Raw genomic sequence first — 57,671 nt, 5'->3', positions numbered from 1 at the left:
ACTTATCTAAATAATATCAAAAAACTTTAAAGGGCTGGGTATTGTACCAGTCCTTTTCTATTTGAAAGGACAATATGAATTTAGAAAACTTTAATTATAAATTTAAAGATGCTATAAATATTCTTAAGACTTTTAATAAAAATGGATTTGAAGCTTATTTTGTCGGTGGTTGTGTAAGAGATTTTCTTTTAGGCAAAGATTTTTCAGACATCGATATTACAACGAATGCCTTACCTGAACAAGTAAAAAATATATTTCGTAAAAGTATTGATACTGGAATTCAACATGGAACAGTTACAATATTAGTAAATGGTGAAAGCTACGAAGTCACAACATTTAGAAAAGAAGACGAATATGTCAATCATAGAGCACCAGATAAGGTTGAATTTGTTAGTGATTTAAAAGAGGACTTAGATAGACGAGATTTTACTATAAATGCTATGGCACTAGATTCAAAGGGGAAACTATTTGATTTTCATAATGGTGAAGTCGATTTAAATAATAAAATTATTAAAACTGTTAATGATCCAAATGAAAGATTCTTTGAGGATGCTTTAAGAATGTTGAGGGCTTTTCGTTTTTCTTCAAAATTAGGATTTGATATTGATAGTAATACTATAATGGCAATAAAAAACAATGCTAAACTAATTGAATATGTATCTATTGAGAGAATTGTTAATGAATTTAGAAAATTATTAGAGGGTAAAGGAAACAATAATAGTATGCAATTAATGATAGATAGCACGCTTAATAGTTATATACCGTTCATAAAAGACATAACAGTTATTGAAGATTTTTCTAAATACACTTTTTGTCAAAGCTTGTATATTCTATCTACTCTAAACAAAATTTCTACTGACGAGCTAAAGAAATTAAAATTATCTAATAAGGAACTTAAATTAGTTAAAGAATATGAAAAAATTAGAAATGAGTTTAAAAATAACAATCCATTAGAAATTATTTTATATAAGTATGATATTGACAATGTTAGGTTTATTTGTAGTTATTTTAAATTTAGAGATATATCTGAAATCAATAAAGTTAAATTAGCAATTACATCGTTAAATGATATTGATATTACGTCTGAAGAAATTATAGCATTTATTAATAGAAAACCTGGACCGTGGATTAGAGAACTGGTTACTTTGCTCGAATATGAAATCTTAGTTAATGGTTTAGTTAATAATAGGGATAATATACTAGATTTTTTAGAAAAAATGAGAGATAATATATAAATAACTAGAAAGTGAGGTGAGAGAATTTATGAATAGATTATTTTGTATCGTTGATATTGAATTAACTGAAGACAAAGAGATTATTCAATTTTCAGCAACAAAACTTGACGATACTTTTAAAGAACTAGAGTCAATTAATTATTATATACAACCGAAAAAAGAAGTATCTTCATTTGTTACGGAACTTACTGGAATAAGTAATGAAATGCTTAGGGATAAACCGTACTTTGAAGATGTAGCTGTCAAATTATATGATTTTATTAAAGATGATATACTAGTTTGTCATGGACTAGCTTCAGATTATATAATTCTAAAAAAGAGATTTCACGATGTTGGAATTATGTACAAGGCAAAGTTGTCTTTAGATACTGTCGAGCTAGCTAGATTATTTATGCCATCGCAAGTAAGTTATAAACTATCAGATTTATCAAATTCTCTTAGCCTTTATTCCGGAGAAGGATTTCACAATGCAGCTATTGATGTAAAAGTAACAGTTAAATTATTAGAAGCAATTGCATACAAAATAGCTAATTTGAACAGCTATAACTATAAAAAAATAGAAGAGCTTCTTGAAAAAATCAATTTTAGTACATATAGATTTGCAAAATTTTGTAAAAAAAACTTCAAAGATAATATGTCTATTACTAACAATTATTTAATATTTCAAGATGTTGCCTTTAAAAAAGTATCTTACACTATAAGTATGGAAAATTATCTTAAAAAGTACATAATATTTTCTTCTATCGATGAGAAAGAGTATATACGAAAATTTAAAGTTGCTAATTATACAATTTTAAAGAAAAAAAGTAATTACGTACCGTTAAACATATTTACTCTGTTTCCCAAAAAAGAAGATCTTAATTTAGATAAATTATTAATTAAATTATATGTATGGGTATTAGAAACACAAACTGGAGATTTTTGTGAATTAAATCTATTTTATTTAGAAAAACAATACATTGAAAGCATAAAAAATGCCGTTTCTATAAGTTCAAAATCGTATTATTTTGATGAGAAAAATAAAGCCGCATTGCACTCGGAAAATATTGTTACAAATTATGATTCCATAGAGTATCTAATAGAGAATAAAAATTTAAAAAATTATACTTTTATCTTTGAGAATAAGAGAATTTTAGGACGTGAATTAGATTCTAAAAATACTAAAGACTATTTTTATAAGAATGTCATAGTTGAATTAAATGTTGCTGTTTCGAAAAATTTAAAAGATAAAAACATAAAAATATTAAGAAATAATATAGATGGTTTGGTGAAATTTTTACATGAAATGTATATTTCGGAAAGTCTGTTTTTATACAATGATAGTTTATCTTTCATTATTCAAGATGTTGATGCTATTTTAAATGATATTAAAATTTATCATAAAGAATTACCGATTTCATATAAATTCATAAAAAAACTACGTAGTGTCTTAACTAATTCTAAAAATACTTATAAGTTTGTAGTTTTAGATCAAGAAAATAGTTTAAAACTAACAGTTGTCGATGATAAAAAGGTAAAAGGTTTAATTAATGTGATTCACTCTAAAAATCACAAATATATAAATTTAAATTCTAAGATTAAATTTATATATTGTAATGGTGATGAAGAATTATTAAATACAAAGACTCTGGGTACAGTATTGTTTATTTTTGAGAGTAATAAATATAAAGACATATACTTTACAAAACGAGAGAAAAAAAGTTATATTAAATACTTTAATTTTTCGATAAAAGATAATTTTAAAGAATTATATACTGAAGTTATAAAAAATAATAAACTATCTTGTAGATGTTACGCAACAAAAGATATACTTGAATATAGGTACTATTTAAGAGATATTTTTGATAGTATTGTTGTATTTCGTGATTTAGAACATTAACTTTAAAAATAAGTATAGTTAATTAAAAAATTACTAAAAATATGATATAATATAAATAGTTTTTATATAACTACGAACATAATAAATATCGAATATAATAATTATAAAAATTAGGAGGGACTTAAAGTTGAACATTAACAATTTAAAAGAACAACTAGGTCAAAAAGTAACTCTTGGTGCATGGATTGCTAACAAGAGAAGTAGTGGTAAAATTGCATTTTTCCAATTAAGATATGGAGCTGGCTTTATCCAAGCAATAGCTTTAAAAGAAGCATTAGGTGAGGATAAGTATCAACAATTACGCCATTTACCACAAGAAACTTCATTAAAAGTAACAGGTTTAATTAAAGAAAATGATAGAGAATTATCAGGAATTGAATTAGAAATTGAAGATTTCGAAGTGATTTCTGAAGCAATCGATTATCCAATAACTCCAAAAGAACATGGAGTAGAATTTTTAGCAGACAATCGTCATATATGGATTCGCTCTAAGAAGCAACATGCTATTTTAACAATTAGAAATCAAATTATTAAATCAACTTATGATTTCTTTGAAAAAGAAGGTTTCTTAAAAACAGATCCACCAATTTTAACATCATCAGCTCCTGAAGGAACTACAGAATTATTTAATACTAAATATTTCGATGAAGAAGCATATCTTTCTCAATCTGGACAATTGTACTTAGAAGCAACTGCAATGGCTTTTGGAAAAGTATTTTCATTTGGTCCTACGTTCAGAGCTGAAAAATCTAAGACTCGTCGTCACTTAATCGAGTTCTGGATGATTGAAGCTGAGATGGCATTCTGTAATCATGATGAAAGTTTAGCTTTACAAGAAGCATTTGTAAATCATTTATTAACTGATGTGCTAGAAAAATGTCAAGAACAACTAAAAGTTCTAGGACGTGATGTAGAAGCTCTAAATAATGCAAGAGGAGAGTTCCCACGTATTAAATATAAAGATGCTATTAAATTATTAAAAGAAAATGGTTTTGATGATATTGAATATGGTGATGATTTCGGTTCACCTCATGAAACTTTCATCGCTAACAGCTATAATAAACCTGTATTTATTACACATTGGCCATTAGATATTAAACCATTTTACATGATTGAAGATCCAAATGAACCTGGTGTTGTATTATGTGCTGATTTAATAGCTCCAGAAGGATACGGAGAAATTATCGGTGGTTCTCAACGTATTGATGATTACGATACATTGTTAGAAAACATTAAAAAACATGATTTAAATCTTGATGCTTATGGTTGGTATTTAGATTTACGTAAATATGGTTCTGTTGAACATGCAGGATTTGGTCTTGGTTTAGAAAGAACTGTGGCTTGGATTACTGGTAATGGTCATGTTCGTGAAACTGCACCATTCCCTCGTCTTTTAAACAGACTTACACCTTAGGAGTTTCAAAATGATCAATATCAATATAAAAGGTATTTTAATTGATGCTGATTTCTTATTGAATTATACAAATCATAACTTATCTGGAGAGGAAGCCATGTTTCTTCTTCAGATAAGTTATTTGACAAATCAAGGGGAAATACCTTTTTCAATAGAATTAGTAAAAGAACATCTTAGAATGTCTGAAAAAGAGATTTTTACAATGTTAGATGTTTTGATTAATAAAAGATGTATAGCTCTGTCATCTAATAGTAAAGTAAAATTTTATGTGTTTAGTGATAAAGAGAACTATTATACTTTAAGAGAATTATTAAAGCTTGTTGAGCGTATTACTGGAAAAATACTAACTTCAAAAGAGTTAGATATCGTCTCATCATGGTTCGAAAAACAATATACAAAAAAAGAAATTGATGAAGCATTAACCTTATCTAAAAATATTAGTTATGTAAATGGAATTTTAAATAATAAGGTTAATAAGGAAGTAGAGTCAGAAAGTGGTAGTAGTTTAGGTTATGACTGGTTTAACAAATAGGCAAAAGAAAATTAAAGCAAAGAAAATAATGGAATATCTTGATAAAGTATTTCCTAATGTGGAATGCGAATTAGATTTTTCAAATAATTTAGAGTTGATTATAGCTGTATTATTATCTGCTCAATGTAAAGATGAGTATGTAAATAGAGCTACAGTAGGGTTATTCGAAAATTATAAAACAATTGACGACTATGCAGATGCAAAGGTTGAAGATATTGAAAAATATATTAAAACGCTAGGGTTATACAAAGCTAAATCGAAAAATATTGTTGGAATGGCTAACATGTTACGAGATGTTTATGATTATGAAATTCCAAAAACTAGGGAAGAATTAGAAAAATTACCTGGTGTTGGTAGAAAAACGGCTAATGTTGTACTTGCTGTAGGTTTTAATATTCCGGCTATTGCGGTTGACACACACGTTGAACGTGTGGCTAAGATGTTTGGTCTTGCAGAAAAAAATGACAGCCCGCTTCAAGTAGAAAAAGAGCTTATGTCTATCTTTCCCATGGAAAGTTGGGGTAAAATTCATCATCAATTAATACACCTTGGGCGTTACAAACTTCCTGCGAGAGGTGAGAAAACAATAGACCCTGACTTAGAAAAATTATTATTAAAGAATTAAAGGAGAGCAATATGTTATTAATATTTATAGCTACAGGTTTTTTGATATTATTAGATCAGTTAAGTAAAAATTTTATAATTAAGCACTTCACTTTAGGAGAGAGTAAAGAAATTATTACAAACTTTTTCAGTATCTCTTCTCATAGAAATAGAGGGGCTGCTTGGGGAATTTTACAAGATAGTAGAATCTTTTTCTTAATTATTACAGTTCTTTTTATTGCAGTGTTATCTTATTATTTATTTAAACAAAAAGAAACTTTAAATAGTTTTGATAAATTAACATTTGCATTAATATACGGTGGATCTTTTGGTAATTTTATCGATAGATTAACACGACATGAAGTTATAGATTTCTTAGATTTTAGAATATTCGGCTATGATTTTCCTATATTTAATTTAGCTGATTGCTTTATTTGCGTAGGAGTAGTATTTTTATTATTCAAAATTTATAGAGAAGAAGATTAGGACTTGTTTAGGGACAAACCAACAATTCCATCTATTAAAGAACTAATAGTCGTAGTAGTTTATTGGTAACTTAATTCACTTTATGAAAGCTTTTTAGATATCTAATAAACTATGTGGGGGTGACTCGACAAAATCGATTTCTCAGAAAACACGATTTTTGAGTCATCCCATTTTTTGTTAGAATATAAATTATTTATGTAATTTTTAAAGGAGTTTAAAATGTATTATTGCACCTATAAGAGTAAAATCGGAATGTTATATATTGTTTCTGATGGAGTCAATCTATGTGGATGTTATTTAGAAGGCCAAAAATATTTTCCTAAGGATTTATCTAATTATATCTTCAATGATTCACTTGAAATTATAATTAAGTGTAAGGTTTGGTTAGATAAGTACTTTAATGGTGAAGTACTTAATTTAGAAGGTATTTCTATAAAGTTTCAAGGAACTCAATTTCGTAAAGATGTTTGGAATTTGATTATGGAAATACCACATGGAAAATTAGTAACATATAAAGATATTGCAGAAAAAATTGCTAAGGATAGATGTCTTAAGACTATGTCCTCTCAAGCAGTTGGTGGGGCTGTCGGACATAATCCTATACTAATATTTATCCCTTGCCATAGAGTAGTGGGAACAAACGGAAGTTTAACTGGATATGCAGCAGGTATTGAAGTGAAAAAATTTTTATTGAATTTGGAAAATGGTAATAATAGTTATTAATTAGATCGTTATATACCAACGAATAATAGAAGAATATCAGAAAATATGTTATAATTATTATGATTAAATTCTTTATTAGGAGAAATAAATGAACAATAAAAAAATAGTATTTATGGGAACACCAGAGTTTGCTGTTCCTGTATTAGAAATGTTAATAGAAAACTATGGAGTTGATTTAGTAATAACTCAGCCAGATAAAAAAGTAGGACGAAAAAAAGTTTTAACGCCTCCACCTGTCAAAGTTATAGCGTTAGAAAATAACATAAAAGTGCTACAACCTGAAAAAATATCAACAGATGAGGAAACTTATAATACATTAAAAGATCTAAATCCTGATATTATCATTACGGCTGCTTATGGACAATTAGTTCCTGAAAGAATATTAGAGATTCCTCACCATAAATGTATAAACGTTCACGGTTCTTTACTACCTAAATTACGTGGAGGAGCTCCTATTCAATATTCTATTCTTGAAGATCATGAAAAAACAGGTATTACTATTATGTATATGGTTAAAAAACTTGATGCTGGTGATATGATTTCTAAAGTAGAGGTTGATATTCTTGACAGTGATAATTATGAATCTTTACATGATAAGCTGTCAATTGCAGGACGTGACCTATTAAATGAAACACTACCAAGAATTTTCAGAGGAGACATTAACCCGCAGAAACAAAATGAGGAAAAAGCTACATTTGCTAGCAATATTTTAAGAGAAGATGAGAAGATTGATTGGAATACTCCAGCTCGAGATGTATTTAATAAAGTTCGTGCATTAGACCCTACTCCAGGAGCATTTACGTTTTTAGATGGCAATGTACTTAAGATTTGGTCTAGCGAAGTTATTAAATTAGATGTTGAATCAAATTTTGATAAAGTAGGAACTATTATTAGCCAAGATAAGAAAAGTATTTATATTTTATGTGGTAATAAAACTGTATTAAAAGTTAATGAACTTCAAGTGTCTGGAAAAAAACGTATGCCAGTAGTTAATTTCCTATCAAATAAGAAAGACTATGTGGGGACAATTTTAGGTGAAAAAAATGAGTAGCATTAATGCTAGAAGTCTTGCATACGAAGTATTATTTACGATTATTCAAGAAGATGGATATAGCAATATTACTTTAAATAAATATTTTAATCAATACAAAGTTGAGGAACAAGATAAAAGATTTATAAGCGAAGTAGTATATGGCACTATTAAGAATAAATTGTATTTAGAACATATACTTAAATCTTATTCTAAAGGAAGAGTTAAACCAAAGGTTAAAATTATTTTATTAATGAGTATTTATCAACTTCTTTATATGGATAAGACTCCAAATTTTGCTATTATCGATGAAGCTGTAAAATTAAGTAAAAAAATTGCTGGAAATATTACGGGTAAATTTGTTAATGGTATATTAAGAAATATTGAAAGAAATGCTAAAAACTTAGAATTAAAATATAAAAATAAGACTGAAAAATTTTGTGTGGAAAATAGTTGTCCTAAAGAATTATTTGATATTTTAAACAAACAATACGGTAAAGAAAAAGCACAAAGTATAGTTGTTTCATTTAATCAAAAAAGTAAGAATAGTATTAGATATAATCCACTTAAAACAACAAAATCAGACTTAATAGAAAAATTAGGTAGTGCTGTTAGTGAAAGTGAAATTTGTGAAGATAGCCTTATTTTAAATAAATTAAATATTGATAATTCTTTATTTACTAATGGTTACTACATTATTCAAGACGAAGCTAGTGCTTTAGTTGCATCGTCAATAGGATTACCAGTTGATAAAGAGTATAAAATATTAGACACATGTGCAGCACCTGGTGGGAAAAGTTTACATATTGCAAGCAAGTATTTTAATTCTAGTTTAGTTTCATGTGATAAATATATACATAAGTTAAAATTGATTGAAGATAATACTGCAAAACTTGGTATTTCGAATATTGAAATAAAAGAACAAGATGCAACTATAAATAATTCTTCATTTAATGATAAATTTGATATAGTAATTTGTGATGTTCCTTGTTCAGGTATAGGGGTTATAAAAAATAAACCAGAAATTAAATATAAAATTACAAATTCATATGTAGAAGAAATTTCAAAACTACAATATCAAATATTAGATAATAGCAAAAAATATGTGAAGAATAATGGGATACTGATGTATTCTACTTGCACTATTGATAAGAGAGAAAATATAGAAAACATTAATAAGTTTTTAAATGAAAATAAAGACTTTAAATTAGAGAATATTTCTCTAAAAAATAGTATTATTAAAACTAGTGAAAATGGTGTATTAGAAATACTACCTGATGAATATAGTTGCGATGGTTTTTTTATCGCAAAACTTAGAAAAATGGAGGCAAAATGTTAATTTCAGATTTTAAAGGTTATAAAAAATCTAGATGGTTAAAAGATTTTGATAAAATGTCTATATATTCTTTAAGGTTAGATCAACTAGAAGAATATATTGTTAGTATAGGTGAGAAAAAGTTCAGAGCTAAGCAAATTTTTGATTGGTTATATAAGAAAAGAGTTACCACTTTTTCAGATATGAAAAATATTCCTAAATCTTTACAAGAAAAATTAGCTAAGGAATTTGAAATCACTACTTTAAATACAATTATTAAACAAGAGTCAGCTGATGGTACTATGAAGTTTCTATTTGAACTTCAGGATAAATATACAATTGAAAGTGTACTTATGAAAAATAAATATGGTAATTCACTTTGTGTAACTACACAAGTTGGTTGTCGTATTGGTTGTACATTTTGTGCGTCTACACTTGGTGGATTAAAACGTAATTTAGAAGCAGGTGAAATTGTTTCTCAAGTTTTAAAAGTTCAACAAGAATTAGATAAAAAAGGTGAACGTATTTCTAGTATTGTTATTATGGGAATTGGTGAACCATTTGAAAACTATGATGAAATGATGGACTTTATTAGAATTGTCAATAGTGACGAAAGTTTTAATATTGGTGCACGTCACATCACAGTTTCTACTTCGGGAATAGTACCAAAAATTTATGATTTTGCTAATGAAAAAGTTCAAATAAATTTTGCTGTATCTTTACATGCTCCAACTAATGAATTACGTAGTAAGATAATGCCTGTTAACAGAGCATACAACATTGATAAACTAATGGAAGCTCTTAAATATTATCAAAAAACTACGAATCGTCGTATTACTTTTGAATATGGTTTAATGGGGCAGGTTAATGATCAAAAAGAACATGCGGAGAAGTTATCTGAGATAATTAAAGATATTAATTGTCATGTTAACTTAATTCCGATTAACTATGTACCTGAACGAAATTATGTTAGAACAAGTAAGGGTGATATTTTCGCATTCGAAAAAGTTCTTAAGAAAAATAAAGTAAATGTAACTATAAGAAGAACTCAAGGTGACGATATTGATGCAGCTTGTGGTCAACTTCGTGCCAAAGAACGTAAGGATGAGGTAAAAGGAGGAATTCCAGATGCCACTAGTATATTCGTATAATAGTAACAAGGGTAGAAAAGAAAGAAATGAAGATGCAGTAAGTGTTAGTAAAAATAAACAAGGCGAAGTACTTGCCGTTGTTTGTGATGGTGTAGGTAGCCATAGTAAATCAGCGTATTCTAGCAATTATATTGTTTCTACATTAGAGAAGGAATGGCAAGATTTAACGTTTGCTAATTTTAATAATATGAAAAATTGGCTATGTGATAAGATTGAAAAATTAAATCTTGAGTTATTTGAAAAATCTCAAAATAAGAATAAAAAAATGGGAACTACTATTGTGACTGTAGCAACTTTTGATAATCAGGTAGTTGTATACAATATTGGTGATAGTAGTGCTTATGGCTTAACTAAAGATAATGAAATTGATGTCGTAACAGTTGAAGATTCTTTTGTTGGTGCTTTGATTAGTGCGGGAGCTATTACTGTTGAAGAAGCAAAAACTCATCCTGAAAGACATGTATTAACTCAAGCGTTGGCAACAAAACCTAATATAGAACTACATACATTTATTGATGATTTAAACAAGTATGACTATTTTTTAATTTGTTCAGATGGATTAACTAATATGATAGAAAATGAAGAAATTCAAAAGATTGTACGTAATAATGAATTATCTACAGCGGTTGATATTTTAATTGATATTTGTGTAGAACGTGGTGGAGTAGACAATATTTCAGTAGCTATAATAAATAATCTAGGAGGTGTAAACCATGATAAATAATATTATTTGTAATAGATATAAAATCTTGGATCATCTAGGAACTGGTGGTATGGCTACGGTTTGGTTAGGATATGATACAATTTTAGATAGAAAAGTTGCTATAAAAACTTTCAAAATTGATGTGAATGATGAAGGAGCTGTAAAAAGGTTCAATAGAGAAGCAAAAGCAGTTACTAGTCTTTCACATCCTAATATTGTTTCTATATATGATGTTGAGAATGAAGGAGATTTTTATTATTTAATACTTGAATATATAGAGGGGATGACTTTAAAGGACTATATGATTAAAAATCCCCGTATTTCAATTGAAACTATTGTTCATATTGCTAAGCAAATAGCGGCAGGATTAAGTCATGCCCATCAAAATGGTATTATTCATAGAGATATAAAACCTCAGAATATATTAATGGATGAAAATTTAACTTGCAAAATTACGGATTTTGGTATTGCAAGAGCATATGGGGATACAACTCTAACTCAAACTAATCAAATGCTGGGTACTGTATATTATTTATCTCCAGAACAAGCTCGTGGAAATGTCGCTACAGCACAAAGTGATATTTATTCATTAGGGATTTTAATTTTTGAGATGATAACTGGTCAAATTCCTTTTAAAGGTGAATCGGCAGTAGCTATTGCGTTGAAACACCTACAAGAGGAGTTACCTGAAATTGATAAATATAGAGAAAATATTCCTCAAAGTGTAAAAAACATTGTTCTTCAAGCAACAATGAAAAATCCAAATGAAAGATATATTAGTTCAAAAGAATTATGTGATGATTTAAGCACTGTTTTAAATCCAGAGCGTTTATATGAAAATAGATATACTGGATTTAAATTAAATACTGAATCTGTTAACAATTATAATCAAACACAATATATTGATACACCTGTTAATGATAATCATTATGATTATAATAATTATAATGAAGAAGTTGATTATTATGAATATGAGGAAGATAATAGTCGAAACAATAGAAAAAATAATAGACGTTATCAGTCTAAAAACTTACCTAACAATAGTTATAATAATGTAAATAAAAAGCATGAAAAAGAAGAAACTTCTAATGCTAAGCATATATTTTTAGCTATTTTAGCAATTATTGCAATAGCTGTAGGTACATTCTTTACTTATAATTATGTAGTAGGAGCTAATAGCGTTTCAGCGCCTGATGTTCGTAATAAAACTCTTGAAGAAGCTAAGGTAGCAATTGTTAAAGCTGGTTTAGAGGTTGGAGATATTACTGAGGTAGCTAGTGATGATGTTAAAGAAAAAACTGTAATTGATAGTGATCCTAAGGCTGGCAAAAAGGTTAAAAAAGGTTCTACAGTAGATTTACGTGTTTCTTCTGGTAAGAAAACAGTAGATATGCCAAACTTTATAGGTATGGATGAAGAGACTGTTAAGAGAAATGCATCTAAATTAGGATTTAAAAATGTAACTGTTGAGAAAGTAGAGAGTGATAGATATGATACAGGTAAAGTAGTATCACAAAATATCACAGCTGGAACTGAGATAGTTCCTAAAGAGAAGGAATTAATAATTCAAGTTTCTAATGGTAAAAAGAAAATTACAATGCCTAATCTAGTCGGCGAAGATAGTTCTAATATTGAAAGTATTCTTTCGTCATATGGATTTAAGAATGTTTCTTATCGAGAAGAATATTCTGATAAAGATAGTGGTACAATAATCTCACAAAATATTAGAACTGGCTCTAGTATAATTCCAAGTGAAGAAAGCTTAGAGATTACTATTTCTAAAGGTAGAGAAAGAAGTTCATCAAGAGATAGCTCAGATAGTGATTCGAGAACTAGTGATAGCAGTTATTCTTATAGTAGTAATAGTAGTAGAAGTAACTCTTCTCGATCTAATTCTAGTAGTAACAGAACTAGAGGTAATAGCTAGTAGTTGAGTACAAAAGCGCAGTAGAGATTTTATATTTCAGCTGTGCTTTTTATTAAATTAATAAGTGAATTAATGGAGATTTATATGAATTTAACATTACAAAAAAAATTAGATTTAATACCAGAAAATCCTGGTTGTTATTTATATAAAGATAATATTGGTGAAATAATATATGTTGGAAAGGCTAAAAACCTAAAAAATAGAGTAAAAAGTTATTTTACAGGAACACATAATAAAAAAACACAAACTCTTGTTTCAAAAATAGAAGACTTAGAGTATATAATTGTTAATTCCGAAAAAGAAGCATTATTACTAGAGAACAACTTAATAAAAAAATATCGTCCATATTTTAACATACGCTTAAAAGATGATAAAAGCTATCCTTATTTAATGATTACTAAGGAAGAACATCCTAGATTAATCATGACTCGAAAGTATAAAAAGAACAATAAAAATATATATTTTGGACCTTATGTTGATATTAAATCTGCTGCAGAAGTTAAGAAAATATTAGATAAAATATACCCTTTGAGAAAATGTAATCCAGTAGAAAAAAGACCTTGTATGTATTATCAAATCGGTGAATGTATAGGACCTTGTGCGAAAAAAATTACTTCAGAAGATTACAAAGTACAAATTTCAAAAATTAAATCATTTTTAACTGGCAATACTAAGGAAATACTGACTGATTTAAAAAATAAGATGGAAAATCATATTAAAAACTTAGAGTTTGAAGCTGCTGGTCAGATTCATAGCTTTATAAAATCTATAGAAGTTTCTGTTCAAAATCAAGTAGTATCAGATAGTAACAATGTCGATAGAGATTATATAGGTTTTACATTTAATAACGATTATATTTGCATTCAAATATTTTTATCGAGACTAGGTAACATAATAGAACGCAAAGTAGAATATTTTAATTTATATGATAGTCCCGAGCAGATTTTATACTCTTATTTAATGCAGTATTATTCAATTAATAAACTTCCAAAAGAAATATATATTGATGAAGTTGATGAAGATTTACTTTCCGATGTCGTTGCTTGTAAAGTTATAATCCCAAAAAGGGGTAATCATAGGAAAATTTTAGATACAGTAAAAGAAAATGCTTCACATTATTTAAATAATAATTTGGCTATTGAAGAGCTTAAAGAAAGAAAATTACAGGTAACACTTAATAATATTGCAGAAAAGTTAGGTGTTAGCACAATTAATAGTATCGATGCTTTCGACAATTCGAATATTATGGGAATTGATGCTGTTTCTGTTAAAGTTAATTTTACAAATGGTAAGAAGAATACATATAATTATAGAAAGTTTAAAATTGACGAATCTATAGGTATTAATGATGTTCAAACTATGAAAGAAGTTCTATATAGAAACTATAAAGATAAAAAGACAAATACAGAATTGCTTATTGTGGATGGAGGTAAAAATCATCTTAATGTAGCAATAGATGTAGTGCACAATACTCTAGGATTAACTCAAATTAAAATAATCGGCTTAGCTAAAAATGATAAACATATAACTGAGTATATTATTACTGATGATTATGAAATTATCGAATTTCCTAAAACATCTTCAGAATATTTGTTTTTAAAACAGATTCAAGATGAAGTACATAGATTCGCTATTACTTACCATAGAGCGACAAAAACTAAAAACATGTTTACTTCTAGTTTAGATAATATACCTGGTATAGGAAAAGTTAGAAAACAACTATTATTAAAATCATTCAATTCTTTAGAAGAAATAAAAAATGCATCCGAAGATAAGCTTTTAAAACTTGGGATTCCTAAAGATGCGATAAAAAATTTAAAAAATAAACTTTAAAAACTTAAGTTATCCATATTTTAGAAATAAAAATATACGGATAACTTAATTTTTTTGAATTATTCTATAGAAATATTACCAAAAGTATGGTATAATAACTTAAAGAAATTATAAAAGTCGAGGAGGCAACTATGAAATTTTTATCATTCAGTTATAACGATAAAGAATTATATGGAGTAAAAGTAAAACGCGAAGAAAGTGCATGGGACTTAATTAAAGTACTAGAAGATTTCGATAATAGTGAAAGTATTCCACAAACTTTAAGAGAAGCAATTGAAGTATATGGTGTTTCTTTTATTGAAAAAGTAAGAAAAGTATTAAAATTAGTTGAAGAAAGCGGCAACGCTGACAATTACAAAGTACCATTCGATAAAATAATTTGGCGTTCTCCAATCACAAGAACACCTAAAAATATTCTTTGTGTTGGGCATAACTATGAAGCACACGTTAGAGAACTTGGCGATGAGTTAGCAAAGACTCCTAAAGATGTTCTTATCTTTACTAAAGCAACAACAGCTTTAGCTGGTAATAATGAAGTAGTTCCATCTCATAAAAATATTACAGATAGCTTAGACTTTGGAGGAGAGCTTGCAGTAGTAATAGCAAAACCAGGTAAAAACATTCTTAAACCTTTAGTATTAGATTATATTTTCGGATATACAATTATGAACGATATTACAGCTACTGATCTTCAGTATAAACATGGACAATTTTTCTTAGGGAAATCATTAGAAAAATCAGCAGTAGTTGGACCATATCTTGTTACTAAAGACGAAGTTAGTTCACCAGAATCAATGAATATTGTTACAAAGGTAAATGGTGAGATTAAACAAAATGCTATGACTTCTGAAATGTTATTTAGAGTTGATGATGTATTAGCTGAAATTAGTAAAATAGTACCACTAGAAGCTGGAGATATCATTGCAACAGGAACACCTGCAGGAGTCGGATCAGCACAAAACCCACCAAAATTCTTACAATCAGGTGATGAAATTAAAATAACTGTTGAGGGAATCGGTACATTAACTACTGTAATCGGAGACTAAGTAGAAAGGAAAAACAATGGCAAAAAAATCTAAAGACAAACAAGTTACACATATTGAAAAAGACGACTTAAAAGCACGTCAAGCCGCTATTAACGAAGCTATAAAAATAATCGAAAAAGAATATGGTAAAGGGGCTATTATGGATATTTCTTCTGAAAATCCAATTAAAGTAGAAGCAGTATCATCTGGTTCACTTGCAATTGACTCAGCATTAGGTATTGGTGGATATCCTAAAGGACGTATTGTTGAAGTTTATGGGCCTGAATCTTCAGGTAAAACAACAATAGCACTTCACGCTATTGCAGAAGTTCAAAAAACAGGAGGAATAGCTGCATTTATAGATGCAGAAAATGCTCTTGATATTGAGTACGCTAAAGCCTTAGGTGTTGATTTTACACCTGGTAAATTTTTCCTATCACAACCAGATAGTGGAGAGCAGGCACTTGATATTGCTGAAAAGTTAATTTTATCTGGAGCAATAGATATTATTGTTATTGACTCAGTTGCTGCATTAGTTCCAAAAGCAGAAATTGATGGAGTAATGGGAGCAAACCATATCGGGCTACAAGCTAGATTAATGTCTCAAGCTCTACGTAAATTAACAGGTCAAATAAATAAAGCAAATACTATCGCATTATTTATTAACCAACTTCGTGAAAAGGTTGGAGTAATGTTCGGAAGCCCTGAAGTAACGACTGGTGGACGTGCATTAAAATTCTATTCTACTATTCGTATTGACGTACGTAAAGGTGAAGCTATAAAAGGAACGGATAGTGAAATCCTTGGTAATAGAACTAAGATTAAAATTGTTAAAAATAAAGTTGCACCTCCTTTTAAAATTGCTGAAGTTGATATTATGTTCGGTGAAGGGATTTCTAAAATTGGAGAAACTCTTGACTTTGCGGTTGATTTAGACATTATTAACAAATCAGGTTCATGGTTTTCATATAATGGCGAACGCCTAGGACAAGGTCGTGAAAATGTTAAGAAAATTTTCGAAGAAAACGACGAACTTTACAATGAAATTTATGGACTTGTAAGGGAAGAAATTATGAACAAAACTGGGAAAAAGAATAGCTCAGTAGAAGAAGATGAGTCAAATGATGGTATTGACGAACTTGATTTAGGGATAGAGACTTTAGGTGAGGTAGAATAGTAATATATGAACAAAAAAATATTTAAAATTGTATTATGGTTAATGATATTTATCATATTAGCTAGTGGGTTTATTTCTGCAATAGCTATGTTCTTGTAATCTATATACAAACTAAATAAAAATATAGGGCTGATACAAAAGTCCTATATTTTTAAATAAGTTTATATGAGAACTCATAGACGCAGTGGTTTAATGATATCTTAATGCGGTTTACAAAAGCTTTCTAGATATCTAATAAACTTTGCGGGAGTGACTCGACAAAATCTTATTTCTCTGAAATCATGATTTTTGAGTCACTCCCTTTTATTTTGAAAATATGATAAAATATTAGTAGATAAAGAATAGGAGAAACAATAGTGAATTTTGTACAAAACATGAATGATAAGCAGTTAAAGGCTATATTAAAAACTGATGGTGCAGTAATGGTTATAGCCGGTGCTGGTAGCGGAAAAACGCGTGTATTAACAAACAGGATAGCTTATTTAATTGCTGAAAAAAATATTTTAGAAAGTAATATTCTTGCTATTACATTTACAAATAAGGCCGCTAAAGAGATGAAAGAAAGAATATATTCATTGGTTGGTGAAACTTCAAAATACATTTGGATAAATACTTTTCACTCTATGTGTGTAAGAATTCTTAGACAACACATTGAATTATTAGGGTATAATAAAAATTTTACAATTCTAGATACAAGTGAGCAAAAAACAATAATAAAAAATATAGTAAAAAATCTAAATTTATCTGAGGATTCTTATCAACCTGCAAATGTTTTAAAAATTATATCTAATTCAAAAAACAATATGATTACGGTAAAACAACTTAGAGAACAATCTCGCTTTGGATTTATGAAAAATGTTGCAGAAATATATGCTCATTACCAAAGCTATCTAAAGAAAAATAGTGTCCTTGACTTCGATGATCTTATGCTTAAGACAATAACATTATTTACTAAACATCCAGAAGTTCTTGCGATTTATCAAAATAAATTTGAATACATCCATGTTGATGAATATCAGGATACTAACGTTATTCAATATAAACTTATAAAAATGCTATCGGCTGTGCATAAAAATGTTTGTGTAGTTGGTGATGATGATCAGAGTATTTATAGTTGGCGTGGAGCGTGTAGTGATAATATTATAAATTTTGAAAAAGATTACGATAATGTTGAATTAATCTTCTTAGATCAAAACTATCGTTCTAACTCAACGATATTAGATGCTGCTAATGCAGTTATTAAAAATAACACAGATAGAAAAGATAAAGCTTTATGGTCCGAAAATAAAGGCGGCTGCAAGATTTCTGTATATGCTGCATCTAATGATAAAGATGAGACAGATGACATTGCTAATAAAATTTCGGAACTGAAAAAAGAAGGTATTGCATATAAGGATATAGCAATATTATACCGTGCTAACTATCTTTCTCGTCAGATGGAAAATTCATGTTTAGCATTTGGTATTCCATACAAACTTATAGGTTCCCTTAAGTTCTTACAACGTCAGGAAGTTAGAGATTTACTAGCTTATTTAAATGTAGTAGTTAATAGAGCTGATGAATTTAGTCTAAGAAGAATTATCAATGTTCCAAAACGTGGGATTGGTGCTAGTTCAATGGATAAAATCGATAACTATGCTTCACAATATGGTATTACTCTATTTGAGGCACTTAAAAATATTGAAGATATAGGTGTTTCAAAAAAAATAGTAACTAATATTCATTTATTAACAAATCTTATTGAAAAATACTCAGAGATTGACAAATATTCAATTGATGAACTTATAATTGGAATTTATAAAGATTCTGGTTATGAGAATATGCTAAAAGAATCAAACGATGCTTATGCAGAGAGTAGAATAGAAAATATATCTGAGTTAGTATCTTCAGCTAAGCAGTTTTCTAGTATGAATGATAGTCTTATTGATTTTATTTCTGAGATGTCACTTACTTCTGATGCTGATGATGAAAATGAAGATGATTCTGTTGTCTTATCTACTATACATGCTTCTAAAGGTTTAGAATATAAGGTAGTATTTATTATGGGATTAGAAGAAAATCTTTTCCCTTCTATACGAGATGCTGAGAGTAGCGCTGATGAGAAAAACAAAATGGAAGAAGAACGTCGTCTTGCGTATGTTGCTATAACACGTGCAAAAGAAAAATTATTCATGTCTTACGCCAATCGCCGAATGCAGTTCGGATCTATTAAAATGAACAAGAGATCTAGATTCTTAGATGAAGTTCCGAATAAACTTATGCACTTTGAATCTGCTTTTGGCGGAACTTTTGAATCAACTGATTCTAGCATAGAACAAGCTAATAAATTTATAAGTAACTTAAGTCCAAAAATTAAAATAGCAGATAAACCAAAGACTTCTGTAAGTACAAATTACGGTGTTAATGATATTGTTGTTCATAAAAAATTCGGAGAAGGTACTGTTCTTGATATTACTGATGACAATGTTAAAGTGGAATTTAGTGAAGTTGGTACTAAAACTCTATTAATAGAATATGCTAACCTTACTAGAAAGGAATAATTATTTATGATACAAATTAAAGAAGAAATTTCTAAACTGGTTTCTTTATTAAACAAGTATTCTTATGATTACTATGTTGAAGATAATCCTCAAATCTCTGATACCGAATATGATACATTATATAAACAATTAGAAAAGCTTGAAGATAAATATCCTGAATTAATTTTAGAAAATTCTCCAACGCAAAGAGTAGGGGATAAGGTTCTAGACGAGTTCGAAAAAATTACTCATAAAGTACCAATGTTAAGTTTATCGAATACATTTTCTACTGAAGACTTAAGAGATTTTGATTCTAGGGTGAAAAAATTAGTACCAAATGATAAAGTTGAGTATATTTGTGAATTGAAAATTGATGGTCTAGCGATTTCTATTAATTATGAAAATGGAAAACTTGTTAGTGCTGCTACTCGTGGAGATGGAACAGTTGGAGAGGATGTTACTGAAAATATAAAAACTATATTTTCTATTCCGAAGGTGCTAAAAGATAACAGATCATTCGAAGTTAGAGGTGAGGTATATTTACCTAGAAAATCTTTTGAATTACTAAATAAAGAAAGAGAAAATAATAATGAAGTATTATTCGCAAATCCACGAAATGCTGCAGCAGGTTCCTTAAGACAATTAGATTCTAAAATTACTGCAAAAAGAAGATTATCTGCGTTTATTTACTCAATAGTAGGAGATGATAGTATTATATCTCAAGAAGACGCCTTAAATATAGCAGAAGATTATGCACTTCCAGTTAATTCAAATTACAAATTATGTAAAGATATTAATGAAGTAATCAGCTATATAAATTATTGGACTGAAAATAAAAAAGATTTACCTTATGATATCGATGGTATAGTTATTAAAGTAAATTCATATTCTACACAAGAAGAAGTTGGCTATACACAAAAAAGTCCAAGATGGGCTACTGCATATAAGTTCCCAGAAGAAGAACTTGCAACAAAATTACTAGATGTGGAACTTAGTGTTGGTAGAACAGGGATTATTACTCCTGTAGCTATTTTAGATCCTATAATTATCTCTGGATCTACAGTCTCTAAGGCATCTTTACACAATAAGGATATCATTGACGAACTAGATATTCATATTGGTGATATGGTAGTAGTAAAAAAAGCTGGTGAGATAATCCCTAAAGTGGTTAGAGTAGTAAAAGAATTGAGAACAGAGGGAACTAATAAATACATAATGCCAACAATTTGCCCATCTTGTAAAGAACAAACATATATTAAAGAAAATGATCCTTTTACAAGATGCAAAAATCCTGATTGTCCTGATCAAAATATTAGAAAAATAATTCATTTTGCTTCTAGAGAAGCACTAAATATCGAAGGACTAGGTGATAAAGTAGTTGCAACATTATACGAGCAAGGTATAATTTCTCACACTATAGATTTATTCTCATTAGATAGAACTAGATTAGTATCACTAAATCGTATGGGAGAAAAATCGGTTGATAATTTATTAAATGCAATTGAAAATGCCAAACAGAGTTCACTAGATAAAGTAATATTTGCTCTTGGAATTCTTAATGTTGGAAAAAAAGCTAGTAAAATATTAGCCGAAAAATATTTAAATCTTACGAATTTCATGAATGCAACTTTAGATGAACTTATAAACTTAGATGATGTTGGTCAGATAACTGCTGATTCTATATTAGATTATCTGTCAGATCAAAATAATATTAAATTTATTAACGATTTAATCGGTGTTGGAATGAATCCTCAATATGAAATTAAGGAAGTTAATACAGATAATATATTTGCAGGTAAAACTGTCGTTTTAACAGGAAAATTAGTTGAATTAACTAGAAATGAAGCTAAAGAGTATTTAGAGAAAAATGGAGCGAAAGTTACCGGTAGTGTTACTTCAAAAACTGATTTAGTAATTGCCGGTGAGAAAGCAGGTTCTAAACTGTTAAAGGCGGAGCAGTTAGGAATTGAAGTAATTAATGAAGAACAATTTGCAAACATAGTTAGAGAGGTGCGATAATGGATAATAAGTTACCATATAAAGTTTTTGGTATAGTTATTGTATTCGTTTCAATAATTACATTTTTTATTATGAATTACAATTCAGTACCTGTATCATTTATATTTTTCACGGTTAAATTACCGTTAACTATATTGTTTTTTGTTTGTTTCTTTATGGGAATAATAGCCGCAAGTTTTTATTGGTACCAAAAATATAAAACTTTGGCGAGGAAATATGAAAGAACAGAAAAATTATTATTTACAAAAGAAAAATTAGAGGACACAAGTGAATAATAGGATATAAATTAGTATAGAAATGAGGTGAAAAAATGGGAATAAAATATAATTGGATTTATCCAAATTATGATGAAAATTTTATAAAAGAACTTGAGTCTTATAATATTTCTAAAAATATATCAAAAATTCTTAATGCTAGAAATATTACAGATATGTCATCGGTAAAAAAATATTTTTCTGATGAATATGAAGAAGGTTATGATCCATTTCTTATGTATGATATGCAGAAAGCTGTTGATAGAATTAACGAAGCTATTGAAAATGAGGAAAAAATTCTTGTTTATGGAGATTATGATGCCGATGGTATCACATCAACAGTTTTATTAGTTGAAACATTACTATCCCTAGGAGCAAATGTTTCTTCGTATATTCCGAATCGATTTGATGAAGGATATGGTCCTAATAAAGATGCATTTACTAAAATTATTGATTCTGGTATAAGTTTAATTATAACTGTTGATAATGGCATTGCAGGAGTTGAAGAAGTTGATTTAGCGAACAACCTTGGCTGTGATGTTATAATAACAGATCACCATAAGATTCAAGATACAATACCAAATGCATACGCTATTATTCATCCTGAGCATCCTAAAGGGAATTATCCTTTCAAAAAATTAGCTGGTGTAGGGGTTGCTTTTAAACTAGCTCATGCATTACTAGAGATTTTTCCGGATTTTCTACTAGATTTAGTTGCTATTGGAACGATAGCTGATATGGTATCTCTTACTGATGAGAATAGAATATTTATAAAACAAGGTTTAGAATTACTAAATGAAGATCCTCGTATCGGTCTTAAAATGCTTCTTGAATTATCTAGTATAGATACTAAAATCGATGAGCAAACAATTGGTTTTTATATAGCACCTAAATTAAATTCAATAGGTAGAATGGATAGTGCAAAATTAGGATTAGCGTTCTTAATGGCAGAAGATGCTACTAATGCTCGCACCCTTGCAGAAAAAATTGAAACGTTTAATATTGAACGCAAGCAAGTTACAGAAGATATAGTTAAGGATGTAATAACTACTATTGAAAGCTCCAATAAAAAAGATAAAAATGTTATTATGGTATCAGGAAACTATCACGAAGGTGTCTTAGGAATTGTCGCTTCTAATATAGTTGAGAGATATCAAAAACCTGTATTAATAATGAATTATAAAGACGGTATATTAAAAGGGTCAGCACGTAGTATTTTTGATTTTAACATCTACACAGCAATGAATAAGATATCTGATTTATTTGTTGCATTTGGTGGTCATACATTAGCTGCAGGGTTTTCTTTTGAAGAAAAAAACTTTGATAAAATCGAAGAGTTTCTCCATAATGAATATGAAGAATACAAACAAAATAATGAATTGAAATCAACAAAAAATATAGATATCGTCACTTCTTTAGAAGAGATAAGTTATCAGTTTCTTAGTTCTTTAGAAGTATTAAAACCTTACGGTATGGATTTTGAAAAGCCTACTATTTTACTAGAAAATGCAATGGTTCTAAATAAAACTTATTTCGGTTCTGAAAAACAATACTTAAGATTAACAATTGCAGATGAAGTAGGTAACTTAGAGTGTATTAGTTTTAAAGATAACAAGGCATTTGATAAAGTAGAAAAAAATGATATAATCGATTTATTATGTACTCTAGATAAAAATAATTTCAATGGACGCACTAAACTACAAGCACATATAGTAGATATTGAAATAAAAGAATTCTTATTTGAAGATTTAAGATTTATAAACTATGATATTAGCAAAATAGATAGTAATTGTTTAAAACTTTCAAAAACAATCGATGATAATGCTAATAATTTCTATTTATACAAAAATATTGATAATATAGGCGAAAATTTTGATTATATTTATTTATTAGATATTCCAAATAGTAAGGACTATATAGAAAAAATAGTTAAATGCAACCCTAAAAAGATTTATTTAGTCTGTGAGGAAAAACAAATTCTTTCCGAAAAATATCAAATTGATAAAGATAAACTAATTAAGTTGTTTAATATTATTTTATCGACTGCGAACAAACAAATTAATATTGTCCAACAACTAGATAAGTTGTTAGTATCATTAAATACAAATGTCGATAGTCTAAAAATAATGATTCAAATATTTCAAGAATTAAACTTAGTTACCTTTGAAAATAATACTATAATTTTAAATAAAAATTATAAAACTGTTGATTTAAAACAATCGTCAAGCTTTGTTAGAATGGAAAGTATATTTGAAACAGAAAAGATACTCTTAAAAGAGAGTATAGCTAACATTAATAAATTATTTGTCAACAAATAAAATTTTAAGGAGAAATACATGAAAATATTATATTTTTGGGACGCATATTGCGGATGGTGTTATGGATTTAATAAATTGTTTACAGAATTTTATAAAAACCATACTGACATAGAGATTGAGATTGTATCTGGTGGATTATATATATTAGAAAACAGTAATAAAATTTCTGAATATACATTTAAAAATGAAGAAATAGTTGATATGTACAAGGTTGAATTTGGAGAAGCTTATAACAAGGTACTAGAAGAAGGTGAACTTGTTTTAAATTCTGTACAGCCTGCTATAGCGCTGAATACAGTAAAAGAATTAATTCCAAATTCAAAACTACTTGATTTTGCTTATGATATGCAAAAGAAATTTTTTATTGAAGGAAAGAGTCTAAGCGAAGTTAGTACTTATCTAGAGTTATGTGAAAAATACGACCTAGACTATTCTGATCTTGCCCTTAAACTTACAATAGCATTTAAAGATACAAATCCAATACAACAAGACTTTTTAAAAACACTAAATCTTGGTATAGAATCTTATCCTACTGCAGTCATTGAAAAAAATGGTGAATACTTTGATTTAGTAGGATATGCAACAGAAGCAGAAGATATAGAAATTCATTATAATTTAATTTCTAAAAGACTATAAATACTTTTATTAATTATTTTTCATTGTGGCAATTTTATGAACGAAAAATTTTAGAGAGAAATCCTATCGATTCAACATTTTTACAACCTTATCCATAGATTTTCTCTCTAATTTTTTTTTATTTTGATGATTTTACTTGTATCTTCTTTTCTGTTGTAGTATAATATGCTTATAATTAAACGATACTGATTATCAGTGTGAAATTTATTGGAGGATTCTATGACAAAAAAATACAATAGCAAATTCATAGCTGGGTTAGCAGTTCCTATCTGTTTAACAATAACTACTACGGGAATATCTAATCCTATACTAAATACAAAGTTAAATATCGCCTATGCTCAAGGTGAACAAAGTGAAGGTTTTAAAATCTACGAAGCTGAAATAGGAGGAAGTGGTTCATTAGAATTTACTGTAGAAGGTAAAGATTCATCTAATGATATATTTAATAAATACTGGAAAAATGTTGATAAACTATTAATCGATGGAAAAGATTTTGGTTTTAATAGTGAGTCATCTGCTTCTAAAAATTATACATTATATGGTAATACTGTATTTATTGGTAATAAAGATATAGAAGCACATTATAATAAACAAAATAAACACAAAATTGAATTTATTTTTAAAGATGGTTCAAAAGCTGCATATGAAGACGAAGGATACGTAGATCCAACTGCTAAGCCAAAACTGATTAATGAAGGTTTGAAAATAACAGAACCACAATTAGATAATGATTCTCTAATCTTCTTCTTAGAAGGTTCAGATATTTATAAAAATTACTGGTCAAAAGTTTCTAAACTTACAGTAGATGGAAAAGATTTTGGTTTCGATAAACAAAACACAAATAGTAAATTTTATAAATTATATAATGGAGAAGTAACTGCAGTAGATAAGGCTATAACAGATCATTACAAAAAACAAGATAAGCACAAAATTGAATTTACATTTGAAGATGGATCTAAAACAACATATGAAGATACTGGATATGTTGAACCAAGTACTGACACAACTACACCATCAAAAGATAGTGATACTAGTTCTAATAAACCTGTTTCAAATGCTAAATACACAATTTCAAAACTAGACCAAGGTAAAAACTGGAAAAACGAAAAACACTTAACATTAGAATTATCTGACACTTCTGTTTATGATAACTTTGTTGATGAAATTGCAAGTGTAACTTTAAATGGAACTACTGTGAATAAAGATGTATTCAAAGATAAAGTAGAAACATCAAAATATCTTGGAATTAGAATTTTTAACGAAGATTTAGTAAAAGCGTTAAAAGATTCAGATAATAAACTAGAGGTTAAACTTGTTGATGGAACTATAATTTCATATCCTACGGCAACTGATAAAAAAGAAGATGCACAACCTACAGAACCAAAACAAGATACGCCAGCTACTAGCGCATCATATGCTCAAAAAGATTTAGTTTCTAAAGTAGAAAAGAATGGTTATGGTGATGAATTAAATATTACACTTGTTGATGGATTTAAAGCAGAAGATGTTCTTAAAAACACTAAAGAAGTTGTTATCAATGGAAAAACTTTCAACAAATCACTATTCGGTAAAAACTGGGCAGGGCATATTGTTACTTACGATGATGGTGGAGAAAGCCTTAAAGCATTTAAAGCTTGGAACTTTGATGGAGATAATACAATTGTATTTAAAGCAAATGACGGTAGCGAAAGTAAAGCATATACAACTGGAAACAAGGTAGCTGAAGAAAAACCAACACCAGAAAAAACTCCTGAAAAACAAGCAGAAAAAACATATTCACTTACTGATAAGTTAGAAGATGGTGAATATACTTTAGGTTTTAACGCTTTATATGCTGATGGAAGACAAGGAACTTCTATGTTAGAAGGATTCTTTGATAAAAATGTAAAATTAGTAGTAAAAGATGGAAAAATGAGTATAACTATGTTAAATACTTTATTTGCTCATGGATTATATGATTTTGCTATTCAAAATAAAGGAAACTGGTCATCAGGTGTTAAAGAGAACTTTGGTGAAAAGAACTCTGCAGGTCAATATGATAAAGCATTATTCACACTTCCAATAGAAGATTTAGATCAAATTCATTTAGGTGGTGTTATAGTTTCTTATATGGGTTCTTTAGAGAGTGATAAAGGAAACTACGATAAATACACTAATGTAAAATTAAAATTCAAACCTGAAATTAAAAAAGGATGGCATGGATTCGAAGTTGTAGAAAAAAATAATGAAGAACGTAAGAAAAGTGATGATTTACTTCAGAAAAAATTAATAGCTAATGGAGTAGACACTAATAAAGATGGTGTTGTTTCTGAAGAAGAATTGAAAAACTTCACTGGGGATATCAACCTTGGATCATTCGAAATTGATGGAAAAGTAGATAAAGGTGCAATTTATAATTTAGATTTATTAAAACATATGGGTCCTGGTGTTAAATCATTCTCATCTGACAGTAACAACTTTGGAGAAATTCCAGAAGACTTATTCAAAAATGCAGTTAATATCGAACGCATTAATTTAGGTGGAAATGGAATTACAAAACTTCCTGAAAAATTATTCGCTAACAATACCAAACTAAAAACTTTAAACTTATCAGCAAATAATTTAGGAAACGTTCCTGAAAAAATCTTCGAGAACAATCCTAATTTAGAATCTGTAGAATTTAATCAATCTTGGCTGTCTACATTACCAGCTAATGTTTTCGCTAATAATAGTAAATTGAAAACAGTAAGTTTATCAAATAATAAAATTGTATCGTTACCAGATGATTTATTTAAAAATAATCCTCAATTAACGTTCTTGGCTGTTACAGATAATGAACTTACAAAATTACCTTCAAGTGTTGCAAGTTTAGCAAATCTTACTCAACTATATGCTGCTGACAATAGACTAACTGCATTACCTGAAAATGGTATTAATCTAACTAAATTAAGTACATTAGTTTTAAATAATAACAATATCACAACTTTATCGGATGAATTATGGAAAACTCTAGCTAAAAATAAAGCAACTGTTAGATTGGTAAATAACCAAATTAGTAATATTCCATTAGAATTAATAAAAGCTAATGGTAGTCTTCAAATTCTAGATATAGCAAATAATAATCTACCTGCTACTTTACCATTCAGCGAAGCAGATACAAAATTATTAGGTATATCTCCAAATGTTACTCAAGGATACTATCCACAAAAGCAAGCTATTGAGTTAAATGTTGTAGCAAAAGATAATAAAATTACAATTGAACCAAAAGATGAAAAATTAACTATTCTTAACCTATTGCACTGGTACAGAGGACGATCAGAGTACTACGGTGGAGAAGGTATCTTACAAGGTTTAGAAAAATATAAAGAATTCTTAGCAAAACAAAATAAAACTATGGCTGAACTTCTTAAGAGCGATGATTATGGACGAAATTGGTATATCGTAACAAAAGTTGAGCGTCTACGTGGAAACGAAGTTAAAGAACTAAGCTCTACAAGTGTTTCAAATGAAGATGATAAGAAATTAGAAATCTCAGATAATGACATGAAAGCAGGAGATAAATATCGTATCACTAAAGTTCTTTATGAAAAAAATGCAACTAATATTGATGATAAGATTATAGAAATTCATACTGTAGTAGATGCTCAAATTAAAACAGAAGAACCTAAAGTTGAAGATAAAAAAGAAACTCCTAAACCAGTAGTGACTACTGAGCCTAAAACACCAGAAAATAAACCAAAAGATGATAATAAAGTAGAAGTTCAGCCAGAAATTAAACTACCTGAAAATGAACAGAAAGGTAAAGTTAGTGATACAGAGTTTGAGTTATTAAGAAAAGAGACTCTAACAAATATTGATAATGATAACAAACTAAGTGTATTAGAAAAAGACCAATTGGTATCTATCGTTAAGAATGCTATTTCGACTGATACTCTTGTTGATACATTATCAGATGGAATCGAAGTTAAAGTTCAATTTGATAATTCTACTGTTAACGCAGAAAAATTTGTAGCTAAACTATCTGACGAAGCTACTTCACTAAAAGCTGAGCAATTAGTAAAACAACTAGACGGAAATCGCAATGTTGTTAAAACTATAGATCTACACTTCACTGATGCTGAAGATAACATAATTGATAAACAAGGCGGTACAAGAGCAGTTACTCTGACTGTTGTCACAAACGAAAATGAAGAATTAGAAGTATACTATGTAAATGGAGATAAATTAGAAAAAGTTCCAAGTATCTATAAAGATGGAAAACTTACATTCTATACAAGTCACTTTAGTACATATACTATTGTGAAAAAATCAAATAACCAAACAGGAAATAATTCTAATGGAAAACTTACTATTAATGACCTAAGAGGAGATAATAGCGGAAATACTACAGCTATAAATACTTCAAACGAAGGATCAGAAGTAGCTCCTAAACAAGGATTAACTGGTCTACTACCTAAAACAGGATTAACAACAAGTAGTATATCAACAATTGCATTGTTAATGTTAGGTGCAGTAGTAGCAAGATTTAGATTTAGAAAAAATAAATAGTATATATAATAAAAAAGATAGCGTTGATCAATAATATGATCCGCTATCTTTTTTGGTTGTATACTAAATCCGGGGCATGGAAAAATTCCATCCCCGGATTTCAATTTTTATATACAAAAAGACAAATATCCAATATAATTAAAGTGTAGAAAAATAATTAACTAAGAAAGGATATTTGTCATGTCTAATTTTATCACAAATTTACTATTAATAAAAGACCAAAATATAACTATGGAGGATAAACTTGATTTAATTAATGTGGATGGGCAAGATACATTCGTATTTCATGGGACTTTATCATACAATCCAAAGTGTTGTACAAATTGCGGATGTATAAAAGAAGGAAATAATATAGTTAAAAATGGATTCACAGATCCATTAAAAATAGCTTTATTAAAGATGTCAGAATGCCCTACATACCTTAGACTAAAGAAACAACGCTTTAAATGTAGAGAATGTAATTCTAAGTTTTGTGCTGAAACATCATTTGTACAAAAGCACTGTAGTATATCTAAAAATCTTATATTTTACATAATGAAGAATCTATCTAAAACATTGTCTTTTAAAGATATAGCTGAATTAAGTAATGTATCAGTATCTACAGTAGTAAGAGTAATGAAATCATGTAGAGAAGCTGTAGAAGTTAAGACTCATTCAAACTTACCAGAGCACCTATGTTTCGATGAAATAAAATCAACTAAAGATAGTAAAAATGGAATGAGTTTCGTATTCTTAGATGCTAGAACACATGACTTTATAGATATTGTAGATGGTAGAACACAACATATATTAAAACAATACTTTATGAGATATCCAAGAAAAGTAAGAAAGAAAGTAAAAACGATCTGTATAGATATTTACCCTCCTTATATGAGTATGATTAAAGAGATGTTCCCTAACGCTGAGATAATAATAGATAGATTCCACATGGTTCAAAATATTAATAGAGAATTAAATAAAGCTAGAGTAAAACTAATGAATCAATATAAGAATAAAAAAGGCTCTACTTACACTATTCTAAAGAACTTCTGGAAAGTAATATTAGAAGATAGAGATAAAGTAAATTCAACAAAAACATTCTATTCTAGAAGCTTTAAACGCTATGTAACTAGAAAAGAAGTATTAGATTATATATTAGCTATAGATGCTGAATTTACAGCTAGTTATGAGAGAGTTCATGAGATAAGAGAAGCTATTAAAGCTAAAGACTCTGTAGAATTAGAAAAGTATATAGATATGGATACTAAAGGATTATCTAAAGGTGTATCTAAAGCTATAAATACTATGAAAAAGCACAAAGAGTATATGCTTAACGCTGTTAAATATGAGTATTCTAATGGCCCATTAGAAGGATTTAATAATAAAATAAAACTACTAAAGAGAGTATCTTATGGATATTCTAGCTTTAGTAATTTCAGATTACGCATTTTAATTATGTCTAGATTATTTGTTTCTGAATATAAAAATAATATTAAACTTAAAGAAAGTAAGAAAAAATCTAAGCAGCAAAGTGCTGCCTAGATTTCTAGAGTGAATTTTCCCCATGCCCCGAACTTGACAAAGAGCCTCTTTTTTTAGCAATAACTATTAAATTTAGAATAAATAAAAAATATCATAGAGAATATAGCCTGTTATAATTATCAAAAGAAAATTCATGTATATTCGTAGTTTTTCTCTAAAAATTAAAGAAACGCTATTTATAATAATTACACCGATAATTGCTCCAACTGTATTATCAATCACATCAGTTATATCAGGAAATCCTATAGTTAAAACATACTGAATAGTTTCATAAAATAAACTTAGCATAAATGCTAAAATAATAGCTCTTAAGCCTGAAGAATTTGGAAATATCATTTTCACATAAAAACTAAAAGGAATAAAGAATAAAATGTTTAATATGACCTCTGTTATATCAAAATTTCCATTCTTATATGGAATTATATTGATAGCTCTCCAAGTAATTCCAGGATGTAATAAAACACGTGGATTATCCATCCAGCTGAAATTACTTTTATATAATAATGAAAAATCCATTTTAGCTATAATTATCCATGATAAAATAGATAAATATATCAGAAATAGCATCATTGTTAATATTCTGCTGTTTAATACTGTTTTCAAAACATCCTCCTTTTTATGTGTCGATATATACATTATGATAACAAAACAGCTTTAATTATAGTTTAATAATTAACTTAACTTGTTCTGAAATAATTCCCGCTTCACTTTTTAAAAATAGGTTAAAATTATTAAAATCAAAAACGTTATTTTCATTAAACATCATTTCATAAAATTCAGGATAGAATGCTTTTCCTAAGTTTGTATCTAAAGTTTTATTGTATTTATCATACTTAATATTTGAATCATTTTTATTAACTATTAAAATTCTATATTTATTATAAACTTCACAATGACAAGCAGAACTTCCATCACTATAGGGGCTGCTTCCATCAACATAATCAATTATAATGTTATATGAGTCTTGATTTACTCCATTTAATTTATTTAAGATATAATTAGTTGCTTCATTTGAAAATGTAAATTTCATTTCTTTTACTCCTTTTTATTTATATAAAATATTCTACCACACTTTTAACTAACTTAACAATAATTTATTGTTTTAAATAGGGTTAAAAATTGCTAATTTTGCTATTTTATAGTATAATGATTGAGTTAAGAAAACATTTAGGAGATAAGAAAAATAAATGAATTTAGAAAAATACATTTCAATCGTAGAAAATTGGCCAAAAGAAGGAATTAGTTTTAAAGATATTACGACTTTAATGGCAGATGGTGAGGCATATAAATATGCTACTGATCAAATCGTTAACTATGCAAAAGAGAAAAAAGTTGATGTAGTTGTGGGACCAGAAGCTCGTGGTTTCATTATCGGATGTCCCGTATCATATTCACTAGGAATTGGTTTTGTACCAGTTAGAAAACCTAATAAATTGCCTCGTGAAGTTATTTCTTACCAATATGATTTAGAATACGGTAGTAACACTCTAACAATGCATAAAGATGCAATTAAACCCGGTCAACGAGTTTTAATTACTGATGATTTGTTAGCTACAGGTGGAACAATTGAAGCAACTATTAAATTAGTAGAAGAATTAGGAGGAATCGTAGTAGGTATTGCGTTCTTAATCGAGTTAGATGGTCTAAATGGAATGGACAAACTACAAGGTTATGATGTTCTAACATTACTTAAAATGTAATCTACTATGAGTAATTAAATAATATGACATTTGAACTTATAGAAAAGAAATATCTAAAAAATATAAATACGACTGCTTATCTTTATGAGCATTCTAAAACTCATGCTAGATTAGTATTCTTTAAAAACGATGATATAAATAAAAGTTTTAGCATAAGTTTTAAAACAATTCCTTATAATGATAATGGTATTTTTCATATTTTAGAACATTCTGTTTTATGTGGTTCAGCGAAATATCCAGTAAAAGAACCTTTTGTAGAACTACTTAAAGGTTCTTTTAATACATTTTTAAATGCTATGACATTTCCTGATAAAACTATGTATCCAGTATCGTCTAAAAATGTGAAAGATCTAGAGATTTTGATGGATATATACTTAGATGCAGTATTTAATCCAAACTTAAGAATTAACTCAAATATATTAGCTCAAGAAGGATGGCACTATCACCTTGAAAACATGGATGATGAACTTATCTATAAAGGCGTAGTTTACAATGAAATGAAAGGAGCTTATTCATCTGTTGATGAGGTCTTAGATCAGTATGTTAGCGAACATCTATTTAGTGATACTCCTTATAAATATTCTTCAGGAGGTAAGCCAGAAGCCATTCCTTCAATTACTCAAGAAGAGTTTTTGAAAACTTATAATTATAATTACCACCCAAGCAATAGCTATATCTTTTTATATGGCGACTTAAATATAGAAGAGTATTTAAATCATATAGATAGTTATCTTAATAACTATGAATATAAAGATTACAGCAACTACCAATTAGTTCAACAAGAAAAATTCTCATCAGAAATCGTCAAACATACATATTTCAATGAAGACACTGAGAATAGAGCGTATGTTGCTTATAACTATATTCTTGGTGATAGTAATGAATTTACTAAAATTGAAAATATAGATATTATAGATGATATTCTCCTTGGAAGTAGTAATACTGAATTTAGAAAATACTTCATTGATAACAATATTTGTGAAGATGTATATAGCTATGTTCAGAAAGATAGAAAAGAAGCAGTCTATTCAATTATTTTCAAGTATGTAAGTGATGATAAGTTAGCAAGTCTTGATACTGAATATAAAGAAGTATTACAAGGCATTATTAACAAAGGATTTGATTATGAACAAGTCCAAGCTTCAATTAATAAAAAGAATTTTTCTATTAAAGAAGAAATTAATAAAACTTCTTCACCAAAAGGTGTATCATATGCTATTAGACTTTTAAGAACGTGGTTATATAGTGAAGATAACATATTTGATGCCTTTGATTTAGATAATGTAATCTCACACTTACAAGAAAATTGTGTTAATAAACAATATGAAACTCTTGCTAGACAATTTCTTGTTGAAAATAGTAAACAAGCTGTATTACACTTAATTCCGACATTAGAAAAAGAAAATAAAGAGAAGGATTTAGTCAAATACAAGGCTACTTTATCTGAAGGCGATCTAGCAAGCCTAGTTACAAAAACCAAAGAGTTACAGAAATGGCAAAATAGTACTGATAAAAAAGAAGATTTAGAGAAAATAAAATGTGTTGATGCTAATGAAGTTAAGTTGAAAAATCCATTTGAAGAAACTTTCTTTGAAGATTATAATGGAATTAATTTTTCTCATTTTAATGCTGTAACTAATGGTATTTCATATTCTAAATTACTATTCGATATAAGTGATTTTGAAATTGAACAGATGCAATATGCTTCAGTTTTGTCTTATCTATTATTTAACTTTAATACTAAGAATAAATCAGAAGCAGAAATCATTAAAGAGATTGGAGCTAATCTTGGTGGATTAAGTTCTTATGTCGATGTCTTTAGAAAACATAAAAGTGAAGAATGCGAAGTGAAATTTATAATCAGTGCCAAGAACTTAGTTGAGAAAGTAAGAGAATTGGCTTGTATTCTTGAAGAAGCTACAATTAACGCTGATTTTGAAGATAAAGAAGCTCTGTACAATGTACTTCTAGAAATTAAACTTATGCTAGAAAATAAATTTAAAAATTCGGGACACGCGTTTGTCTCACGTCGTATTAGTGGATATTACAATCCTCAAAGTAAGTTAGCTTCGTATCATGGAGAATATGATTTTTATGTGTTTATAAGTGAATTAGTAAATAATTATGAACAAAATAGCGATAAAATTAAAGAACAACTATATAATGTTACAAATTTAATTTTTAACCGTGCTAGATTATTAGTTAACTTTGTTGGTAATACGGAAGAATTTAATAATTTCAAAGAAAATATATCTTTATATTTACTAAAATATCCTAGTGAATTAGTTAAACAAAAAGGATTTGAAATCAAATTAGAAGATCAATGTTATTCTGAAGGTTTTTACTTTGACTCCCTAGTTCAATATGTTGGGGTAGGTTATAATATTAGCAGTTATAGTGGTAAACATTTAGTTTTAAGACATATATTAAGTTTAGATTATCTATGGAATAATGTACGTGTGAAAAACGGTGCCTATGGTTCTGGTGTGATTTTTAATACTTTTGGAGATTTTAATTTATGGTCTTACCGTGATCCAAACTTAACTGAAACATTAGATATATACTATGCAATTGATAAATTTGTAGAAAATGTAGACGCTGATGATAATGATCTTAACAAGTACATAATTGGTACTTTAAATGCATTAGATATGTTAATGTCACCTAGTGCTCAAGCTGCTTACTCATTGAATAAATACATCACAAACTCACCATTTGATATTTATGATAAACTTGTTGATGAAATTAAAACAACAACAATTGATGATATTAGAAGTTTGTCTAAAGAGTTCAAAGACATGAAATCTAAAGCATATACTTGTATTCTTGGTTCAAAAGATAAAGTATTAGAAAATAGACAATTATTCAATAAAACAATAGAATTAAAATAGAAAGGTACATGAATGAGAGTTCGAAATAGAGCAGATGCTAGAGAGCGTCTAGAGAATAGTCCAGTTGTATTTTTACAACCTAAAAATAATAAGGGGAAATGGAAAGAAGTTTTTGGAAATGAAAATCCAATTCATCTAGAAATTGGGAGTGGGAAAGGTAAGTTTATTCATACACTTGCTGAAAGACACCCAGACATTAATTATATAGCTATGGAGGCCCAACCAACTGTACTAACATTCTTATTAGATAAAGTTGAAGAAACACATAGAGATAATTTAAAGTTAATCTCAGGGAATGCAGAAGATCTATTAGAATATTTTGCAGATGGGGAAGTAGATCAGTTATATTTAAACTTTTCAGATCCATGGCCTAAAACAAGACATGAAAAAAGACGCTTAACTTTCCATACATTTCTTGCACGTTATGAAGCAATATTAAATGGTAATAAAACAATCGTTCAGAAAACTGATAACCAAGGTTTATTTGAATACAGTTTAATGAGTTATGCAAAATATGGATATACTTTTAATAGACTTTCACTAGATTTAACTAATAGTGTGTATGAAGAAGATAATGTTCATACTGAGTATGAAGATAAGTTTATTAAAAAAGGTAATCGAATATATATGGTAGAGGCTATAAAGAAAAAATAATAAATTAAAGTTTACATAAATAATATTATGTAAACTTTGTTAAGTGTTGATATTTCTATTACTATAATTTACACTAAAATTATTAGTTTATACCTTGATTTTAAAAAAAAATTTATTTATAATATTATTAATACAATTTAAAGGAGAAATTTAATAATGATATCAGTTAATGATTTTAAAACTGGAGTTACTATCGAAGTTGATGGAAACATTTGGAAAGTAATGGAATTCCAACACGTTAAACCTGGTAAAGGAGCTGCGTTTGTTCGTTCTAAATTAAGAAATATGCGTACTGGTGCAGTAAACGATAAAACTTTCAGAGCTGGTGAAAAAGTAGCAAAAGCACAAATCAATAACCAAAAAATGTCATATCTTTACTCAACTGGTGAAGCTTATGTATTTATGGATAACGCTACTTACGAGCAAATCGAAGTGCCTGAAGCACAATTAAAATATGAATTAAACTTCTTAAAAGAAAATATGGAAGTTTCAATCTTAATGTTTGGTGATGAAATCTTAGGTATCGACTTACCAACAACAGTAGAACTTACTGTAACTGAAACAGAACCTGGTGTTAAAGGTGATACTGCACAAGGAGCTACTAAAGCTGCTACAGTAGAAACTGGATACACTTTACAAGTTCCTCTATTCGTTAAAGAAGGAGACGTATTAGTTATTAATACAGCTGAAGGTTCTTACGTATCAAGAGCATAATTTAAAATAAATTAAAGTCTCTCTATTATAGTAATAATAGAGAGACTTCTTTTAAAGGAGAATATATATGAGATACTTACTTTTACTTCGTGGAATAAATGTTGGTGGGAAGAATAAAGTATCCATGGCTGAATTGAAAGATTTGATTTTACGTTTAGGATACGAAAATGTTATTACTTATATTAACAGCGGCAATATAATATTTGACGCTAATGATAATAAAGAAACTGTTAGTGATAAGATATCACATATGTTAGCGACTTTCCCTTTTTCTATAAATAAAGTAATACTGACACAAGAAGAATATTTGGACGAGATATCTAATTTACCTGAATGGTGGTCAGAGGAACTTTTTAGAAGAGATGTTCTTTTTTATAGTGATGAAGTTGATTATTCTGTAATGAAAGAGCGAATAAAGATCATGCCATTAAATGACGAAATGGTTCACTTTGGAAAAAGAGCTGTCTTTTGGGGTAAATACAATGAGAAAAACTATTTATCAACTTCATATCATAAATTACTTATGAAAGAGAGTTTTTATAAATCTATTACTATAAGGAATGCTAGAACATTTGAAAAAATTTCAGAACTATTTAATAGATAAATAATGATAAATACTCATAATAATTTGTTCTATAATTATTAAAAATCGTATATCTTTACTTAAGTTAGTTAATAATGATATAATTACCTAATGAAAAAATTAAGGAGAATATAATGAAATTAGATAAATTATCAATCATCCTAGGATTTATTGTATATTGTTCTTTAGCAGTTTTTTTAGGATTTTATTCTTATAAATTGTTATTAGTATTTATTGGTATAAGTGCTTTAATTTTTCTTATTACAAAGTTGCATTTTGAACCATTCTTATCAATATTAATAGTTGCAATCATTCTAGGTTTATTTTTAGGTCTTTCCCCTAATACATTAATCGATTCTATAGAGAAGGGGACCGGATCACTACTAGGACATCTTTCTTTGATTTTAGGATTGGGAGCGATGTTCGGTAGAATATTAGAAGAATTGGGTGCAGTTGAAATAACCGCTAAAAAGATGATAAGTACATTTGGAATCAAAAGAATACAATTAGGATTACTTATTGCTGGAATGTGTATTAGTTTTTCTTTATTTTTTGATGTTGCATTTATATTAGTTATACCTATTATATTAGCAGTCGCAAAAGAATTAGATTTAGACAGAATATATCTTGCGTTGCCTGCTAGTATTGGAGTTTTAACTATCCACGCCTTATTCCCGCCGCATCCAAGTCCAAGTATTATAACTAAGACATTTCATCTTAATATGGCAGAAGTGTTTTTCTATGGTTTAATAGTTGCAATTCCTACAGCATTAATTGGAGGGCTATTATTAACTAATTCAAAACTAGTTAAAACAATGCCTATCACTAAAAAAGCAACTAACTCTATAAATGTGCTTAAAATTGAAAATCAGATTATGAGTTCATCCTTTGCAATACTATTAATGTTACTACCTGTTATACTTATTACAATTCCTACAATTTTTTTAGGTATTCCAAATTTACCAACAAACATTAAAGGAATTTTATCTATTATAAGTAATCCAGTTACCGCATTAATAATAAGTTTACTAATTGCTATAATAAAATTGATGAAAGCAAAAGGGTTAAGAGTAAGTAGCGTTGTTCCATTGCTAAGTCAGTCAATTAAGACAATTGCTGTTGTTCTTTTAATTAATGGAGCTGCTGGAGGTCTAAAACAAGTCCTAGTAGACTCAAAGGTTACAGATGAAATTGTTAGTTTAACAAATGGTTTGAATCTGTCTCCAATAGTAATAAGTTTTATAGTAGCAGCAATACTAAGAATATCACTTGGTAGTGCAACTATCGCGGCTATAACAACACTTGCCATAGTAGAGCCACTTGTTCCAACCGTTAGTTACTCACCAGTATTTATAATGCTAAGTATCACTGCTGGTAGTATGTTTTGCTCACATGTAAATGATCCTGGGTTTTGGTTGTTTAAACAGTACTTAAATCTGGATTTTAAAACTACATTTAAGACATGGACACTAGGAACAACAGTTTCAGCACTTATTGCTTTTGTTATAATTTTAATAATAACTTCACTTACATAAATATTTTTTAAATAATTAAATGTTTTTACTTGATATTTATGTTTAGTTATGTTATATTATTACATGTGTATGTAGTAAATGTTATGAATAAACTATTTCCAAAAGGAGGATTAATTCATGGCAAAAGTTTGTTACGTAACTGGACGTAAAGCTCGTTCAGGAAATACTCGTTCACACGCGATGAACGCAACTAAAAGAAAATTCAAAGCCAATCTACAAAAAGTAACAATTTTAGTAGACGGACAACCTAAAAAAGTTTGGGTTTCTGCTAGAGCTTTAAAATCCGGAAAAGTTGAGCGTGTATAATTAAGCGATAAACTTTAAGCTATCTAAGGAAACTTAGGTAGCTTTTTACATTATATTCATTACATAATAGAAAAAAACTTCAAAATTCATTAGAATATACTAAATTTCATATAAATAGCCATTTAAATTAATTCTGAGCATTATAATAAGTTTTTGGAGTAATTATATTATTTTTAAATTTTAGAAGGCTTATACGCCATTTAAATAGATCGAATATTTGAAAAATATAAAATCATAAAAGTAATAAATATAATTTGTGTGATATTATTCTAAATTTCTAAAATTAGAATAAAAAATATAAATAAAATATAGCAATAAAATAGAATAGAACTAATTTCACTTTTAAATAAATGAGGGGGATTAATGTTATTGAAAGAAGTATATAAATATGATATAATATAATTGTTCGCATAATACATATTATATGTACAATTAATTGAGTATAGGAGAATGTAGTAATACCAATGAATCAACGTGATTATTATAAACAAAAAATAAATAAAATACTTCCAGAGTTTCCTGATTACATAGAAGATTTTATAGATACATATTATGACAATTTATCACCATTGACTTTGCACAGGTATCTTGAAACATATAAGAACTTTTTAAATTGGACAATAAGAGAAACTATATCTGATGCTGAACTTATTAAAGATGTCAGCCTTTCTACTTTAGAGAATATTTCTAAAAAAGAAATGGAAAGTTATTTCAAGAGTCTATCTCGTGAACAAGTTAATGGTAAATACCGTAGTCAAACTACTATTAATAACTATAAGGCTGCTATGAGATCACTCTACAAGTTTCTTACTGTAACAAGCGAAACTGAACAAGGTCGTGCTTATTTTGAACGAAATGTAATGCTTAAAATACCCATTAACCGTGTTAAAGAAACTTTATCTTCAAGATCAAAGAAAATATCAGAAAAGATATTCTTAGATTCTCAAGATGAGGAATTTTTGCAGTACGTTGAATTTGAATATGAACAAACATTGTCTAATCATGGAAAATCATTTTTTCTTCGAGATAAAGCAAGAGATTTAGCTATATTAACTCTATTTTTAAAAAGCGGTATCCGTGTTAATGAACTTGCTAATCTAAAAGTAAAAGATATAGATTTTCTTAATAGTGAAATTAACGTAATTAGAAAAGGGAATAAAGTTGATACAGTCATAATTACTAAATCAGCTCTAGATAGACTTAATGAATACATTACTTCCCTTCCTATTAAGCTCAATAGAGAAGATTACGTATTCATTAGTAAAAACAAAACTGGACTATCAATAAGAGCCATTCAGAAATTGGTAATGAAATATACAGATGCATTTAATGTTCCAATGTCACCACACAAATTAAGACACAGTTACGGGACAAAATTAGCTCTTAAAACAAACGGAAACATACCAATAATTATGACGCAAATGGGACATTCTAACAGTGATACATCAATGCTATACATTAATGAATCAAAAAAGATTATTAAGCAAAATATTGATAAACTTGATGATTAGTATTGAAATATATCTTCTATTGAGGTAAAACTGGGTATTATTGTACAAGTATTTGAATACTAATAGTAGATTTGTATTTAGTCAATTAGGAAAACTTAAAACAACTTCTCTTAACTATCTATTACTGAATGTATTTGGCTCTGATTTAAGGTGTTTGGTCAATAGTTGCAATTCAAGGATTATATAAACATTTCAAAAATAAAGAAGTTAAATAAAGAATATAATTTACATATATTTAATTATGTAAACTATATTCTTTTATAGTATCTTTTATAAATTTCGTTTTACCTGCAGTATATCCCTCTCTATCATACTTGTATGTTAGTTCTAAATCTAATTTTAATCTTTCATATTGTTTTGCTATTTTTGGATTTTCTATTAAAATATCTCTAAACTTAACTTCCTCAATATCACCTTTTCTTCTTACATGAAGATGGTAGACTTTAGCTTGAAAACCATTATCACCATACCCTTTAACTAGAAAAGCTTTATCATCTTCTTTCCAACGTAGTTCCCATTCTACATTCAAAATATCCATTATACTATCAAAATCATCACTTTTATAAATTTCTAAAATTATATCTATTATATCCTTTGAATAAATATTTGCTATTGCTGTACTCCCTATGTGATATAGAGTTACTTTATATTTTTTTAGTCTATCAAGTAAATTTGTTTTTTCATCTTCATACCAACTAGTCCACTCACTATTATGTTTAACAAGTTTTATGGGGAATTTTCTTTTAAAATCCTCATCTTTTAATATATTATCCATTTAAAAAATACCTCTCAAAAAATAATAATGCTAGGATAGGATGAACCTATCACTAACATTATTTAAATACATGTAATGAATTTTTGAAATACTCGATTCCAGATAGTATTGTTAAAATTACTGATATCCATAATAGAATATAATCTAGTTTAAATCCTATAGTATTAAAAATAGGATTTCCTAATAATATAAGAATTATAGCGATTAATTGACTAATAGTTTTAAGTTTTCCTAAAATACCGGCAGGTATCACTTCCCCTCTTTCAACTGCAAGTAGCCTAAGACCTGTAACAGCAAATTCTCTTGCAATTACAATAACTACCATCCAGCTATGCATTAAACCTAATTCAACCATAACTATGAAGGCACTTCCTACTAAAAGTTTATCAGCCAAAGGATCTAAGAATTTCCCCATATTAGTTACTAAATTATACTTTCTTGCCAAATATCCATCTATAAAATCAGTTAATGAAGCAAAGATAAATATTAAAGCAGCTATGAAAATATTTATTGTTATTTCTCTTCCTCCAAGAATAGAAATACTTCCTCCCATGTCTACTAGTAAAAAAATTATAAATACAGGTATTAATATTGTTCTAAATAAAGTTATTTTATTTGGTAGATTCATTATTATTACTTACCCTTCTTACATAAATATAAAATTAATTCATTAATAATTATATCATATTCTATAATTTGCTACAATAAAAAATACAGGATAAAATTTATTATCCTGTATTTTTCATCTTTATTATACCCCAGGTGTACTAGGAGCAGGATTTGTCGGTGCAGCTGGTGTTCCTGCTGGTGTAGGAGATGGAGCTGGATTTGCCGGTGCAGCTGGTGTTTCTGTTGGCGCAGGCGTTGGCGTTGGATTTGCCGGTGCAGCTGGTGTTTCTGTTGGCGCAGGCGTTGGCGTTGAATTTGAGTTATTATTCGTATTAGTATTACTTGTATTCGTATTTGCATTTGTATTTGCGTTACTGTTGTTAGTGTTGTTAGCGTTAGAATTACTATTATTACTATTACTATTAGTATTAGTATTAGTATTTGAATTATCTCGTCTAGTATTATTTCTAGCATTAGAATTGCTATTGTTGTTATTTGAATTGTTATTAGTATTTGCAACTGGTGCATTACTATCAGTTCTGCCACGTTCAATATTTTGTTTAGTTTCTTGAGAAACTTGACTTCCAACGTTAGTTAAAGCTTTTGTTAACAGTTCTAGAACATCATTTAAATCTCTTTGTTTTTCAAATAATACATTTTTATTTTCATTGATTAAAGATTGTAAATCAGATAATTCTTTTTTAGCTTTCTCTACTTTTGCACTATCTTTTTTATCTTCATCATTTAATGTTAACTTATTAATCTTATTTTTTAAATCATTACTAAGTTTTTCACGCATTTCTTTTACTGTTTTTTCAAAATCAGTTCTTACTTTGTCTTTGTTTTCAGCTGCTACTTCATCTTTATAACCTTGTAACTCTTTAAGTACATTCAGTTTTTTATTAAAATCATTTTCTTTATCAAACTTACTTTTACTCTCGCTAATAATTTTTTCAAATTTTGATTTACTTTTGTTCATAATAAATTTATTTGGTGCAATCTGATACTTTTGATAAGCATAAGCAGATAAACCAATTACTGACATGATTACTATACTAAGTAATCCAACTAATAATTTTTTATTTTTTTTCAATTTAAGATACCTCTCTTTTTTATATTTACATAATTTAATTTACGTAAACTTAATTATTCATAATCTTCTGCATACTCTTTTTCTAAGAATACTTTTCTAGGTTTACTTCCATCAACCGGACCAATATATCCATCTTCCTCAAGCATATCTATTATTCGAGCAGCTCTATTATAACCAATTTTAAATCTTCTTTGCAGTAATGATGCAGAAGCTTTTTGAGTTTTTGCAATAAATAATAATACTTCTTTATATATTGGATCCACTTCATCAGCTGATGAAACACTTCCTTGTGAACTTACTTCACTTGGAGTCATATTCGGATCATACTGAGCCTCTGATTGACTCTTTACATAATCAACTACTTTTTCTACTTCCTCATCTGAAAGGAACGCACCTTGAATACGTACTGGTTTACTCGAATCAGCAGATAAATAAAGCATATCACCCTTTCCTAATAATGTTTCAGCACCTGATTTATCTAATATTGTTCTTGAGTCAATACTTGAACTTACAGCAAATGCTATTCTTGATGGAATATTTGTTTTAATTACCCCAGTTATTACATCTACTGATGGTCTTTGTGTGGCTATTATCATATGTATTCCTGCAGCTCGAGCTTTTTGTGCTATACGAGCAATTGATTCCTCAACTTCTTTAGATGATACCATCATTAAATCAGCTAACTCATCAATTATAACAACTATGTACGGCAGTTCTTTATAATCAGGATCTTTTTCTGCAATTTTGTTATAGCCTTCCATATTTCTAACACGAGCTCTAGCAAACTCTCTATACCTATTTTCCATCTCTAGCACTACTTTATGAAGTACATCTGAGGCTTTTATTGGATCTGTAACTACCGAAGTAAGAAGATGTGGTATTCCATCATAAATAGATAATTCTACCATTTTTGGGTCAATCATAATTAATTTAACTTTATCTGGCCTATTTTTTAATAAGATACTAGTAATAATAGTATTAACACATACAGATTTACCACTTCCAGTAGATCCAGCTATTAATAAGTGTGGTGTTTTATCGATTCTTGTAAATATTGATTCTCCTGATACATCTTTACCTAATGCGACAGACAACGGAGAATTATCTTCATCATTGATAAATACTTCTTTCATTGTAACTAATTCATTTACAGTATTAGGAATTTCAATACCAATTAGTGACTTACCTGGTATCGGAGCTTCTATACGTACATCTTTAGCTGCTAAATTCAATGCAATATCATTACTTAAATTTACAATTTTACTTACCTTTGTTCCAGGAGTCGGTAATATTTGGAATTGAGTAATTGATGGTCCAACAATTGCCTTAACAATCTTAACTTCTATACCAAAGTTATTAAAAGTACTTTGAAGGATTTTTGATTTCTCAACAACATCCCCTTTTGTAATAGTTTGTTTTTTCACTGGATTATTTAACAATGTAACCGGAGGAAGTTGGTAATTATCATATGATTCTTCTGATTTTAAATCATTTGTAACTTCTTCAATTTCACTATTATTTATTCTAGATTTCTTTTGTTTTCTTGTAGGCTTTTGGATGAATTGCTCATCATTATTTACTTCGTCTTCTTTAAATTCTCTAATATCAACTACTAAATCTTTGTCTTTAATATTATTATATCTTTTCTCATTTGAATTTTCTTGTTCAATATCTACAGTAGAATATTCATCATAGATAATATCGTCTTCATAAAATTCCGTTGTATCTTCTACATATTCATTTTTATCAAAAGCATTAACTATATAATACTTTAGTTTTAAAACAAATGTTCTATGATTTATATTGAAGTATAAGAAAATAACAGTAATTATTGCTGAAATAATAACAAGTAACGATCCATAATATGATAATAAATAAATTAACAATTTTATAGGATAATATGAAAATAATCCACCACCAAACTTTGTTACCATGTTATTATATATTTCATTGAAACTTATATAATTACTATCATTATTTCCTACATAAATTAATTGAAATAAAAAGTCAATTAATACAAATAATGTTGTAACAATAACAGGTGTCTTAACTTTTTTATTAATAATATAATATATCGGGGTTGCTATTATAATTATATAAAAAATATAGCTAAAACTACCAAATAAATATTTAAATAGTGAATCAAAAAATTTCCCAATAAAGCCCATTTGTAAAATAGATAGTATTACTATAAGAACAGAAATTACAAAATATAAGCCTCTATATGTTTCCTTAGTCAATATAGGAATTACATTATTTTTTGAAGATTTTTTTGATGGAGACTTCTTACTAATAACTTTATTATTTTTTTTATTTTTTGTAGTTTTTTTAGTGCTTTTTGATTTTTTATTGCTCAATCTTCTCTCCTTTCTAGTCTTCTTCTACATAAACTGCCTCTGTTGGACAGTTTTCTTGTGCTTCGAGAACTAAACTATGATACTTTTCTAAAATTTCATCTTTCATTTCATTATTATCTACAATACAATAAGCAATTCCATCTTCATCATAATCATAGACATCTGGACATATAGCATTACAATTACCACATGCAATACAATCTTCTCGAATTATTTTAGTTTTCATAATCTTCTTCTTTCAAATACTTTGAAAATTTTTCTAAAGACTCTTTCCTATGGCTAATGCTATTCTTTTGTTCTGGTGTTAATTCAGCAAAAGTTTTTTCTAAACTTGGTACATAAAAGATAGGATCATAACCAAATCCGTTACTTCCTCTTTTCTCAAAAATTATTTCACCGTGACATTCTCCTCTAAAAGTTACTTCACTACCATCTGGTCTAACAAGAGCTATTACAGAAACAAATTTAGCTTCAGACTTCTCACCATTTAGTTCTGCTAAAACTTTTTCTATATTTTTTTCATCAGTTTGTTCTTCTGAATATCTTGCAGAATAAACACCCGGTCTACCATCTAAAAGAGCTACACTCAGTCCACTATCATCAGCAATTGCAGCTTTACCAGAGTATTTTGCTATAGTTCTTGCTTTTATTAATGCATTCTCCTCAAATGTAGTACCATCCTCAATTATATCTTCATAATATCCAATATCTTTAAGCGTTAAAATCTTATAATCATCTAAAATACTTTTAATTTCTTCTACTTTATGAGCATTATTAGATGCTAATATTAATTCTTTCATTTATTTTCTCCTATATTTCAACAACTTCTGCATTGATTTCTTTATTTAACCATTTAGAAGCAATATTATTAAAATTATCACTATGCTGTGAGATGAAAAATTTATGATCTTTTTTATTAAACTTCTTCTGATGAAGTTTTGCATATCCTAATACTGTACTTACTTCTCGTGCTGCTTCTCTTCCTGAAGATATAACCTTAATGTTATTTCCATAGTATTCTTCAATATCTTTTTTTAATATAGGATAGTGTGTGCAGCCCAAAACTACAGTATCAACACCTAAAGTACTCGTGTTTTCTAATGTTTCTTTAATCATTTGTCGTGTTGCCTCTTTATCAAGATTACCTTCTTTCTCTATAAAAGGGACAAACATTGGACAAGCTTTATCAAAGACAATAATATCAGAATTTATGTTTTCTATTTCTAAATCATAAACTTTTGAATTCGCTGTAAATTTAGTTCCTAATACAAGTACTTTATTATTTTCTGTTGCTTGAATAGCACGTCTTGCACCTGGTTGAACAACCCCTATTATAGGAACGTCATATTTGTTTTGCAAATATTCAAGGGCCGCTGCCGTTGCCGTATTACACGCCAAGACAACCATCTTAACCCCTTTATCTATCAAGAATTTTACTGCTCTATCCGTATTTACTATTATCTCTTCCTTATTTTTATCTCCATATGGACAGTTTTTAACATCTCCGAAATAATAAATAGTTTCGTTAGGTAATTGCCTCATAATTTCACGAGCAACTGTTAAACCACCTACTCCACTATCAAATACTCCTATTGCATTATTCATAAAAAGCCTCTTTCTTAATTAGAACCAAGCATTTCTTCAAGTTCTAATATTTTAGTATAAGATTTAGTTTCTATTCCTATAAATTCTTTTAATAAAACATTTAAAAAGGAAAATAGACGAAGTAAATCTTTATTATCAATTTCTAAACCTTCTAAAAAGTTTATATTTTTAACAGTCATATAATATGTCAGCTTTACTAAAGAATCATTTAACCCATACACACTCGGGTCTATATTAAATTTATCCACAAAACTACTTTTTAAAAAACTATAACCAATATAAATATGCTCTGTTTTCTGATATTTAAACATAAAACCTTGTTCTTTTAATATTTGACATAAGTAATAAATTAAAACAAGTTTCTCAGAAACACCACTCTCTATATTAATTAAGCATAATTTTAATAATTTATACATATTAATAGAACTATCATTAATTAAGTTAGCATACTCTAACATATTCGATACATAACTGTTCTTCAAAATATCATACACTATATTGGTATATGTATTTTCAATTTCTAAATTTGTTATTTTATTCATACCTTTTGTAGGGAAGAAATTTATCGATACCTCATAAGGTGTGCTAACTTTTATCTTCTTTTTACTTTTATGAACATTCTCATAAAAGAAACTCTCTACATTACCATGTTTTGTCAATACATGTAGTATTTCATGATAATCTCTATATCTTATTTTTTTAATAATTATTCCTGTTATGAAATTTCTATTAGTCAAAGATATCATCCCTATAGCCTAAATCTCGAATTTGATTTGGTTTTGATCTCCAATTATCAATAACTTTAACCCATAGTTCTAAAAATATTTTCTCTCCTAAAAGAACTTCGATATCTTTTCTTGCTCTTGAGCCTATTTCTTTAATCATTTTACCTTGTTTACCGATAATCATACCTTTTTGTGATTTTCTTTCAACAACTATTGTAGCAATAATATTTTTCTTCTTACCTGCTTCCTTCTCAATTCTATCAATAACAACGGCAATAGAATGTGGAATTTCTTGTTCTGTTAATTGAAGTACTTTTTCTCTTATAAATTCTGAAATAACAAAATATTCAGGTGAATCAGTTATTACATCGTCGGGATACATTTTATAACTTGGTTGTAAATATTTTTTTGTAGTATTTAGTAAATTATCTACATTGATAGATTTAAGAGCTGATATAGGAACTATTTCCACAAAGTCATACAAATCTTTGTAAAATTCAATTATTTGAATTAATTGTTCGGGTGAAATTAAATCAATTTTATTAATTAATAGGAACGTTGGAACTTTTAACTCTTTAACAATATTTATCAGATGTTGATCACCAGGTCCAAATTTTTCACTAGCATTAATGATTAAATATACTATCTCTGATTCTTGTATTGCACTACTAGCAAGTTTCATCATATAGTCACCTAGTCTATGTTTTGGTTTATGAATACCCGGCGTATCTATAAATACGATTTGAGAATCAATGTCTGTGTAAACACCATTAATAATATTTCTAGTAGTTTGTGGTTTGTCTGACATTATTGCAATTTTTTGTTGTAATATGTTGTTTAATAGCGTTGATTTACCGGCATTAGGTCTACCTATAATTGTGACAAAACCCGTTTTAATTTGTTCTTCAAACATGCTTATCTCCTTAAACCAAATTTCTCTAAAATTTCATCTTGTTTACCAAACATTTCTATTTCATCTTTTTCAGTCATGTGATCATAACCTAATAGATGTAGAAATCCATGGACAGCAAGAAAACCTATTTCTCTATCGAAACTATGATCATACTCTTTAGCCTGTTCATGTGCAATGTCAACACAGATAATTACATCTCCAATTGAATTAATCTCGTCTTCAAGACCTATAATATCAATTTCATCTTCAACTTCATCATTTAAAGCAAAAGAAATAACATCAGTAGGTACATCTTTGCCTCTATAATCACGATTAATTTCTTGTATTTCATCTTTACTTACAAAAGACAATGACATCTCAGTGATTTCAGTATCAACATTTTCATACTCGGCAGCACATTCCAATAATTTAAGTAACATCTCTTTAGTACTGTCTTCAACTAAGTTATTATCATCTATAATATCAACAAATGTCATGTTTTTCTCCTTTTATATTCTTATAAAGAGGTGGCGACCTAAAATTTGTGATTTCAAAGAAATCGATGTAGAGTCACACCTCTGAAAACTTATTAAATATCCAAAAAACTATTTTTAATTTTAGATATCAATAAATCACGCGTCTTTGTGTTTCTAATATACCTTTTGGGATAACCCAAAATAATCTGCATATTACTGTAATTTATTAAAATTTTGTTGTCTTAATGCTTCATAAATTATTAAGGCTGCAGTATTAGATAAGTTTAACGAACGAACATTTTCACTCATTGGAATACGCAATGCTTGTTCACTATATTTTTCTCTAAAATTTTTTGGTAATCCTTTTGTTTCTCTTCCAAAAATAAAGTAAATATCTTCATTATTTTCATTTGAAAAATCAAAGTCACAATAATTTTTCGTACCAAATTTAGTGATTAAATAATAATTCTTATCATTTGTAGCTTCCAAAAATTCATCAAAACTATCCCACACAACTAAATCTAAATTATCCCAATAATCTAAACCAGCTCTTTTAACATGTTTATCATCAATTGAAAAACCTAACGGTCTAATTAAATGTAGCCTTGTATTAGTACCAACACAAGTTCGGGCTATGTTCCCTGTGTTAGCCGGAATTTCTGGTTGGAATAAAACTATATTATTCATAAAATATTTTAGAACGGAAGTTTGCCGCCAAACATTCTTCCTAGACCCTTTCTCTTAGATTTGTCATTCATAAGCCCACCAAATTGCTTCATCATTTTTCTCATTTCTTCAAACTGTTTAATAAGTTTATGAACTTCATTTATAGGACGTCCACTACCTTGGGCAATACGTTTTCTACGTGGAACGCTAATAATATCTGGATTCTGTCTTTCTTCGATAGTCATCGATTTAATAATTGCCTCAATATAGACAAATTGTTTTTCATCAACTGCATCTAAATTCATATTTTTAAGTTTACCCATACCTGGAATCATCCCAAGTATATCTTTAAGGCTTCCTAGTTTTTTTACTTGTTCTAACTGAGTTAGAAAATCCTCAAAAGTAAAACTTTGATTTAGAATTTTTTCTTGCATTTTTTTTGCTTCATCTTCATCTATTGACGCTTGAGCTTTTTCTATTAGTGTAAGTACATCACCCATACCTAAGATACGAGATGCCATACGTTCAGGGTGGAACAACTCTAAGTCATTCATTTTTTCACCCATACCAACTAATTTAATAGGTTTTCCTGTAATAGATTTAATAGATAATGCAGCACCACCACGTGTATCTCCATCTAATTTAGTAAGTACTAAACCAGTAATATCTAATTGTTCATCAAAAGAAGTAGCAATATTTACTGCTTCTTGTCCAATCATAGCGTCAACGACTAATAGTATCTCATCTGGTGTTGTTGCGGCCTTAATATTTTTTAACTCATCCATTAATAATTCATCAATGTGAAGACGTCCTGCAGTATCAATAATTACATAGTTAAAGTAATTTTCCTTAGCAAATGCTAACCCATCTTTAACAATATCAACTGGATCTTTATCAACATAAAAAACTTCAATATCAAGCTGCTTCCCTAAAGTTTTTAATTGTTGAACCGCAGCAGGTCTATATACGTCAGCTGCAATAAGAAGCGGTTTTTTCTTCATAGTTTTTTTCACTTTTAATGCTAGTTTTCCTGCAGTAGTAGTTTTACCAGCACCCTGAAGACCAACCATCATCACTGTTGTAATTTTACCGCCTTGATTTAATTCAACATTAGAACCACCCAATAATTCAACAAGTTCTTCATTAACAATTTTTACTATTTGTTGTGCTGGAGTTAATGATTTCATAACTTCAGTTCCAACAGCTCTTTCGCTAATTTTCTTTACGAATTCTTTTACTACTTTAAAGTTAACGTCCGCTTCTAATAAAGCTAATCTAACCTCGCGCATCATCTCTTTAACATCTGCCTCAGAGACTTTACCTTTCCCAGTAAGTTTAGCTATTGTATTTTGTAATCTTTCCGATAAATTCTCAAATGCCATACAAGCTCTCCTAATTTTCTAGTTTTATCAATTCCTCAACATACGTTAATACTTCTGTATCTACTGTTGATTTTTTTATTTCGTTAAGTAAAAACAATCGTTGATTGTTTAATTTTATTAAATTTAACTTCTCTTCAAACTGCTCTAATTCTACTATCGTTCGCTTAATATTATTTGATACAGCTTGTTTTGATATATTATAATTCTCAGAAATCTCTGTAAGTGATAAATCATTGAAATAATAATCATCTAAGTATTGCTTTTGTTTATCACTTAGTAATTCAGAGTAAAAATCATAGAGTTGTGAAATTTTTATAACTTGTTCTATTTCCACAATCTTCCTCCAGTCATTTAAGTATAATTCTACATCTCTTTATTATACGATAAAATCGCGTTTTTTTCAAATTTTTACCGTTTTTTCCAGAAATAAAATCAACTCACATAGCTATACTAGTAAGTTGATTTTATTGGTATATAATATTCTTTTTTAATGAAATATTCGTACAATTAAATTTAAAAAATTTACATATAATCTAAGGCTGCATTATCTATTGTTATCGATATTTTTTCTCTTGAAAAACTTTCAGCAAAATAATCATTTATATATTTTAAAATTGGATATAATTGTTTATAATTTTCATCCTTATATCTAATCGCAATATTAAACTTATATTCCTTATTTATCTTATAAAACAAACTTTTGTTTGGACCTAATATAGATAAACCTTGCTGCTTCCCATTAATAAAACTATATATCATCTTAGCAACTTGTTCTGTTTTTTTCTCTTCATAACCTTTAATTGTTATAAATGATATTTTACAAAACGGAGGATAATCAATTAGTTTTCGACGATTTAATTCGTATTTATAAAACTTTTCATAACTATGTTCAATTGCATAATCTATTATATTACTTGCGATATTTGTCTGAAAAACTACTTCTCCTTCTTTCTTACTACGTCCTGCTCTCCCTGCTGTTTGAACTAATAATTGAAATAGTTTTTCATTAGCTTTGAAACTAGGTAATGCAATCATACTATCAATTGATAGTACGCCTACTAATGTGATGTTTGGAAAATCTAAACCTTTAGAAATCATTTGAGTGCCTAATAAAATATCAGATTTGTGATTTTTAAAATCAGTTAAAAGTTTTTCATACGCACCTTTTTTACTCGTTGTATCAGAATCCATCCTTGTTATTCTAACACCTGGAATATTTTCGTATAAATACTCTTCTACACGTTGAATACCATAATTACCAGATACTAATTCAGGGTGGTCACAGCACTTAGAAATACTTGTAATCTTTTTTTGATACCCACAAAAATGACAACGTAATGAGTTATCATGTTTATGATAGTTTAAACTTATATCACAGTTTTCACACTTATATAAATGCCCACAAGAAAAACAACGGATAAAATTAGTATAACCTCTTTTGTTCATTAATAATAAGATTTGCTCATTTTTTTCTATTTTTTCTTTAATTCTAATTAATAATTCAGTTGCAATAACATCTTCTTTATCATCATTGTGAACAACACTAATTTTTGGTAATTTATTATTGAATCTATGCGATAATTTTAATAAATTATTAGGATTATTATTTTCGAAATTATAATACAAATCTACAGAGGGTGTTGCACTTGCATATAACACTGTACATTTATTATAAAATCCACGTTTTTTAGCAATATCTTTAGCATCATATCTAGGTGAGTCTGTTTGTTTATAACTATTTTCATGCTCTTCATCAATAATAACAATACCTAAATTATGAAAAGGAGCAAAAATTGCCGATCTAGTTCCTAAGCATATTTTAACTTTTCCATCTCTTATTTTTTTCCATTCATTAAATTTTTCTCTAGAATTTAATCTAGAATGAATAACAGCTATATTATCATTGAAGACTTTTCTAAATTTTTTCTCAATCTGTGGTGTTAAAATGATCTCAGGCACTAATACTATGGCATCTTTACCGTTTTTAATCGTTGCTTCAACAAGTTTAATATATATTTCCGTTTTTCCTGATCCAGTAACACCATGAAGAAGATATTCATTAAATTTTGATTTATCAAAGTTTTCACTTACTTTATCATAAATAACTTGTTGATATTTACTAAGCGTAGTGTCGTTTTGAATAATATCTGTATTAATATTCTTAACAACTTCCTCTTCTTCAACCTTTATTATATTTAATTCTAGTAATTTTTTTACAACAGGACTTCCTATATTTAGAATATCTTTTATCTTTGATTTCTTTATTTTATTATTTTTAAGTAAATAGTTGACTAGTTCTAATTGTTTTTTTGTAAGTTTTTCATCCTTATACTCATTAATTTTAATGTATTCCTCTACTTCAACATTATTCACTTCTTTAATTTTACTTATAAGTCTTATTGCTTTTAGTGAGATTAAATAGCCAATTTGAGAAACAGTAAATAACTTTTCAAATTTTTTCTTTTCAATTAAATTTTCACTATTAAAATGTTTAGCATAATCCAAAAGTAAAGTGGTATTTGCATCAATTAGTTCATAATACTCAACATATTTATTCTTTAAACTAGTAGGAATTAATGTTTCAATCGCTTGAATTCTAGTACAAAACAATTCATCAGTCATTACTTTAGACAATAGTATCATTTCTTTAGTTAAAATCGGAAAATCATCTTTAATTTTCTTTATATACTTAAAATCCTTAACCTCACCGTTCTCTAATTCACCTTCCTTAACAGCTACTATATAACCTTGAATTATTCTAGAACCAAAAGGTACTTCTACTCTATAACCTTCTAAATCTTTATCTTGAAACTCTTTTGGAATTAAATAATAATAACTCTGATTAACATTATGATTGTTTACATCAATTATTACTTCAGCATACATAACCTCACCTCACTTTCAATTAATTTTATAAATTACTAAATGTTACTTAGTCACTTCGTTTACTATTGCTCTTGCTATATTATCTTTACTATTCTTATCAACTTTAGTTATCTTATCAAATTTGTCTATTATATAGACTTCATTATTATCACTACCAAATCCTATATCATTTTGTGAAATATCATTAGCAACTATATAATCAAGATTCTTTTTAATAATTTTTTCTTTTGCATAATCAATCAAATTATTTGTTTCAGCAGCAAAACCTATTACTTTTTGGTACTTAGACTTATTTTCTCCAACATATTTGAGTATATCTTGTGTTCTTTTGAATTCTATTGATAAAGATCCATCTTGTTTCTTAACTTTTTTATCAAATACTTCAACGGGAGTATAATCTGAAACTGCTGCGGCTTTTACTATATAATCACAATCTTTATAATTATTTCTCACCGCTTCAAACATATCACTAGTACTAATAATTTTTATAATATTTATATTTTTATTAATGTTATTACTTTCAACGCTTGTTACTAGAATAACACTAGCTCCGCGTCTTGCAAATTCATTAGCTATAGAGATACCCATCTTCCCTGAAGATGGATTTGTTAGACACCTAAATGGATCTATAAATTCCTTAGTTGGTCCAGCAGTTACTAATACCTTCTTACCTTTTAAATCAACTCTTTCTGAAGAGAACACTGTTCTTTCAATTTTTTCAATACTTGGAAATTTCCCCTCACCTATATCACCGCATGCTAATAAACCACTATCAGGTTCAACAAAATTAAAACCAAAACTCTCTAGTTTCCTTATATTCTCTTTAATAATAGGATTATGATACATAGCAGTATTCATAGCAGGCACAATATATACCTTTTTAAAATCTCTGACAGCTAGCATTAATGAAGTAGCTAAATCATCAGCAATTCCACTAGAAAATTTTGAAATTATATTTGCTGTAGCAGGAGCAACGATTATTTTATCAGCCCATTTAGTCAGATCTACATGTTGTATTTCTTTTTCATCTAATTCATCAAACGTACTAGTATATACTTTATTTTTTGTTAAAGTCTGAAAAGGTAAGTAAGTTACAAAATTCTCGGCATTTCTAGTCAAAATAACTTTTATATTATAACCTTTTTTAACAAGAGAACTAGATAAGTCTATTGCTTTATATGCAGCAATTCCTCCAGATACAATTAATAATACATTCATTATTATCTCCTTTTTAATAGATTAATATTTTACAAATCATAATCTACACTGTTCGGACCAAATACAGCCGTTTCAAGTTTAGATAATCTTTTTAAAATATCTAAATTAGTAACTTGTACAGGTCTTTCATCTCGATTAGCATTTTTTAAAGCATCAATTTTAATTTTTAAATTTTGATTTTCAATTTCTAATTCTTTTAATCGAGTCAAAAGTTTATCTAATTTCATATAGTCTTCAATTATTAAATCCAAATAATCATTTACATCTTCTTCACTATATCCTTTAACTCTACTTTTTTTAAATTCTTTCTCATATATTTCTTTTGCAGTTAAATTCAATTCTACACTCATATCCTAGACTCCTTTACTTAAATTCACTAAAATAAGCTACACAACTAACAAAATATAGCGGAGCAGTTTCAGCTCGTAATATTCTTTTTCCTAATCCTATCACACTAAATTTATTCTCAGTTAAAATACTAATCTCATTTTCTGATAGGCCGCCTTCGCTTCCAAAAACTGCTATTACATCTTTATTATTCAACTCAGAATTTAATAAATTTTTAAGATTAATATTATCTTCATTCACTGATTCTTTTTCGTAAGCTACCACTTTATGATCATATTTCTCAGAAAAATTCACTAAATCTCTCAAACTATCAACATATGTAATATCTGGTATAAGATTTCGTTTTGATTGTTCTGAAGCTTCTTTAATAATTTTTGACCATCTATTAAGTTTAGAATCTACTTTATCTTTCTTTATTTTAGCAATGTTTCTTTCAGAATTAAATAGAACTATATTACTTACTCCAAGTTCTGTTAGTTTTTGAATTAAGTATTCTATCTTATCATTTTTTAATGGTGGTATAGCTACTGTAATTTTTGTTGGAAGCTCATTACTACCGCTTACTTGCTCATATGGAGCAACTAATACCTTATCTACATTATTATCTATAATTGTACAAATATATTTAATTTCATTTTTAAATACAACATAGACTTTATCATTATTTTGTTTTCTCATAATTCTTACGATATGATTGCTATCTTCTTTTGATAATTCATATGTTGATTCAACATTTAACTCTTTATTTAAAAAATACTGTTGCATAATTTCTCCTAAGTTTATATCTTACAATTAATTTTACCTTATCGACGTTCCTCTAAATTTGAAGTATAACAAAATATATTTCAAGTATAAAACGTGTATTTATCAATATATTATAGCATATTTAAAGTAATTTAAAAAGTATCTCAGTATATTTAAAATACAACAGATTTTAACAAGCATTTAGATGCTTTTTCCCTAAATTTTCCCCACAGGGAAAGCCCCTTTATTTTGGGGCTTAATTTCTTATCTAGTGTTATGTAAGAAAGATAATGTTATTTCATCTCGATCTAATACTGCTTGATATTCTCTCATATAGAACTGATAAGACTTGTCACAATCATCCCCGTTGTCAACTTGAAATACTAGTTTTTCGTATTCATCTTCTTCCATATTTCCTAAATGAGCCTTTAACTCTTCAACTGAATAGCAACAAGTACAGTCGTTAGGATTTTCTTCAGTCCAGTAAGTCACTGTTGCTCCTTCTTCTAATACTAACTCATTAACAACAACCATCATTTTATCATAATTTTTCATTTTTAATTCCTCCGTGTATTTGATTAATTTATTTGCGACTTGTAATGTCATATTCTCTATTTTTCTTTTAGCATTTCTGTAATCTGATATCAATGAATAAGAGACTCCAGAATCTTTAGCTATTTTATAACTACTAATTTCACTGTTTAAAAGTTCTTCTATTTCTTTAATTAATTTATCAACCATATTCTAACCTTCTTTTTTATTGAATTTAAGCCATTTTTATGTTATTATTATCTTAGTAGCGAGGTGAAGTGGCTTAGGACTTCACCTTGATTACCGTTCGTTTTTTTAGAAGTTCTAATCTTCGATTAGAGCTTCTATTTTTTCTTTAGCTTCTTCTAATGTTTTGCTATTTTCTAATCTCTCTAGCACTAACTTTAGAAGAGTTTCTTTAAATTGATTAAATTGTTCATTTGTCATATCTTCCATTTTTTTCTCCTTTCTGTTCCTCTGCCAACTTATATTTATATTATATCACTTAATCGATATAATTTCAATAGATATTTTAAAATTTTTTTAAAAATTGCATAAAAAAATAAACCCCTACTTATTAAGTAAGGGGGTACTGCACCCAAAAAGTTGGACAAAATATTCAGTTATTTTTGTTTAGTATTTT

Annotated in this window: 52 protein-coding genes (1 of these 52 running past the window's edge); 31 read left to right on the top strand and 21 right to left on the bottom strand. The window is 28.0% G+C overall.

Annotated elements, in window-relative coordinates; all coding sequences use genetic code 11:
- The 23 genes from RWL85_RS02055 to RWL85_RS01945 form a co-directional block, all read left to right on the top strand.
- Positions 1-14, top strand: partial view of an acetate kinase gene (locus RWL85_RS02055; protein ID WP_314084317.1) — the 3' portion only. It extends 1,171 nt beyond the left edge of the window; 14 of the gene's 1,185 nt are visible here — the last part of the coding sequence; its start codon lies beyond the left edge, outside the window; its stop codon occupies positions 12-14.
- A gap of 60 nt (positions 15-74) precedes the next feature.
- Positions 75-1,235: a CCA tRNA nucleotidyltransferase gene (locus RWL85_RS02050; protein WP_314084316.1), complete on the top strand. Its 1,161-nt coding sequence runs from the start codon at positions 75-77 to the stop codon at positions 1,233-1,235.
- 28 nt (positions 1,236-1,263) lie between these two features.
- On the top strand, positions 1,264-3,114 hold the full coding sequence (locus RWL85_RS02045) for an exonuclease domain-containing protein (protein ID WP_314084314.1): 1,851 nt from the start codon (positions 1,264-1,266) through the stop codon (positions 3,112-3,114).
- Positions 3,115-3,241: 127 nt separating this feature from the next.
- Positions 3,242-4,528: an asparagine--tRNA ligase gene (gene asnS, locus RWL85_RS02040; RefSeq protein ID WP_314084312.1), complete on the top strand. Its 1,287-nt coding sequence runs from the start codon at positions 3,242-3,244 to the stop codon at positions 4,526-4,528.
- A 10-nt stretch (positions 4,529-4,538) separates the two neighbouring features.
- On the top strand, positions 4,539-5,060 hold the full coding sequence (locus RWL85_RS02035) for a hypothetical protein (RefSeq protein WP_314084310.1): 522 nt from the start codon (positions 4,539-4,541) through the stop codon (positions 5,058-5,060).
- Positions 5,041-5,685, top strand: coding sequence for an endonuclease III (gene nth, locus RWL85_RS02030; protein ID WP_314084308.1), 645 nt, complete (start codon positions 5,041-5,043; stop codon positions 5,683-5,685). Before RWL85_RS02035 ends, nth begins: the two co-directional genes overlap by 20 nt.
- A gap of 11 nt (positions 5,686-5,696) precedes the next feature.
- Positions 5,697-6,149, top strand: coding sequence for a signal peptidase II (gene lspA, locus RWL85_RS02025; protein ID WP_314084306.1), 453 nt, complete (start codon positions 5,697-5,699; stop codon positions 6,147-6,149).
- A 219-nt stretch (positions 6,150-6,368) separates the two neighbouring features.
- Complete coding sequence (locus RWL85_RS02020; RefSeq protein WP_314084304.1) at positions 6,369-6,872, top strand: methylated-DNA--[protein]-cysteine S-methyltransferase; 504 nt, start codon at positions 6,369-6,371, stop codon at positions 6,870-6,872.
- 88 nt (positions 6,873-6,960) lie between these two features.
- Complete coding sequence (fmt, locus tag RWL85_RS02015; RefSeq protein ID WP_314084302.1) at positions 6,961-7,923, top strand: methionyl-tRNA formyltransferase; 963 nt, start codon at positions 6,961-6,963, stop codon at positions 7,921-7,923.
- On the top strand, positions 7,916-9,241 hold the full coding sequence (gene rsmB / locus RWL85_RS02010) for a 16S rRNA (cytosine(967)-C(5))-methyltransferase RsmB (protein WP_314084300.1): 1,326 nt from the start codon (positions 7,916-7,918) through the stop codon (positions 9,239-9,241). Before fmt ends, rsmB begins: the two co-directional genes overlap by 8 nt.
- Positions 9,235-10,368: a 23S rRNA (adenine(2503)-C(2))-methyltransferase RlmN gene (gene rlmN / locus RWL85_RS02005; protein WP_314084298.1), complete on the top strand. Its 1,134-nt coding sequence runs from the start codon at positions 9,235-9,237 to the stop codon at positions 10,366-10,368. The genes rsmB and rlmN overlap by 7 nt, the downstream gene beginning before the upstream one ends.
- Positions 10,346-11,092, top strand: a complete 747-nt coding sequence (locus tag RWL85_RS02000; protein ID WP_314084296.1) for a protein phosphatase 2C domain-containing protein — start codon at positions 10,346-10,348, stop codon at positions 11,090-11,092. Before rlmN ends, RWL85_RS02000 begins: the two co-directional genes overlap by 23 nt.
- Entirely contained in the window at positions 11,082-12,998 is a 1,917-nt protein-coding gene (gene pknB, locus RWL85_RS01995; protein ID WP_314084294.1) for a Stk1 family PASTA domain-containing Ser/Thr kinase, read from the top strand. The genes RWL85_RS02000 and pknB overlap by 11 nt, the downstream gene beginning before the upstream one ends.
- 84 nt (positions 12,999-13,082) lie before the next feature.
- Positions 13,083-14,831 (top strand): excinuclease ABC subunit UvrC, encoded by a 1,749-nt coding sequence (gene uvrC / locus RWL85_RS01990; RefSeq protein ID WP_314084293.1) that lies wholly within the window; start codon positions 13,083-13,085, stop codon positions 14,829-14,831.
- A 131-nt stretch (positions 14,832-14,962) separates the two neighbouring features.
- Positions 14,963-15,877: a fumarylacetoacetate hydrolase family protein gene (locus RWL85_RS01985; protein WP_314084291.1), complete on the top strand. Its 915-nt coding sequence runs from the start codon at positions 14,963-14,965 to the stop codon at positions 15,875-15,877.
- 16 nt (positions 15,878-15,893) lie between these two features.
- Positions 15,894-17,033 carry a recombinase RecA gene (gene recA / locus RWL85_RS01980; RefSeq protein WP_314084290.1) on the top strand — a complete coding sequence of 380 codons (1,140 nt, stop codon included), beginning with the start codon at positions 15,894-15,896 and terminating at the stop codon, positions 17,031-17,033.
- Between the two features lie 356 nt (positions 17,034-17,389).
- Entirely contained in the window at positions 17,390-19,573 is a 2,184-nt protein-coding gene (locus RWL85_RS01975) for a UvrD-helicase domain-containing protein (protein WP_314084288.1), read from the top strand.
- Between the two features lie 6 nt (positions 19,574-19,579).
- Complete coding sequence (gene ligA / locus RWL85_RS01970; protein ID WP_314084286.1) at positions 19,580-21,571, top strand: NAD-dependent DNA ligase LigA; 1,992 nt, start codon at positions 19,580-19,582, stop codon at positions 21,569-21,571.
- Complete coding sequence (locus RWL85_RS01965; RefSeq protein WP_314084284.1) at positions 21,571-21,846, top strand: LapA family protein; 276 nt, start codon at positions 21,571-21,573, stop codon at positions 21,844-21,846. Before ligA ends, RWL85_RS01965 begins: the two co-directional genes overlap by 1 nt.
- Before the next feature lie 35 nt (positions 21,847-21,881).
- Positions 21,882-24,143 carry a single-stranded-DNA-specific exonuclease RecJ gene (gene recJ / locus RWL85_RS01960; RefSeq protein ID WP_314084283.1) on the top strand — a complete coding sequence of 754 codons (2,262 nt, stop codon included), beginning with the start codon at positions 21,882-21,884 and terminating at the stop codon, positions 24,141-24,143.
- Positions 24,144-24,161: 18 nt separating this feature from the next.
- Positions 24,162-24,779: a thioredoxin gene (locus RWL85_RS01955; RefSeq protein ID WP_314084282.1), complete on the top strand. Its 618-nt coding sequence runs from the start codon at positions 24,162-24,164 to the stop codon at positions 24,777-24,779.
- Positions 24,780-24,998: 219 nt separating this feature from the next.
- Positions 24,999-29,306, top strand: a complete 4,308-nt coding sequence (locus RWL85_RS01950; RefSeq protein WP_314084280.1) for an NEAT domain-containing protein — start codon at positions 24,999-25,001, stop codon at positions 29,304-29,306.
- 231 nt (positions 29,307-29,537) lie between these two features.
- Complete coding sequence (locus RWL85_RS01945; protein WP_314084170.1) at positions 29,538-30,827, top strand: ISL3 family transposase; 1,290 nt, start codon at positions 29,538-29,540, stop codon at positions 30,825-30,827.
- 72 nt (positions 30,828-30,899) lie between these two features.
- Here the strand turns inward: RWL85_RS01945 and RWL85_RS01940 are convergent, their stop codons facing one another.
- Both RWL85_RS01940 and RWL85_RS01935 read right to left on the bottom strand, forming a co-directional pair.
- Positions 30,900-31,430 (bottom strand): VanZ family protein, encoded by a 531-nt coding sequence (locus RWL85_RS01940; protein WP_314084279.1) that lies wholly within the window; start codon positions 31,428-31,430, stop codon positions 30,900-30,902.
- 55 nt (positions 31,431-31,485) lie between these two features.
- Positions 31,486-31,857 carry an iron-sulfur cluster biosynthesis family protein gene (locus RWL85_RS01935; RefSeq protein ID WP_314084277.1) on the bottom strand — a complete coding sequence of 124 codons (372 nt, stop codon included), beginning with the start codon at positions 31,855-31,857 and terminating at the stop codon, positions 31,486-31,488.
- A gap of 157 nt (positions 31,858-32,014) precedes the next feature.
- On the opposite strand from RWL85_RS01935, the gene RWL85_RS01930 reads away from it, so the two are divergent.
- The 8 genes from RWL85_RS01930 to xerS all read left to right on the top strand — a co-directional run bounded on the left by RWL85_RS01930 (position 32,015) and on the right by xerS (position 40,721).
- Entirely contained in the window at positions 32,015-32,527 is a 513-nt protein-coding gene (locus RWL85_RS01930) for an adenine phosphoribosyltransferase (protein ID WP_204644343.1), read from the top strand.
- Positions 32,528-32,550: 23 nt separating this feature from the next.
- The gene (locus RWL85_RS01925) at positions 32,551-35,418 is read left to right on the top strand and encodes an insulinase family protein (RefSeq protein ID WP_314084273.1); all 2,868 of its coding nucleotides are present in this window, start codon (positions 32,551-32,553) and stop codon (positions 35,416-35,418) included.
- A gap of 12 nt (positions 35,419-35,430) precedes the next feature.
- Complete coding sequence (gene trmB / locus RWL85_RS01920; protein ID WP_314084271.1) at positions 35,431-36,072, top strand: tRNA (guanosine(46)-N7)-methyltransferase TrmB; 642 nt, start codon at positions 35,431-35,433, stop codon at positions 36,070-36,072.
- A gap of 156 nt (positions 36,073-36,228) precedes the next feature.
- The gene (efp, locus tag RWL85_RS01915; protein WP_314084269.1) at positions 36,229-36,786 is read left to right on the top strand and encodes an elongation factor P; all 558 of its coding nucleotides are present in this window, start codon (positions 36,229-36,231) and stop codon (positions 36,784-36,786) included.
- Between the two features lie 67 nt (positions 36,787-36,853).
- Positions 36,854-37,390 (top strand): DUF1697 domain-containing protein, encoded by a 537-nt coding sequence (locus RWL85_RS01910; RefSeq protein WP_314084267.1) that lies wholly within the window; start codon positions 36,854-36,856, stop codon positions 37,388-37,390.
- 113 nt (positions 37,391-37,503) lie between these two features.
- Positions 37,504-38,904, top strand: coding sequence for a gluconate:H+ symporter (locus tag RWL85_RS01905; protein ID WP_314084265.1), 1,401 nt, complete (start codon positions 37,504-37,506; stop codon positions 38,902-38,904).
- A 117-nt stretch (positions 38,905-39,021) separates the two neighbouring features.
- Positions 39,022-39,210: a 50S ribosomal protein L28 gene (gene rpmB / locus RWL85_RS01900; protein WP_004631997.1), complete on the top strand. Its 189-nt coding sequence runs from the start codon at positions 39,022-39,024 to the stop codon at positions 39,208-39,210.
- A 464-nt stretch (positions 39,211-39,674) separates the two neighbouring features.
- Complete coding sequence (xerS, locus tag RWL85_RS01895; protein WP_314084264.1) at positions 39,675-40,721, top strand: tyrosine recombinase XerS; 1,047 nt, start codon at positions 39,675-39,677, stop codon at positions 40,719-40,721.
- 235 nt (positions 40,722-40,956) lie between these two features.
- On the opposite strand, the gene RWL85_RS01890 is transcribed toward xerS, so the two are convergent.
- From RWL85_RS01890 to RWL85_RS01800, 19 genes are all read right to left on the bottom strand, one after another.
- Positions 40,957-41,496, bottom strand: coding sequence for a GrpB family protein (locus tag RWL85_RS01890; RefSeq protein WP_314084262.1), 540 nt, complete (start codon positions 41,494-41,496; stop codon positions 40,957-40,959).
- Between the two features lie 58 nt (positions 41,497-41,554).
- Positions 41,555-42,124 (bottom strand): CDP-diacylglycerol--glycerol-3-phosphate 3-phosphatidyltransferase, encoded by a 570-nt coding sequence (gene pgsA, locus RWL85_RS01885; RefSeq protein ID WP_314084260.1) that lies wholly within the window; start codon positions 42,122-42,124, stop codon positions 41,555-41,557.
- A 123-nt stretch (positions 42,125-42,247) separates the two neighbouring features.
- Positions 42,248-43,198 (bottom strand): hypothetical protein, encoded by a 951-nt coding sequence (locus tag RWL85_RS01880; protein WP_314084258.1) that lies wholly within the window; start codon positions 43,196-43,198, stop codon positions 42,248-42,250.
- Between the two features lie 53 nt (positions 43,199-43,251).
- Entirely contained in the window at positions 43,252-45,366 is a 2,115-nt protein-coding gene (locus tag RWL85_RS01875; RefSeq protein WP_399533422.1) for a DNA translocase FtsK, read from the bottom strand.
- Positions 45,367-45,568: 202 nt separating this feature from the next.
- Positions 45,569-45,781 carry a ferredoxin gene (locus RWL85_RS01870; protein WP_314084254.1) on the bottom strand — a complete coding sequence of 71 codons (213 nt, stop codon included), beginning with the start codon at positions 45,779-45,781 and terminating at the stop codon, positions 45,569-45,571.
- Positions 45,771-46,355, bottom strand: coding sequence for an XTP/dITP diphosphatase (locus RWL85_RS01865; RefSeq protein WP_314084252.1), 585 nt, complete (start codon positions 46,353-46,355; stop codon positions 45,771-45,773). Before RWL85_RS01865 ends, RWL85_RS01870 begins: the two co-directional genes overlap by 11 nt.
- 10 nt (positions 46,356-46,365) lie before the next feature.
- Positions 46,366-47,160, bottom strand: coding sequence for a glutamate racemase (gene racE, locus RWL85_RS01860; RefSeq protein ID WP_314084250.1), 795 nt, complete (start codon positions 47,158-47,160; stop codon positions 46,366-46,368).
- A 14-nt stretch (positions 47,161-47,174) separates the two neighbouring features.
- A complete protein-coding gene (gene recO / locus RWL85_RS01855; protein ID WP_314084248.1) occupies positions 47,175-47,906 on the bottom strand; it encodes a DNA repair protein RecO in 732 nt (243 codons plus the stop codon).
- Positions 47,890-48,798 carry a GTPase Era gene (era, locus tag RWL85_RS01850; protein ID WP_314084245.1) on the bottom strand — a complete coding sequence of 303 codons (909 nt, stop codon included), beginning with the start codon at positions 48,796-48,798 and terminating at the stop codon, positions 47,890-47,892. The genes recO and era overlap by 17 nt, the downstream gene beginning before the upstream one ends.
- A 2-nt stretch (positions 48,799-48,800) precedes the next feature.
- On the bottom strand, positions 48,801-49,274 hold the full coding sequence (ybeY, locus tag RWL85_RS01845; RefSeq protein ID WP_314084244.1) for an rRNA maturation RNase YbeY: 474 nt from the start codon (positions 49,272-49,274) through the stop codon (positions 48,801-48,803).
- A gap of 192 nt (positions 49,275-49,466) precedes the next feature.
- Complete coding sequence (gene trmL / locus RWL85_RS01840; protein ID WP_314084242.1) at positions 49,467-49,940, bottom strand: tRNA (uridine(34)/cytosine(34)/5-carboxymethylaminomethyluridine(34)-2'-O)-methyltransferase TrmL; 474 nt, start codon at positions 49,938-49,940, stop codon at positions 49,467-49,469.
- Positions 49,941-49,948: 8 nt separating this feature from the next.
- Entirely contained in the window at positions 49,949-51,301 is a 1,353-nt protein-coding gene (gene ffh / locus RWL85_RS01835) for a signal recognition particle protein (protein WP_314084240.1), read from the bottom strand.
- Between the two features lie 10 nt (positions 51,302-51,311).
- Entirely contained in the window at positions 51,312-51,635 is a 324-nt protein-coding gene (gene ylxM / locus RWL85_RS01830; RefSeq protein WP_314084238.1) for a YlxM family DNA-binding protein, read from the bottom strand.
- A 188-nt stretch (positions 51,636-51,823) separates the two neighbouring features.
- On the bottom strand, positions 51,824-54,187 hold the full coding sequence (priA, locus tag RWL85_RS01825; RefSeq protein WP_314084236.1) for a primosomal protein N': 2,364 nt from the start codon (positions 54,185-54,187) through the stop codon (positions 51,824-51,826).
- A 42-nt stretch (positions 54,188-54,229) separates the two neighbouring features.
- Positions 54,230-55,405 carry a bifunctional phosphopantothenoylcysteine decarboxylase/phosphopantothenate--cysteine ligase CoaBC gene (gene coaBC, locus RWL85_RS01820; protein ID WP_314084234.1) on the bottom strand — a complete coding sequence of 392 codons (1,176 nt, stop codon included), beginning with the start codon at positions 55,403-55,405 and terminating at the stop codon, positions 54,230-54,232.
- Between the two features lie 29 nt (positions 55,406-55,434).
- On the bottom strand, positions 55,435-55,755 hold the full coding sequence (locus RWL85_RS01815) for a DivIVA domain-containing protein (protein ID WP_314084232.1): 321 nt from the start codon (positions 55,753-55,755) through the stop codon (positions 55,435-55,437).
- Positions 55,756-55,768: 13 nt separating this feature from the next.
- Positions 55,769-56,518, bottom strand: coding sequence for a 16S rRNA (uracil(1498)-N(3))-methyltransferase (locus RWL85_RS01810; protein ID WP_314084230.1), 750 nt, complete (start codon positions 56,516-56,518; stop codon positions 55,769-55,771).
- Between the two features lie 243 nt (positions 56,519-56,761).
- Entirely contained in the window at positions 56,762-57,238 is a 477-nt protein-coding gene (locus RWL85_RS01805; protein ID WP_314084228.1) for a hypothetical protein, read from the bottom strand.
- A 114-nt stretch (positions 57,239-57,352) separates the two neighbouring features.
- Positions 57,353-57,484 carry a hypothetical protein gene (locus tag RWL85_RS01800; protein ID WP_314084226.1) on the bottom strand — a complete coding sequence of 44 codons (132 nt, stop codon included), beginning with the start codon at positions 57,482-57,484 and terminating at the stop codon, positions 57,353-57,355.
- Between the last annotated feature and the right edge of the window lie 187 nt (positions 57,485-57,671).

Source organism: uncultured Gemella sp. (assembly GCF_963515875.1).
Taxonomy (GTDB): Bacteria; Bacillota; Bacilli; order Staphylococcales; family Gemellaceae; genus Gemella.
This window is presented reverse-complemented; position numbering and strand designations above follow the sequence as displayed.

Bases quoted from the DNA above. Each gene is read 5' to 3' on its own strand.
- rlmN (WP_314084298.1), top strand. From the start codon at position 9,235: ATGTTAATTTCAGATTTTAAAGGTTATAAAAAATCTAGATGGTTAAAA.
- RWL85_RS02050 (WP_314084316.1), top strand. From the start codon at position 75: ATGAATTTAGAAAACTTTAATTATAAATTTAAAGATGCTATAAATATT.
- RWL85_RS01925 (WP_314084273.1), top strand. From the start codon at position 32,551: ATGACATTTGAACTTATAGAAAAGAAATATCTAAAAAATATAAATACG.
- pknB (WP_314084294.1), top strand. From the start codon at position 11,082: ATGATAAATAATATTATTTGTAATAGATATAAAATCTTGGATCATCTA.
- lspA (WP_314084306.1), top strand. From the start codon at position 5,697: ATGTTATTAATATTTATAGCTACAGGTTTTTTGATATTATTAGATCAG.
- RWL85_RS01965 (WP_314084284.1), top strand. From the start codon at position 21,571: ATGGATAATAAGTTACCATATAAAGTTTTTGGTATAGTTATTGTATTC.
- recO (WP_314084248.1), bottom strand. From the start codon at position 47,906: ATGATATCTTTGACTAATAGAAATTTCATAACAGGAATAATTATTAAA.
- RWL85_RS01930 (WP_204644343.1), top strand. From the start codon at position 32,015: ATGAATTTAGAAAAATACATTTCAATCGTAGAAAATTGGCCAAAAGAA.
- xerS (WP_314084264.1), top strand. From the start codon at position 39,675: ATGAATCAACGTGATTATTATAAACAAAAAATAAATAAAATACTTCCA.
- rsmB (WP_314084300.1), top strand. From the start codon at position 7,916: ATGAGTAGCATTAATGCTAGAAGTCTTGCATACGAAGTATTATTTACG.
- recJ (WP_314084283.1), top strand. From the start codon at position 21,882: ATGGGAATAAAATATAATTGGATTTATCCAAATTATGATGAAAATTTT.
- trmL (WP_314084242.1), bottom strand. From the start codon at position 49,940: ATGAATAATATAGTTTTATTCCAACCAGAAATTCCGGCTAACACAGGG.
- RWL85_RS01810 (WP_314084230.1), bottom strand. From the start codon at position 56,518: ATGCAACAGTATTTTTTAAATAAAGAGTTAAATGTTGAATCAACATAT.
- RWL85_RS02020 (WP_314084304.1), top strand. From the start codon at position 6,369: ATGTATTATTGCACCTATAAGAGTAAAATCGGAATGTTATATATTGTT.
- RWL85_RS01815 (WP_314084232.1), bottom strand. From the start codon at position 55,755: ATGAGTGTAGAATTGAATTTAACTGCAAAAGAAATATATGAGAAAGAA.
- RWL85_RS01865 (WP_314084252.1), bottom strand. From the start codon at position 46,355: ATGAAAGAATTAATATTAGCATCTAATAATGCTCATAAAGTAGAAGAA.
- RWL85_RS01875 (WP_399533422.1), bottom strand. From the start codon at position 45,366: ATGGGCTTTATTGGGAAATTTTTTGATTCACTATTTAAATATTTATTT.
- trmB (WP_314084271.1), top strand. From the start codon at position 35,431: ATGAGAGTTCGAAATAGAGCAGATGCTAGAGAGCGTCTAGAGAATAGT.
- ybeY (WP_314084244.1), bottom strand. From the start codon at position 49,274: ATGACATTTGTTGATATTATAGATGATAATAACTTAGTTGAAGACAGT.
- RWL85_RS01945 (WP_314084170.1), top strand. From the start codon at position 29,538: ATGGAGGATAAACTTGATTTAATTAATGTGGATGGGCAAGATACATTC.
- recA (WP_314084290.1), top strand. From the start codon at position 15,894: ATGGCAAAAAAATCTAAAGACAAACAAGTTACACATATTGAAAAAGAC.
- uvrC (WP_314084293.1), top strand. From the start codon at position 13,083: ATGAATTTAACATTACAAAAAAAATTAGATTTAATACCAGAAAATCCT.
- fmt (WP_314084302.1), top strand. From the start codon at position 6,961: ATGAACAATAAAAAAATAGTATTTATGGGAACACCAGAGTTTGCTGTT.
- ffh (WP_314084240.1), bottom strand. From the start codon at position 51,301: ATGGCATTTGAGAATTTATCGGAAAGATTACAAAATACAATAGCTAAA.
- ligA (WP_314084286.1), top strand. From the start codon at position 19,580: ATGATACAAATTAAAGAAGAAATTTCTAAACTGGTTTCTTTATTAAAC.
- coaBC (WP_314084234.1), bottom strand. From the start codon at position 55,405: ATGAATGTATTATTAATTGTATCTGGAGGAATTGCTGCATATAAAGCA.
- RWL85_RS01955 (WP_314084282.1), top strand. From the start codon at position 24,162: ATGAAAATATTATATTTTTGGGACGCATATTGCGGATGGTGTTATGGA.
- RWL85_RS01800 (WP_314084226.1), bottom strand. From the start codon at position 57,484: ATGGAAGATATGACAAATGAACAATTTAATCAATTTAAAGAAACTCTT.
- RWL85_RS02045 (WP_314084314.1), top strand. From the start codon at position 1,264: ATGAATAGATTATTTTGTATCGTTGATATTGAATTAACTGAAGACAAA.
- efp (WP_314084269.1), top strand. From the start codon at position 36,229: ATGATATCAGTTAATGATTTTAAAACTGGAGTTACTATCGAAGTTGAT.
- RWL85_RS01910 (WP_314084267.1), top strand. From the start codon at position 36,854: ATGAGATACTTACTTTTACTTCGTGGAATAAATGTTGGTGGGAAGAAT.
- priA (WP_314084236.1), bottom strand. From the start codon at position 54,187: ATGTATGCTGAAGTAATAATTGATGTAAACAATCATAATGTTAATCAG.
- RWL85_RS02035 (WP_314084310.1), top strand. From the start codon at position 4,539: ATGATCAATATCAATATAAAAGGTATTTTAATTGATGCTGATTTCTTA.
- RWL85_RS02000 (WP_314084296.1), top strand. From the start codon at position 10,346: ATGCCACTAGTATATTCGTATAATAGTAACAAGGGTAGAAAAGAAAGA.
- rpmB (WP_004631997.1), top strand. From the start codon at position 39,022: ATGGCAAAAGTTTGTTACGTAACTGGACGTAAAGCTCGTTCAGGAAAT.
- RWL85_RS01805 (WP_314084228.1), bottom strand. From the start codon at position 57,238: ATGGTTGATAAATTAATTAAAGAAATAGAAGAACTTTTAAACAGTGAA.
- RWL85_RS01985 (WP_314084291.1), top strand. From the start codon at position 14,963: ATGAAATTTTTATCATTCAGTTATAACGATAAAGAATTATATGGAGTA.
- RWL85_RS01890 (WP_314084262.1), bottom strand. From the start codon at position 41,496: ATGGATAATATATTAAAAGATGAGGATTTTAAAAGAAAATTCCCCATA.
- RWL85_RS01905 (WP_314084265.1), top strand. From the start codon at position 37,504: ATGAAATTAGATAAATTATCAATCATCCTAGGATTTATTGTATATTGT.
- RWL85_RS01870 (WP_314084254.1), bottom strand. From the start codon at position 45,781: ATGAAAACTAAAATAATTCGAGAAGATTGTATTGCATGTGGTAATTGT.
- nth (WP_314084308.1), top strand. From the start codon at position 5,041: ATGACTGGTTTAACAAATAGGCAAAAGAAAATTAAAGCAAAGAAAATA.
- pgsA (WP_314084260.1), bottom strand. From the start codon at position 42,124: ATGAATCTACCAAATAAAATAACTTTATTTAGAACAATATTAATACCT.
- racE (WP_314084250.1), bottom strand. From the start codon at position 47,160: ATGAATAATGCAATAGGAGTATTTGATAGTGGAGTAGGTGGTTTAACA.
- era (WP_314084245.1), bottom strand. From the start codon at position 48,798: ATGTTTGAAGAACAAATTAAAACGGGTTTTGTCACAATTATAGGTAGA.
- RWL85_RS01950 (WP_314084280.1), top strand. From the start codon at position 24,999: ATGACAAAAAAATACAATAGCAAATTCATAGCTGGGTTAGCAGTTCCT.
- RWL85_RS01935 (WP_314084277.1), bottom strand. From the start codon at position 31,857: ATGAAATTTACATTTTCAAATGAAGCAACTAATTATATCTTAAATAAA.